This is a genomic window from Streptomyces sp. LBL (genome assembly GCF_029893585.1).
GTDB lineage: Bacteria > Actinomycetota > Actinomycetes > Streptomycetales > Streptomycetaceae > Streptomyces.
The window spans coordinates 57,672-114,892 of record NZ_JARXYX010000022.1 but is presented as its reverse complement, the minus strand read 5'-3'; the positions used below and the strand labels follow the sequence as shown (position 1 = coordinate 114,892).

The following is a 57,221-nucleotide window of genomic DNA, read 5'->3' as shown; positions in this document are numbered from 1 at the left end:
TCGACCTCGCCGAGCTGATCACCGCCTGGTACACGGACGGCACCGTCGACGGCTTCCACCTCACGCCCGCCGAGCCCCGCCGGGACCTGGAGCGGCTCGTCAACGGCACGGTGGCGCTGCTGCAACACCGGGGCCTGTTCCGCACCTTCTACCCGGGCAGCACGCTCCGGGAGCACCTGGGCCTGGCCCGGCCCGTCAACCAGTACGCCGTGACAGGGGGAGCGTCATGACCGTACGCCGTAAGGAACTTCACCTCGCCGCGCACTTCCCCGGCGTCAACAACACGACGGTGTGGGCCGATCCGCGCGCGAAGTCGCAGATCGAGTTCTCCTCCTTCGAGCAGCTCGCCCGCACCGCCGAGCGTGGCCTGTTCGACTTCTTCTTCCTCGCCGAGGGGCTGCGGCTGCGCGAACACAAGGGCCGTATCCACGACCTGGACGTGGTGGGGCGGCCCGAGTCCCTGACGGTGCTCAACGCGCTGGCCGCCGTCACCGACCGGATCGGCCTCGCCGCCACGGTCAACGCCACCTTCAACGAGCCGTACGACCTGGCCCGCAGACTCACCACCCTGGATCACCTCAGCGGCGGCCGGGCGGCCTGGAACGTGGTGACCTCCTCGGACGCCTTCACCGGCGAGAACTTCCGGCGCGGCCGATACCTGGACCGGGCCGACCGATACACACGCGCCGCCGAATTCGTCACTGTGGCACGGCAGTTGTGGGACTCCTGGACAGCGGACGGCGTCTCCCGCCCCTTCGCGCACCGCGGGCGGCACTTCGACATCACCGGCGAGTCCACCGTGCCGCGCTCTCCGCAGGGGCACCCGGTCGTGATCCAGGCGGGGGACTCGGACGAGGGGCGGGAGTTCGCCGCCGCCACCGCCGACGTGATCTTCACCCGGCATGGCACCCTGGAGGCCGGACGCGCCTTCTACGCAGACGTGAAGAAGCGGCTGGAGAAGTACGGCCGCGGCCCCGACGGCCTGAAGATAATGCCCGGGGTCACCGTCGTCCTCGGTGACACCGCCGCCGAGGCGCAGGAGAAGGCCTCCGAGATCCGCCGACTGCAGGTCTCCCCGCAGAACGCGATCCTCACGCTGGAGCAGATCTGGGGCGTCGACCTGTCCTCGTACGACCCGGACGGACCCCTCCCCGAGACCGACCCGGTGCCGGAGCCGTCGATCACCCAGGGACGCACCCGGCACGGCGACACCGTGGCGATCGCGGAGAAGTGGCGGGCGCTGTCGAAGGAGAAGGGGCTGTCGATCCGGGAGACCGTGATCGAGGCGAGCACCCGGCAGTCCTTCATCGGCACGCCGGAAGCGGTCGCCACCGAACTTGACGAGTTCGTACGGCGGGACGCCGCCGACGGCTTCATCCTCGTCCCGCACCTCACCCCGGGCGGGCTGGACGAGTTCGTGGACCGGGTCGTGCCACTGCTGCAGGAACGCGGCGCGTTCCGCACGGAATACCAGGGCGCCACCTTGCGCTCGCACCTCGGGCTCTCCGACCCGGTGGGGAGAAGCTGAATGCGGCGCGCGAGGCGTTCCGGGGCATCGAGGCCACGTCCCACGATCCGCGCTGGTCGGTGCCGGGGCGCTTCACGCCGTACGACGAGGACCGCACCGTACGCGTGGAGAACGCGGACGGACGGGCGCGTGGCCTGGGTCTCGGCGGGGAGCTGTCATTTGCCCTGGCCGGGCAGGAGGTGACGCTCCAGGTGACGGTCGAGGGCGACGGCTCGCTGTGGGCGGTTTTCGGCGATGCCACGAGCGGGGACAGCAGCTACCGGTTCCGGTTCCTGCGGCCCGCCGCGCCGGACGCCGAGGGCCGCACCACGGTCGACCTCAACCGTGCGCTGCTGCCGCCGTGCGCGTTCGCCGACCACTTCATCTGCCCTTTCCCGCCGCCCGGGAACACCCTGAGCGTCGCGGTCGAGGCGGGGGAGCGCACGCTGCGTCGACGGTCGGCCGGAGAGGACCGATTCCCCTCGCAGGTGCAAAGGGTGACGGCCGAAAGGCGCCCTTGCGTCGACCGGCCGTTCGGCCGAATATTCCCCAGAGCGCTTGTCAGGGGCACGGCGAGTCTGTAATCCGGACGGCCGGTGCTCTGGCTGCGCCTCACGGGCCCGAACCCCACGAGGGCCCCCGACTTCCCATGTGGAGGAACGAAAAGTGAGGATCAAGCGCACCACCCCTCGCAGTGGCATCTCGAGACGGACCCGGCTGACCGCCGTCACCACCGGCCTCGTGGCCGCCGCCGCGATCGCGGTCCCCAGCGCGAACGCGTCCGACGCACCCACCACCTTCAGCGCCTCCGAACTCAAGGGCGTGAGCAGCTCGGTACTCAAGGCCGACATCCCGGGCACCGCCTGGGTCGTCGACAGCAAGACCCACCGCGTCGTCGTCACCGCCGACAGCACCGTCTCCCAGGCCGAGATCGCGAAGATCAAGCAGCAGGCGGGCGCTGACGCCGACGCTCTGACGATCAAGCGCACGAACGGCAAGTTCCAGAAGTACATCGGGGGCGGCGACGCCATCTATGCGAGTAGCTGGCGCTGCTCCCTCGGCTTCAACGTCCGTGACAGCGCGGGCACCAACTACTTCCTGACCGCCGGTCACTGCACCGACGGCGCCGGCACGTGGTGGTCCAACTCCGGCCACAGCACCACGCTCGGCACCACGGCGGGCTCCAGCTTCCCGACGAACGACTACGGCCTGGTCCGGTACACCAACTCGTCGGTCACCAAGTCCGGCACCGCCGGCAACACGGACATCACCAGCGCCGGTACTCCCAGCGTGGGCACCACCGTCACCCGTAACGGTTCGACCACCGGTATCCACAGCGGCCGGGTCACCGCCCTCAACGCGACTGTCAACTACGGTGGCGGCGACATCGTCTACGGCATGATCCAGACCACGGTCTGCGCCGAGCCCGGCGACTCCGGCGGTTCGCTCTACGGCACCAACGGTGTCGCCTACGGCCTGACCTCCGGCGGCAGCGGCGACTGCTCCGCCGGCGGTACGACCTTCTTCCAGCCGGTCGTGGAGGCCCTGAACGCCTACGGCGTCAGTGTCTTCTAGTCCGGCTCGCGCCACCGTGAAGCTCCGCGACCAGAAGTGAACGAGCCCCCGCACGCGACTGCCGTGCGGGGGCTCGCCCTTGTTCGGGTACCGGAGTCACCGTCGATGTGCGGGCGGTCCCATCGGACCTTGTCGATGTACAAGCCGGGTCTGCGCGTCCCCGCAGATGATCCTGCTGCCGCTGTTCACGGTGTATTTCCAGGCCGGCCTGTCGGGCACCCTGTGGCCGCTGATACTGGCCTGCACCGGAACCGGCCTGCCGCTCACGGTGTTCATGATGGCCACGTACTACAAGACCGTGCCCCGCGAGCTGTTCGAGGCGGCCAGCATCGACGGCGCCGGCATCCTGCGCGCTTTCTGCACCATCAGCGTCCCGATGGTCCGCAACGCGATCCTCACCATCGGCCTGGTGCAGTTCTTCTTCATCTGGAACGACCTGCTCATCGCAATGACGTTCGCCAACAACCAGGACCTGCGCACCGTCCAGGTCGGCCTGCTCAACTTCACCGGCGACTTCGGTGCCACCGGGTACGGTCCGTTGTCCGCGGCCATCTGCATCAACGTCTTCGGCACGCTCGTGATCTACCTGTTCCTCAACCAGAAGGTCATGAAGGGCCTGACCGGCGGAGCCGTCAAGGGCTGACGTCCGCCCGACTCCCCGCACCGCGCCGGTCGTTCCACCGCCCACATCACGAAAGGTCCCCTCTTGACGCTCCATCATCCTGCTCCGGTGTCCTTCCCCCTTTTCCCGAGCGCGGCAGAACATCGCCGGCACCCAAGGGCGGGCTCGCCATAAGGCAGGCGGGCAGGCGGGCATCGGGAGCGCAATTGGCGATATACGGAACGGCGGAATGCATGATATGCCATACGGTCAGCCGTCATGGATTCAGTCGTAGGGTCATGGCTTACCAAGTAAGTCAAGACTTATCTTCAGGGAGCTTTGACCGTATGGTGTGGCTCGAATCGAAGGAGCCCCCTGTTGTCGAAAATGAATGATCCCGCTGTGCGTGCGGTTGAATCGGAGCGGGATTATGTGTCCTCCTTATATGAGTTGCTCACCGAGCGGCTTTCCGAGGCGCGAGTACACCGAGCGAGTGTGCTGAAGGCCCCGGCGGAAAGCGCCGGTGAGGCATACGAGAGAGAAATCGCCGCCGAGCGCCTGGCCAAGGAAATCGGCCGGCTGGAGGGCGCCGAAAAGGGGCTGGTCTTCGGGCGCATCGACTGGACGGACGGCACGGCCCTGCGCATCGGGCGGATCGGACTGCATACGGAGGAGGATGACCTGCCTCTGCTCGTGGACTGGCGCGCGAACGCGGCGCGGCCCTTCTACGAGGCGACACCGGTCCACCCGATGGACCTGCGGCGGCGCCGGCACCTGCGCCTCGAGGAGCGCACGGTCATCTCGGTGAGCGACGAACTGCTGGACGGGACCGCCCCGACCGACGAGGACGTCGTGGGGGACGGCCCGTTGACCGAGGCTCTGTCGGCACGGCGTACGGGCAGGATGCACGCGGCCGTCGCGACGCTGCAGGCCGAGCAGGACGAGATCGTCCGCTCCGCCCACCGCGGGGTGACCGTGGTGCAGGGCGGGCCCGGCACCGGCAAGACGGTGGTCGCCCTGCATCGGGCGGCCTATGTCCTGTACGCGTTCCCGCGCGCCGCGGAGGAGGGTGTCCTGGTGGTGGGCCCGAACGCCCGGTTCCTCGACTACATCGCCCAGGTCCTTCCCTCGCTCGGAGAGAACGACGTCGTTCTGGCGACCTGCCGGGAACTGGCCGGAGTGTCCACGGACACGGTGGACCCGTTCGATACGGCGCGTCTCAAGGGCAGCTCCGACCTCGCCGACGCCTTGGCCGGCCTGCTGCGCGTCCACCAAGCCCCCGCCGGTGACTTCACCGTGCGGGTCGGACAGGAACTGGTTCACCTGTCCGGCGAGGGAGTCGCCACGGCACGCGACGCCGCCGTGGCAGCCGCACCGGGGCACAACCCCGCGCGCCAGGTGTTCAGGGAGCTCTTGGTCGACGCCGTCACCGACGCGATGCAACGAGACATGGGTGACCTCCTGGAGCAGATCGACGCCGATGCCGCCAGGATGACGGGCATGGACCTCGACCGGTTCACGGGAGTCGCCCAGCGCCGTGCCGAAGGTGCGGCCGACTCGGGTCCGGTCCACGAGCTGGACCTGGACGCCATCCGAGCCGATCTCCTCGACGACGCCGGCGTCGACCGAGCGGTCGAGGTGTTGTGGCCGCGGCTGGTACCCGGTGACCTGGTGAAGGCGCTCCTGACGAACGCCGGCGCTCTCGCCGAGCGCCTGCCCCGCCTGACCGCGCAGGAACGGTCCCTTCTGCTGCGCGGTCCGGACGACCCGTGGACCGATGCCGATGTGCCGTTGCTGGACGAGGCGGCGAGCCTGGTCGACGGCCCTCCCGAGCGGACGTACGGGCACGTCGTCGTCGACGAGGCGCAGGAACTGACCGCCATGCAGTGGCGGATGATCGTCCGCCGCTGCCCGGCAAGGGCGATGACGCTGGTGGGTGACTTCGCCCAGGCAGGCCCGGTCGCGACAGCACGCGACTGGAAGGAAGCACTGAGCCCCCACGTCGGACCGCGGTTCACACTGCACAACCTGACCGTCAGCTACCGCACCACGCAGGAGATCCTGGAGAGCGTCCGGGACCTGCTCACGCGGATCGCTCCGGACCAGAAGCCCACACGGTCACTGCGAAGCGGTGAGAGCCCTCGCACCGTGATCACACCTCCGGACGGGTTGGTCACCGCCGTCGTTCAGGAACTCCGCGCCCAGAGCACCGCGCACCCGGGCGAGCTTCTGGGAGTGATCTGCGCGGACACCAGGGTGAGCGAGCTGACGGCCCAGGGCATCGCTCACCACGCACGCGTCGTGCCGGCGTCCGAAGCACGCGGCCTGGAATTCGACGGGGTCGTCGTCATGAACCCCGAGGAAATCATCACGGCCCGCCCCGGTGGGGAAAGGGACTTGTACGTAGCCCTGACCCGGGCCACCAAGCGCCTCTGCACCATCACCGTCAAGCCCGCCTGATGGGAGCTGCCGGGTCGTAGAGACTCGGTGCTGTAGCCGCCAGTGGGCGCACCCGGCGCGGTACAGACACCGGCCCGCGCACACGGGGCTGCTCGTCGCCACCTCGATCTTCGGTGCGCCCCTTGGTCGACGCCACCGTCCGCCCGTTACGGAAAGCGACGTTCGGCCTGTACGTCGTTACTCGTTCGCTCGTCTTGAGGCGCTGAATCACCGTGGCGCGAGGCGTCCCGTGGAGGTGCATTCCTCCAACTGCTCCGCCTGCCTGAGGAACTGACGGGGTGGCGCCTGTCTCCGTCATCGCCCCCTCGCCAAATAATCGCTGATGTGTTCGAATCATGTCGCTGACCGGGGCTGATGGGGTTAGAGTAATCGAACGGGAGTACGATGAACCTATCGGGCATATAGCTCAAAAGGGGTGGAGTGATGGAGGTGCGACATGGCGGGCTTCGCCCATCTGCACGTCGCGTCCGGTTACTCCGAGCGCTACGGCGCCGCCCACCCCGAGCATCTCGTCCTGCGGGCCGCCGAGCGGGGCGTGACGGCGCTCGCGCTCACCGACCGTGACACGGTCACTGGTGCCGTGCGGTTCGCGCAGGCATGCGCCGGAACCGGGGTCCGGCCGGTCTTCGGTGTCGACCTGGCAGTGGAGGCCCTTGCGCCCCCGCCGCCCGCCCAGCGGCGCCGCACCCCGGCGCGCGGTGGTGCGCACGTTGTCGAGCCGCCACTGCGGTTCACGCTGCTCGCGCAGAACCGGGAAGGATGGGCGCGGCTGTGCCGCATCACGTCGGCCGCCCACGCCGGTACCGCGTCCGGCGCGGCACCGGTGGTGGTGCCGTGGGAGGCGCTGCGCGAGTACGGCGGCCCCGGTCTGACCGTACTGCTCGGGCCGCTCTCCGAGCCGGCGCGGGCCTTGGCGGCCGGCCGTGAAGACGTAGCGATGAAGCTGCTGGCACCGTGGCAGGAGATCTTCGGTACGGGGGTCAGGCTGGAAGCCGTAGTGCACAAACGTTTCGGCACTGGACCTGGATCGCTCCGGCTGGCTGCCCGAACCCTGGCGCTGGCCGACCGCACCCACACCACCGCGGTGCTCTCCAACGCCGTCCGCTACGCCGACCCCGACCAGCACCGCCTGGCCGACGTCCTGGACGCCGCACGGCTGCTGCGGCCCATCGACCGGCGCAGCCTCGACAGCGGGCAACGCTGGCTCAAGGGAGAGTCGGCGATGACAGCCGTCGCGCAGCTGGTCGCCGAATGCGCCGGAGCGGATGCCCGGCGGGCCCGCCGCCTGGTGGCGGACACCACGGCCACCGCAGCCCTGTGCGCCGTCGACCCCGGAGCGGATCTGGGGCTGGGCAGGAGGCACTTCCCGGAACCCGCGCTCTTCGGCGCCGAGCCCGCAGGGGGAGCGGCACGACTGCTGCGCCGGCAATGCGAGGCCGGCCTGGTCCGACGGGGCCTGGACCGGGACCGAGCGGCGCTCGACCGGCTGGACGAAGAACTCGGGGTGATCTCCCAGCTGGACTACGACTCGTACTTCCTCGCCGTCGGCCAGGTCGTGGCCGACATCCGGGCCAAGGGCATCAGGGTCGCGGCCCGCGGCTCGGGCGCCGGCTCGATGGTCTGCCACGCGCTGGGCATTGCCACCGCCAACCCGCTCGACCACCGCCTGCTGTTCGAACGCTTCCTCAGCGTGCGCCGGGCCTCGCTGCCCGACATCGACATCGACGTGGAATCCGCCCGACGGCTGGAGTGCTACGACACGATCTTCGAACGGTTCGGCAAGGAACGGGTGGCGGTCACCGCGATGCCCGAGACCTACCGGGCCCGCCGGGCCCTGCGCGACACCGGCCTCGCTCTCGGCATCGCACCCGCGGACGTCGACCGGATCGCCAAGAGCTTCCCGCACCTGCGCGCCTCGGACATCACCAGCGCCCTCGCCGAACTGCCCGAACTGCGGCAGTTGGCGGCCGAGGCGGACCGGTACGGACCGCTGTGGGAGCTCGCCGAGGGCCTCGACTCCCTGGTCCACGGCATGGCCATGCACCCCTGCGGAGTGGTCATCAGCGACGCGACCCTCCTGGACCGGTTGCCGGTGCAGCCCACCCCTCAGGGCGACTACCCCATGGCGATGGCGGCGAAGGAGGAGATCGAGGCGCTGGGCAACATCAAACTCGACGTCCTGGGGGTGCGGATGCAGTCCGCGATGGCCCATGCCGTCGCCGAGATCGAACGGACCACCGGCAACCACATCGACCTCGACGACCCCCAGCAGGTCCCACTCGACGACGTCTTCGCCTTCAAGCTCATCCAGGAGAGTCAGACCCTGGGTCTCTTCCAGCTGGAGTCACCCGGCCAGCAAGATCTTCTGTCCCGGCTGCAGCCACGCGATCCGCAGGACGTCATCGCCGACATCAGCCTCTTCCGCCCCGGCCCGGTCGCCGGCGGCATGCCCGAGCGGTACATCGCCGCCCGCCACGGCGGCACACCGTCGTACGCCCATCCGGACCTGGAGCCGGTGCTCGCCGACACCTACGGCGTGACCATCTGGCACGAGCAGATCATCGAGACCCTGTCGGTCATGACCGGCTGCGACTACGCGCTGGCGGAGATCGCCCGGCGAGCGCTCGGCGACAAGGAGCGGCTGCCGAAGATCAGAGACTGGTTCCACGGACTGGCACGCGCACGTGGCTACGACGCGGCCGTGCGGGACGAGGTCTGGAAGACCGTCGAGGCCTTCGGCGCCTACGGCTTCTGCCGTGCCCACGCGGTCGCCTTCGCCGTACCGGCCCTGCAGAGCGCCTGGCTCAAGGCGCACCATCCGGCCTACCTACTGGCCGGCCTGCTCGAACACGACCCCGGCATGTGGCCCAAACGCGTCCTCGTCTCCGACGCCCGTCGGCGCGATGTCCCCGTCCTGCCCGTCGACATCAACCACTCCCAGGTGAAGCACACGGTGGAGAAGACCGACGGCGAGCGGTGGGGTGTACGCCTTGCTCTCTCCGCGGTGCACGGCATCAGCGAGGACGAGTGCGCCCGGATCGAGGAGGGGCAGCCGTACGGATCACTGTCGGACTTCTGGCAACGGGCCCACCCCAGCAGACCGATCGCCGAACGCCTCGCCGAGATCGGCGCCCTGAACTGTCTCCACGACGGCCGGCTCACTCGACGTGACCTCCTGCTCCAGATCGCCGAGTTGCATCGGCAGTCCCGCAACCGGACCGCAGGTTCAGGTCAACTCCCCATCGACACAGGTGCTGTCGGAGGGGCTGAGCCGAGCGGTCTGCCGGAGATGACCGGACGCGAGGCCCTGAGCGCCGAGTTGAGCACGCTCGGCATCGACGTCTCCAAGCACCTGATGGAGCACCACCACAGGCTGCTGCGCGAGATCGGCGCGACCGACGCGGCCCACCTGGCCGGACTGCGCGCCGGCCGGCAGGTCCTGGTCGCCGGGGTACGGGCCTCCACCCAGACCCCGCCGATCGCCAGCGGCAAGCGCATCATCTTCGTCACCCTGGAGGACGGCTCCGGCCTGGTCGACCTGGCCTTCTTCGAGGACTCCCACCCTGCCTGCGCGCACACCGTCTTCCACAGCGGCCTGCTGCTGGTGCGCGGCACGGTCCAGGTGCGCGGCACCCGTCGTACCGTCGTCGGCACCATGGCCTGGGACCTGGACGAGATCGCCGCCGCCCGCCGCGACCACGGCCCCGAGGCCGCCCTCGCGCTCCTCGGCGAGAGCCACCCGCGCCCGACCCCCGCCCAACCGCGGCGCACCCTGGCCAACGGCACCACCGGCGCCCGCCTCCACCCCTACGCCGACCTCCAGCCCGCCGGCACCCGCTCGGCCGACCTGAAGAAGTTCGGCCACCGCAGTCCGGGGAGCGCGGGGTGAGCGGGGTGAGCGGGGTGAGTGGGGTGAGCGGGACGACCACACGTCAACGGCACATTGCCCACCTCCACCTCCACCTGCCCGCCGCACTGACCGAGTCCCAGTACGGTGACATAATCGAACTGATGTCTGGTATCACTCCTCATGTCCAGGCCGTCCCGCCAGGCGCCGTCCAGCTCGACCTGACGTCGGCACTCAGATACTTCGACCTGTCTCCCTACGACGTGGTCCAGTTGGCGAAGATGAGACTGAAGGCCCTCTACGGCATCGACAGCAGCGCCGGGCTCGCGGGGAACCGCATGCTGGCGGCCATGGCGGCCGACGCGTCCGCCATGGGAGACACCACCTGGATCCCCACCGGTCACATGACCGACTGGCTGTACCCGCGGCCGGTCACCGCGCTGCCCGGAGTCGGCCGCACCATGGCGGAAACGCTTCACCGACACGGCCTGCACACCATCGGCCAGATCACCGACCTGCCCTCGGTGACCCTGCAGCGGCTCCTCGGCGTCGGCCAGGCGCGGCTGTTGGCCGAACGCGCCCGCGGCCACGACCCCCGCCCGGTCGTCCCCGCGGAACCACCGGCGCACCTGATCGCCGACCTCGTGCTGGAGCGGGACTGCCTCGACCCGGCACAGCACCACCGTGCAGTGCTGGGACTCGCCGAACGGATCGGTGGGCGCCTACGCGGCGAAAACGAGATCGCGAGCCGGCTCACCCTCACGGTGCGGTACGCCGACCGCAGCTCCACCACGCGCGCCCACACCCTGCCGGAACCCACCAACCACTCACCCGCCCTCGCCACGGCCGCGCTGAGCCTGCTGGCCGGTCTCGGATTGCAGCGAGCGAGAGTACGCGCTTTCGTGATCCGCGCGGACAATCTGCTGCCGGCCGACAGGGCCTACCGTCAGCTCTCTCTGGACCCCGGCGATGCCCGCGCCCGCGCGGCCGAAGCCGCCGCGGACCGTGCCCGTCGGCGCTTCGGACCGGAGGCCATACGTCCAGCCGCGCTGGCGAACTGACCGCTTGTGCCAAGAACGACTGGTTCCTGGCGAAGGCGGTCATGAGGCATGGTGTTCCCGTCCCCTTGATCACATTGCGTGAGAGCAGGACCCGAGGTAGCTGTGGGATGAGTTCGCTGATCCAAGAGCTGCGTCGGAGGGAGGCGGCCGCGCGGGACCAAGCGGCCGGGCTCCGGCGTGAGATCGATGCGTTGAACGAGCGTCTGGCGGAGGCGGAGGCGGAGGCGGAGGACGACGACACCGGTGCGGCGTGCGCGCCACGATGCGGGAGCCTCAGCACATCGCCGACACCGAGCGGAGACGACCGGGTGGGCGCTGGTTCCCGCCGTCAGCACACCGCGGTGATCGTGATCCCGGCCACCGTGCCGTCGCCCCGCAGAGTCAGCGCCGCCGGGCCGTCGTGACGCACGCAGTCGAGACGGCCGAGCGTGGTCTCCCGGCCGCCGGGTCCGCCGACGGCGATCCCGTCGGTGACGGCCATGACGAGTAGGGTCTCGCCTGCGGCGCAGGCCATCTCGGCCCCCCGTGCGGCGGCGACGGTAATGAGCCGCAGCTGTGCCGTCGCACGGCTCCTGCGGGTCATCACATTCATATTGCGGACCGCGCCCGCCTCCAGCCGACAGTCCGTCGCCGCGTCGCCGGAGAAGGCGAAGGGACTCAGCGGCCCGACTGGATGCGCTGTCCCGTCCACCGTCAGCACCATGCCCTCGCCCTCGACGAGGGTGATCACGCGGTCGATCCCGGGAAAGGCGGAGAAGGGGCCGCCCGCGTCCACGTCCGCGACACTGACCCGCCAGTCGTAGCCGTCCGTGATCTCCGTCGAGGCCATGGGCGCCTGCACGGCGCCCGACGCGACCTCTCGGGTCACACCGCCGCCGTTCTTCCACGGCATGCTGCGGTATTGGCTCCAGCGCAGAGCATCTCCGCCCATCCGACGCCGCCTCCTTCCTCCGTTATCCGGTCGGCTGCCCTCACCGGCGAACCCGGGCCGCCGGCCTCCCGGCTGTCGGACCGCAGGAGCGCCCAGGCACGTGATCATCGACTGCGCGGCCAGCCTACGCGCCGACCACACGCGGAGGGTGGGGTGCCTGACCGGACAGGTCGAGTCCCGAGGCTCGCGAGCCGGAGGATCACCTCACGTCTTGGCGTGCTGGGTGTCGGCGGGGTGGTGGGCGACGAGAAGTGGCCAGGTCAGTTCGGCCATCTCGGTCGGTGTGCGGGGGCAGTCGCGTTGAAGCCAGTCGGTGGCCACACCGAGCAGTGCGCCGGCGGTGAACGAGGCGGGTACGTCGTGGGGGATGTCGGTCGACGAGACGCTGTCCGGCGCAGCGCCGGCGTTCTCTGCGCTGTTCCCCGGTCAGGTCTGTGGGGCGCTGCCCATTTCCGCGGTGAAGAGCACGGGGTCGCTGTCGAACCCGCGGACCATCTCGTGAAACTCCCAGGTTCCGGAAGCGTCCCGGGTGAACTCGGCGACGGTCACCGCGGTGGATCCGGAGACTTGCGCGAAGTCGTCCTTCAGGAGCTCCTTGTACCCGTTGACAACCAGCACTCCGGCGTTCGATATGTCGCCGAACGTCTTGGGGCCGCTGTTCTGGTGGATCGCCACGCCTACGATCACCCGTGCGAAGGAGGATGCGAGGCGATCGAGCTCCAGGGTCATCGCTTCGACGTAGCCGAAGCCCTGGCCGGTCTGGCTGTGCCGGCTCATGTTGATGGTGCCGTCCGGCGAGCGGCTGTCGAAGTGGACGACGTACACGGGCCGCCCGTAGGGGGCATCCGTCGAGTAGGTCGTGGCGATGATGTCGAGATGGTGAGGCGGCTGATTCCAGGGACTCGGGTCCCACTTGAGTCGCACCTCGGCCTTCCCCAGTCCCTGGCTGTCACTGCTCACCGGATTGCTGCCTCTCCCATGTCAAGCACCACGGGATGTTCCTCCCGCAAAATCAAGTATGGCTCTTGGCCAACCTGTTGAAGCGTCTTGCGGCGGGCTCCTTCGACAGGCAGTCCGGGTGCCGAAGATCCGGTGGAGGCGCGCACCGAGTCGGAAGTGACGGCGTGATGCGGATGAGCACGCGGACACGGCGGTCGGCGCGTCAGTCGTGTTCGGCGGCACCGGTCGACGACTCCGCGTGCTCATCCGCAGACCGCTGATGCCGCGGTTTCCGTCCCGGGTCCCGCCGGGCCGTAGCGCTGCTGCATGGTTCACGACCGACCGGGGTCTGAGGCCCCGCTTCTGGGCCCTCGGCCCTCGGGGCGGGAGGCGGGCGCGCATGCCGGTGGAAAGCACCGTGTGCCGGTGCGTCGTAGCGGGACAAGGCGCGCATTCCGCGAGACGCTTCCGCCGGGACGGCGCGGAGACGCCGCCTCACCGCCCCTTTTCGCTCTCCTGCCGGAGGCCGCCATGGCAGCATCGCCCTCCCCAACTGAGGACAGTTACCGATTCGACGACCTGCGTGCGCTCTTCATCAACTGCACACTCAAGCCGTCCCCCCAGCTCAGCCACACCCAGGGGCTGATCGACAAGAGCCGGGCGATCATGGACGCGCGTGGGGTGACCACGGACGAGATCCGGGCCGTCGACCACGACATCGCTCCCGGTGTCTATCCGGACATGACCGAGCACGGCTTCGCCACGGACGCCTGGCCCGCGCTGTACGAGAAGGTGATGGCCGCGGACATCCTCGTGCTGGCGGGGCCGATCTGGCTGGGCGACAACAGCTCGGTCACCAAGCAGGTCATCGAGCGGCTCTACAGCTGCTCCAGCCTCCTCAACTCCGAAGGCCAGTACGCCTATTACGGGCGGGTCGGCGGGTGTCTGATCACCGGCAACGAGGACGGGGTGAAGCACTGCGCCATGAACGTCCTCTACAGTCTCCAGCACCTCGGCTACACCATCCCGCCGCAGGCGGACGCGGGCTGGATCGGAGCCGCAGGGCCCGGGCCGTCGTACCTGGACCCCGGCTCGGGAGGCCCGGAAAACGACTTCACCAACCGCAACACCAGCTTCATGACCTGGAACCTGATGCACCTGGCGGCCCTGCTCAAACGCGCCGGAGGCGTTCCGGCCCATGGCAACCAGCGCTCGGAGTGGGACGCCGGCTGCCGGCCGGGGGCAGACAACCCCGAGCACCGCTGAGCCAGGTCAGGAACCCGGGGCTCCTGCCGGTTCGTCTCCAGCCCGGCGCCCAAGCACCGGGCTCAGGAAACTACGGGCCACTGACCCGTCCCGGGTGACTCGCCCGGGTGATGCCGGTGGCGGGAGGTGCTGCCGGAGCAAGCGCGGCAGCTGCCCGTCCAGCCGAACGCCCGCTGCCCAAGCCGAAGGGCAGCGGGCCTGCTGATCGGGCCTGCCGATGACGGGTCGCGTCAGGATCCCGCTACCACGGATACGAACCCGGGGACGGGCACCACGGGTTGACGGTCCGCGTGCTCGGGCGGACCGTCGCACAGGTCACGAGGTGTGGACCTCCAGGGCGGCGCGGACCGCCGACTCCAGGGCGCCCTCGATCCAGGCCGGCTTGAGGGAGGTGTGGTCACCCGCGAAGTGCAACGGGCCCTCGGGTGCGGGGATGGAGGTCAGCAACTCGGTGTGCTGGCCGGGCAGCAGTACGGACGCCTCTCCGTAGGCATAGGGGTCGCGCAGCCAACTCTGGGTGCGTCCGGCGCCGGTGTAGAAGACCTCGACGCGTTGGCCGTAGACCTCCTGCAGTCCGCACAGGGCGTGCGGGTAGCGGGCCTCGTCGTCCAGGGAGTCCCAGCGCAGTGCGTCGTCCGCCCAACTGTAGGAAGCCAGCACCACACCGCCCGAACTGCCGGGCACCGGGTGGGAGGGGTTGTACATGAACCGGTTGGCGCTGTCCGACACCGAGCCGCCGCCCACGACGTGTGCGGCCTCGGGCTGGTCGCGGGAGACGGCACGGTTGGCGGCGTAGTGGGTGCGCTGGCCCGGGGTGATGTGGCCGGCCGGCACGGAGGGATGGGCGCCGAGCAGGCTGCCGTCGGCGGGTGCGCGGCCGGTGCGGTAGGCGTCGTACAGCTTCGGGTCGATCCGGCCCAGCTCGCGCTTCCAGTCGGCCTCCGTGAACTCCCACCAGCGGCGGCTGAACTCCAGCAGCACCTTCGTGGCGCTGTCATAGTGCAGTTCCGTGACCGCGCGGCGCTTGCGGTACGACATCAGGGGGCTGATCTGTACGTGCCGCAGACCGGAGAAGGGCACGGTGACCACGGCGGCGTCCGCGGTGAACTGCTCGCGCACCACCGGGCCGTCGCGCCCCTCGGAGACCGTGTCCACCCACACCTGGGGGCCCTTGGCGCCGACGTGCGGGGTGCCGGAGGAAGGGCGGTCGGGATCGTGGTACTCGACGCGGGTGACCCGGCGGTCGAACCGGACCGTGTCACGCACCTGCGCCAACAGCGCGTCCGGCAGCACCGCCGTGCCGCCCGCCAGCTCCCAGAAGGCGGTGTCGGGGCTGATGAGGGAGGAGCCGATGAAGCTGTGGATGAACGACAGGGGCAGGCGTGACGTGAGGTTCTCCAGGGTGCCGATCAGGTCGACCGTGCGCTCGTCCAGCCCCGCGTGCTCGGTCAGGAAGCGGAACATCGACCAGTCGCCGAACCGTTGGATGACCCGGGCCCAGCCCTGCACGCGTTCCGGCAGCGGTTTGTCGACCCGCTTGCCGCCGGCGTCCACGGTGCTGAACTCGTCGCGCACCGGGTCCAGCACCGACCGGAGGATGGCGGCGGCGGGAGTGTCCCAACGCGCGCGCGGCACGCCGAAGGACCGGTTGATACGGCGGGGCGCACGGGCGTACTCCTCGCGCCGCATACGGACGCCGTTGACGTAGATCCAGGTGCGGTTGGCGGGCCGGCCGTCACCGTCGACGTCGACGTAGTGGAAACGCTGCTTCTTCAGCTTCAGCTGGTCGATCAACCCCATCACCAGCGGGTGGCTGCCGGGCAGCCGCATGGCACCCGCCTCGGCGTACTGGCGGGGATCGGCGAAGGGCTGCGCCCCCCGTTCGTGGCCGCCGCGGCGGAAGGTCTTGATGCGTCCGCCCGCCCGGTTGCCGTTCGCCTCGAGGACGGTCACGTGGTGGCCCGCCCGCTTCAGCAGCAACGCCGCCACCAGACCGGCCGGGCCGGCCCCGACGACGAGGACCTTCTTGGGCGTGGCCGTCCGCTGAGCGGGCAGTCCGTCCTGGAGTACGCGCTCGTAGCGTGGGACCAGGGGCTGGTCGTGGTCGTCCACGACCAGCAGGGCCCGGGCAACAGCCAGGCATCTGTCGAAGTCCGCGCCCTGGGCGGGCGCCGGTGCGGCCGGTGCGGCCGGGGCGGCCGGGGCGGCCGGGGCGGGCAGCGCCGCGGCGGGCGCGGCGGCGGCCAGAGCCGTGGCCGCCGCAGTCGTACCCGCCGCCGTGGTGAAGCTGCGCCTGGACAGACCGGAACCTGCCGAGACGGCCTCGTGATCTTCAGTCATGAGGCACTTGTATCGTTCGGCCGATCCGACCCGCCCACCTGCGCCGCGGCGTTGACCCGAACGAGCGATGTCGAGGTCAAACTGCTGACGTCCGTCGGGCGGCGGGCGGAGCGGCTCCTTCGGCGACGTCCCCGAAGGGATGAAAGACAGACGATGATCCGCGTGTCACGGCCGTCCCGTCGGCACACTCCCAGGTGGTCGCACGGTCGTGCGGCCGTGCGCGGTCGGTGGGGGAGCGGGCGGGGCAACCGGAGCGGCAGGGCTGCCGCCGCCGGAACCCCCGCGGAACAGGGGGCAGGCGTGGAACAAAGGGCTTCACTCAAAGGCAGGGCCCGCTACTGGTTCGACACCACATTGACCCGCGGCACCTCCGCGCTCGTCGGCTGGCTGGCCCTGGGCTGCCTCGCCCTCGTCCTCCCGGCGAGCGCCGTGCTGGTGTGGACGGACCCTCACGCGCCCGCGTCCCGCTCGGGGAGGCTGGCAGCGATCTGGCGTCTCACCGGCGAGACACTGCGGCTCGGCGGGGCGACAGGCCCGCTCCTGCGCGTGCTGATGTCGGTGCTGCTCGCCCTGGTCGCCCTGGTGTACGTCTCCACTCTCGTCGGTCTGATCACCACCGGACTCACCGAGCGGCTCACCGCGCTGCGGCGGGGCCGCTCCACCGTCATCGAGCAGGGGCACTCCGTGGTGCTGGGCTGGTCCGAGCAGGTGTTCACGGTGGTGAGTGAACTCGTGGCCGCCAACGCCAACCAGCGGTACGGCGCGGTGGCCGTGCTGGCGGACCGGAACAAGACCACCATGGAGGAGGCCCTCAGCAGCAAGATGGGGCCCACCGGCCGTACCCGCCTGATCTGCCGCAGCGGTCCTCCCACCGACCCGGCCCTGCTTGCCCTGACCAACCCCGGCGCGGCCAGCGCCGTTCTGGTGCTGCCCCACGACGATCCGTCAGCAGACCCGGAAGTGGTCAAGACGCTGCTGGCGCTGCGGTCCGCACTCGGCGCGCAGGAGGGTCCACCCGTCGTCGCCGCTGTCAGGGACGACCGGTACCGGCTGGCGGCCTCTCTCGCCGCGGGAACGCGCGGCATCGTCCTGGAAAGCGACGCGATCACCGCCCGGCTGATCGTCCAGTCCGCCCGCCGTCCTGGACTCTCGCTGGTGTACCGCGACCTCCTGGACTTCGCCGGAGACGAGTTCTACCTCACCTTCGATCCGGCCCTGACCAGCCGCTCCTTCGGCGACACCCTGCTGGCCTACGCCACCTCCAGCGTGGTCGGCCTGCTGCGTGACGGCAGACCCCTGCTGAACCCGCCGCCGCAGACCCTGATCAAACCCGACGACCGGCTGATCGTCATCACGCGGGACGACGACACCGCGCGGCTCGACGACTGCTCCGGGCTGGTCGACGACTGCTCCGGGCTGGTCGACGAGTCGGTGATGACGCCCTGGAAGCCGGCGAACGCCCGGCCCGAACGGGTCCTGATCCTCGGCTGGAACCGACGGGCCTCGCTCATAGTCGACCAGATGGGCCGGTCTGCCGTGCCCGGCTCGGCCATCGCCGTGGTGGCGGACCGGAACGAGGTGACGGCCGAGCAGGTACGGGACGCCGGTACCGGCTTCGCACCCCGGCTGACCATCACCTTCCGGCCCGGAGACGTCACCCGGCCCGAGACACTCAGGTGCCTGGAGATCGACTCGTACGACAGCGTCGTCGTGCTCGGCCCGGACCCCGTCCCGGGACAGCGGCCCGACGAGGCCGACAACCGGACCCTCATCACGCTCCTCGTCCTGCACCTGCTGGAACAGGAGACCGGACGGGAGCTGCCGGTGGTCACCGAGATGATCGACGACCGCAACCGGGCGCTGGCGCCCATCAGTCCCGGAGCCGACGTGATCATCAGCGGGAAGCTCATCGGCCTGCTGTTGGCCCAGATCTCCCAGAACCGGCACCTGGCCGCCGTGTTCGAGGAACTGTTCTCCCTCACCGGCAGTCAGATCCACCTGCGACCGGCGGCCTCGTACGTCCTGCCCGGCTCTGAGTCGTCCTTCGCCACGGTCGTCGCAGCGGCGCGGCAGCGGGGCGAATGCGCCATCGGCTACCGCCGCCACGACCGGGCCACCGCCGCTCCCGACCACGGAGTGCGTATCAACCCGGACAAGAACGAACGACGCCACTGGACCGAGCGCGACGAGGTGGTCGTGATCGCGCAGGACTGACGCGGCTTCTCACGGCATGACGGCGGCCTGAGACGGAGCTGAGGGTCGACCTGAGAGGGACCCTGAGGTAGGTAGCGTGCGCGCCATGACGAGCGAGGAGATCCGGCCCGCCACGGCGGCCGACGTACCGGCGGTGAAGGCGGTGACGGATGCCGCGTATCGGCGTTACATCGAGCGCATCGGGGTGGTGCCGGTGCCCATGGAGGCGGACCACGCGGCGGACGTGGCCGCGGGGAAGGTGTTCGTGACGGGTGATCCCGTCGTCGGCCTGGTGGTGGTCGAGACGCGCGCCGACCACCTGATCCTCGACAGCATCGCCGTCCACCCCGACGCGCACGGCACCGGCGTGGGACGGCGGCTGCTGCACTTCGTCGAGGCACGCGCGCGTGCGCTCGGCCTGTCCGAGGTCAGGCTCTACACCCACGCGATGATGTGGGAAAACCAAAAGCTTTACCCGAAGTTCGGTTACGAGGTCGTGGAGCGGCGCGGCGACGGGCCGTACGACCGTGTTCATTACCGAAAGCGGCGGGACTGAGGGGTTTCGGCGCTCAGCCGTCCGGCCACCAGGTGCGCGCGATGTCCTTGCGGACCTCCTGACGTCCCGCGGGGCGGTCGTCGGCCTCCTCGCGGACCCTGGAGTCCGTCTTCCTCAGGGGCTTCTGCACGGTCACACGGCGCATGGCTGCCTCCTTCGCGGTCTACGAGTTCCGCGTTTTCACGGAGGTAGACCCGTGCAGGGAGAGTTCCTCATCGATTGCCGTTCTGTCAGTGGCCGCTGTCACGATTCGACTGTCAGTGGCGGGTGTCACTCTTGGGCCCATGACGAACGAGAGTGACGCCACGACCTCGACGAACGTCGACTGGGACGCCCAGGCCGCGTCCTTCGACGACGAGCCGGACCACGGCCTGCGCGCCCCGGAAGTGCGCCGAGCCTGGGCCGAGCGGCTGCGCGGCTGGCTGCCCGAGCACCCCGCGGACGTCCTCGACCTCGACCTCGGCTGCGGCACCGGCAGCCTCTCGCTCCTCGCCGCCGAGCAGGGACACCGTGTCACCGGCGTGGACCGGTCCCCGGACATGCTGGCTCTCGCCCGCGCCAAGCTCGCCGGGCGTGCCGCCGTGTTCCTCCTCGGTGATGCGGCGGAGCCGCCGGTGGGGGAGGAGCGGTTCGACGTGGTGCTCGTGCGGCATGTCCTGTGGACGCTGTCCGACCCCAGCCGGGTCCTGCGGCACTGGCGGGAGCTGCTGCGCCCCGGAGGGCGGCTGGTGCTGATCGAGGGCGTGTGGGGCACGGTCAGCCCCGTCGGCATACCCGCCGACCGGCTCACCGCCCTCCTCGCCCCGCTCGGCGGGCACGTACGCGTGGACCCGCTGTCGGACGACGCGCTGCTGTGGGGGAGGGACGTGGACGACGAGCGGTATGCGGTGGTGGCGACGGTGTGAGTGTGAGCCGTACGGGGGCTGTGCGGCGATCACCGCGTAGTCGTGCGGGGGCTGCACTTCGACCACCGCGTAGTCGTACGGGGCTGCGCGGCGACCGTGTGAGCCGTACGTGGCTACGCGAGCAGCGTCCTGAGACCGCGCCCTCGGGCCAGTGCCTCCAGCTCGTCGGTGTGATGTCGCAGTACCAGCCCTTCAGCGCCCCGGCTGCGTCGCGGACCTCCTTCACGGCGTACCAGCGGTCCCGCCAGTAGTACTCGGTGAAGACGTCGCCAGGCTCGAAGCGGACGAAGCCGAAGTCGCGGGTGCCGTTGCCTGCCCAGGGGGCGCGTATCGCGATCCGGGTGCCGTCGTCGCCGAGCACCTCGGCCTCGTAACGGATCTTCGTACGGCCCGCCTTGAGGAGAACGACCTCCACCTGACGTGGCCACTCAGCCGAGTTCGTGGACATGGCGCACCTCCGTCGCGCAGATCTCGTAGCCGAACCACTTGTTGATCGCGATCATCGGGCCGTTGCCGGTGTCGTTGCCCGTGAAGGCCTCGGTGAGGCCGGCCTCGCGGGCGCGGTGCAGGGAGTCGGTCTTGGCGAGCTTGGCCAGGCCGCGGCCGCGGAAGGCGCGGGCGGTGCCGGTCATCACGGTGCCGTAGCGGGTGCCGCCGTCCGTGCGGCCCGCGCTGAAGGCGGCCGGGCGGCCGTCGACCACGGCGACGGAGGTCAGCTCGGGGCTGAAGAGGGGGTGGTGCCAGGTTTCCTGCTGCCAGGCCTCGTAGTCCGTGAACTCGTACGCGATGTCGCTCGGCTCGTCCGCCATCGTCTCCGAGTCCAGTTCGAACAGCGGGCGCAGGTCGTCCGCGAAGTCGGCGCCGGTGCGCAGCTCGACCCCGGTCGGCAGGGGCGGGCGCGGCGGAAGGGTGCCGTTGGCCAGGTCCAGGCGCAGGAAGTGGGCGGAGCGGCTGCCGCGGTAGCCGTGCCGTTCGGCGAAGGCGCGGTTGCCGGGCTCGTCCAGGACCCAGGCGAAGAGCCTGGTCGCCCCCAGACCGGCCAGGTACTCCTCGGCGGCGCGGACCAGCGCGGTGCCGGCGCCCCGGCCGGTGCGCCCCGGGTGTACGTACACGTTGACGTAGCCCTGGCCTGGCTCCGGGCTGTCGTGGACGATCCCGATCTGGGCCGTGCCGACGATCTCGTCGTCCTCCTCCGCGACCAGGGGCCGGTAGTGGGAGTCGGGGTGGGCGTGGGCGAGGTCGTAGGCCAGGGAGTCCGCGGTCACGAGGTAGAACGGCAGAGCGAGGTGGCGGACGTGGGCGAAGCCCTCGAAGTCGGCCCTGACCCCGCGGCGGAGATCACGCACAGTCATAGTCATAGAGGCGGAGGCTATGCGGGAGACGGGTTTCGGTGCCTCTCCTTTTTTGCGGGAGTGCGGGTTTTCGCGTGGGTGCGGGACAATCGCCGGCGTGACCTTGACGATCCACATCGATGACAGTGCCCCGCCGTACGAGCAGGTGCGGGCCCAGATCTCCGAGCAGGCGCGGTCGGGAGTGCTGCCGGTGGGATACCGGCTGCCGACCGTGCGGGGGCTGGCCGAGTCGCTCGGTCTGGCCGCGAACACGGTCGCCAAGGCGTACCGGGCGCTGGAGGGGGACGGGGTGATCGAGACGCGGGGGCGCAACGGGACGTACATCGCCGCGGCGGGCTCGGCCGCCGAGCGGGAACTCGCGTCAGCCGCTCAGGCCTACGTGGAGCGTGCTCGTCGTCTTGGGCTGGACGAGGACGCGGCGCTGGTCGCTGTGCGGGATGCCCTGCGGGCGGCTTACGGGGGGTAAGGGCGGCGGGTAACGGGGGCGGGTGAAAGCGGCGGGAGAGAAGGCGGGTGAGAACGGGGAGAGAGCTTGATCCGGGCTGGTGACAGCAGTGGCGCGGCCGTCAGGGCGTACGGGGCGTACGGGGCGTACGCGTGGGTCCCAGTCCCGATCTGTCCGCCGCCCGCGCGAACACCGCCGCGTCCTTCACCGCCGCCCCGTTCGGGTCGTTGTTGAAGTACGCGTACACGTCCTCGCCCTCGGACCAGGTGGCCGCGATCCGTTCGGCCCAGGTCGTCAGGGACCGGTGGCCGTAGCGGGGCCAGGCTCGGGCGCGACCTTGGTGGAAGCGGACGTAACCCCAGTCGGTGGTGCGCCACAGGGGGGTCGCCGGGCGGGAGAGGACGTCGGCCCAGCACAGGGCGGCCGAGCGGGTCTCCAGGACCGTGCGAACCGCGGGTGTCCACCAGGAGTCGTGGCGGGGTTCGACGGCGATTCTGGTGGCGGGCGGGAAGCAGGCCAGGCAGGCGTCCAGGAGGCCCGCGTCGGCGCGCAGGGTGGGCGGGAGCTGGAGCAGGACCGGGCCGAGGCGGTCGCCCAGGCCCTCCGCGTGGCTCATCAGGCGGTGCACCGGCTCCTCGGGGTCCTTCAGCCGTTTGATGTGGGTCAGGTAGCGGCTGGCCTTGACCGCGACGACGAAGTCCGGTGGGGTGCGCTCCCGCCAGGCCTCGAAGGTCTCGCGGGAGGGCAGCCGGTAGAAGGCGTTGTTGATCTCGACGGTCGCGAAGCGGGTGGCGTACTCCTCCAGCCACCGCCGCAGCGGACACCCGGCCGGGTAGAAGACGCCTCGCCAGTCCTTGTACTGCCACCCCGACGTGCCGACGAACAGGGTCATACCCTCATCAAAGCACTCCCCGCGAAGTACGGGACCAGCGGTGAAGCTCTGGAGATGACCAGCGGTGAAGCCCTAGAGATACAGTCCCGCGTCCGCCTCCGGCCTGGGCTCCGGCACCGCCGTCGGTGACGTGCCCCGGCGCAGGGCGTACAGCTCCGCCAGGGTCGCGCCCTCGCGGCCGACGCCCTCTTCGGTGCCCAGCCAGGTCACCGCCTCCCGGCGGGTGAGGGGCCCCACCTCGATGCGGGCCAGACAGCGGCCGGGGCGGACCACGGCCGGGTGGAGGCGCTCCAGGTCCTCGTTGGTCGTCACGCCGACCAGGACGTTGCGGCCCTGGCCCAGCAGGCCGTCGGTGAGGTTGAGCAGCCGGGACAGCGCCTGGCCGGCGGTGTGCTTGGCCTCGCCGCGGATCAGCTCGTCACAGTCCTCCAGCAGGAGCAGCCGCCAGCGTCCCTTGCCCGTGCTGTCGTCCTCGCCGATCGCGATGTCCATCAGATAGCCGACGTCGCTGAACAGCCGCTCGGGGTCCAGGACGCAGTCCACCTGGCACCAGTCCCGCCAGGACCGGGCCAGCGTCCGCAGTGCCGAGGTCTTGCCGGTGCCCGGCGGGCCGTGCAGCAGGAGCAGCCGGCCGGCGATGTCCTCCGGGGTCGTCTTCATCAGGCGGTCCATCGCGTCCGCCACCGGCCTGGTGTAGTTGGTCCGCACATCGTCCCAGGTGCCCGCGGAGATCTGGCGGGTGGTGCGGTGCGGGCCGCGTCTCGGGGAGACGTACCAGAAGCCCATGGCCACGTTCTCCGGCTGCGGCTCGGGCTCGTCCGCCGCGCCGTCGGTGGCCTGGTCGAGGATCTTCTCCGCGAGTTCCGCGGTGGTCGCGGTGACGGTGACGTCCGCGCCCCGGTTCCAGCGGGAGATCAGCAGGGTCCAGCCGTCGCCCTCGGCCAGCGTCGCGCTGCGGTCGTCGTCGCGGGCCATGCGCAGCACCCGGGCGTCGGGCGGAAGGAGGGTCGCCCCGGAGCGCACGCGGTCGATGTTGGCCGCGTGCGAGTACGGCTGCTCGCCCGTCGCGAAGCGGCCGAGGAACAGCGCGTCGACGACGTCGGACGGTGAGTCGCTGTCGTCGACGTTGAGCCGGATCGGCAGAGCGTCGTGTGGGTTCGCAGACATGCCCGCCATGATCCGGCACGCACGCGCCTCGTGCACCCGCTTTCCGTAGGGCGCCGCGGCTCGCGCGGCCGCTTGTGTCACCGCTCGCGCCGTTGCTTGCGCCGCCGGTGCCGTGCGGGCCCGCCGGCGCTTGCGGTGTGTCCCCTGCCTCCTGTTACAGAGCTGTGCGGCTACGCCCTCTGCCGCCGCGTGTGTCCGGCCGGTTACCGTTGCCCTCGATGGGACGTCATGGGTGGAATTCGGGGGCTGGGCGGTGGCGGCTCACCGCGCTGCTCGGCGTGGGCGCGGCCGCACTGGCCCTGTTGGTGACCTTGCTCAACACCCTTCCCGGGGACGGCGCGAGCACCGCGGGCACCTCGCGTGACGGCGCCAAGGTGCACGGCACACCGGCCGCTCCCGCGGGCGCACCCGAGCCGGAGGTGGGCTGGGGCTTCACGCACACCCAGTTCAGCGCCGCCGAGGGCAGCGACGCCGCCACCGAACGGGTGGAGGGACGGCTGAAGAACGCCGGGGGTCTGCCCGAGAACCAGCACATCATGGGCTGGGGGGCCGACAACCCCGAGCCGGTGAAGGGGCGTTACGACTTCGCGGCGCTGGACCGCCGGGTCGACTTCATGCGCGCGTCGGGGGCCACCCCGGTGATCACGCTGTGCTGCTCCCCGGACTGGATGAAGGGCGGCCGGTCCGGTGTCGGCAACACGAACTGGAGCCAGGCCGCCCTGGAGACCGCGCCGACGCCCGAGCACTACCAGGACTTCGCCGACCTGGCCGCGACCGTCGCCAAGCGCTATCCGGACGTACGCCACTTCGTCGTCTGGAACGAGTTCAAGGGCTTCTGGAACGACGCGCAGGCCCGCTGGGACTACGAGGGTTACACCAAGCTCTACAACCTGGTCTACAAGGCGCTGAAGAAGGTCGACCAGGACATCATGGTCGGCGGGCCGTACCTGGTCATGGACAGCCTCGACCCGCGCTCCGAGGGCGCCTCGGCCACCGTCAAGGGCCCCTGGGGCGCCATGGACCAGCGTGTCCTCGACGCCTTCGCCTACTGGAACAGGAACAAGGCGGGCGCCGACTTCGTGGTCGTCGACGGCTCCAGCTACACCAACGACGACGAGCTGCTGCCCGACGAGTTCGCGGCCACCGACAAGTTCACGGCGGTGGGGAAGTGGGTGCGGGCGCGGACCGGTGACCTGCCCCTGTGGTGGGCCGAGTACTACGTCGAGCCCGGCGACGCCGACGACGAACGCAAGGGCTGGTCCGAGACCCGCCGCCGCGCCGTCCAGGCGGCCGGGATGATCGCCATGGTCAGGGGCGGCGCGTCCTCCGGCTTCTACTGGAACCCGGAGACGGAGAAGGGCACCGGGTGCGCGGGCTGCCTGTGGACCCCGACCGACCGGGGCAGCGGCGGCGCGGAGCTGCCCATGTACGACCTCGTCTCCCGCTTCGGCAAGGCGTTCCCGCCCGGCACCTCATACCGGACGGTGTCCGTCGCCGAGGACGACGTGCCCAACGTGCGGATCCTGGCCGGCGACAAGGTGGTCCTGGTCGTCAACACCCTCGACCGGCCGATCAGCGCACAGGTCGACGGCAGGCGGTTCGCGATGCAGGCGTACGAGGTGAAGTGGCTCGACCGGCAGACCGGCTGAGCCACTTCACCGTCACGTTCGCGGCCACGTCCCCGTCACGTTCGCGGTCACTTCCCCGCCACATTCACGCTCACTGCATCGTCAGGAACCGCTGCACCAGCGAGGCGAACAGCACCGCCAGCAGCGGCAGCGAGAACCAGAAGCTGCTCTGCAGCCGGCGCAGTTGTCGCACGCTCGGCCGCGCCGCGACCCGGACGACCTCCCGTGCCGTCAGCAGCACGATCAGCGCGAGCGCCGCGAGGGCCCCGACGACCGACCAGGGCGTCCACGTCACCTGCGGCCCGATCGGACCCGGGTCCGCCGTCGGCACCTTGCCCTCGGGCTGCCGGCGCAGCGTGTACATCGTCACATCGTCGTTGACGAGGACCTCTCTCAGCTCCGGCCGGTCGTCCAGGTGCTGGACCAGCCGCGGCTCCCAGGTCTTCGAGTAGCCGACGTCCAGCTGGAGATAGGTGACCTGACTGCGGTTGATCATCAGGTACGCGTTCGGGCCCGCGTCCTTGAGCGCCTTGACCAGGCCGGACACCAGCACCGGGTCACTGGGCGCGAGGGTGGGCACGTACTCGACCTTCTCCATGTCCTTCGCGCCCCACGGCATCGCCGGCGTCACGTTGTCGACCGTGTCGTTGCTCAGCCACAGCAGCCGCACCGTCGGATCGTCGTGGGCGTACACGTAGTCCATGGCCGCGACCTCGCCCGGCCGGATCCGCTCGAACGGCTCGTTGCCCCAACGGGCCACCAGGAAGCCGCCCATGAGGATCAGGCCCGCCATCAGCGCGGCCAGCGGGGCGAGGCTGATCCGGTCCTTGTCACGTTCCTCGACGGTGACGCCGGTGCGCGGGAACAGGGCGAGGGCGGCGAGCAGGGCCGAGCCCGGCAGGGCGAACATGAAGACCCTGAGCGCCATTTCGCCGCCGTAGGACTGCATGCCGAAGCCGAGGAACGGCACGAAGGTGAGGACCAGCAGCGAGCGTTCGCGGTAGCGGTGCCAGCGGCGGCGCCACCAGCCCCAGCAGGCGAAGGCCATCACCCCGCCGGCCAGCAGCACCCGCACGTACAGCACCAGCTTGTGGGTGGAACTGCCGCCCTGGATCCGGCCGGAGACGGACGACGACACGTTGCCGCCGACCCCGCCGACCCCGCCGAACAGCTCGTCGAAGTGCCCGGACCAGTACGGCTCGGCCATGAAGCCGACCCAGGCGGCCACCAGCACCCCGAACAGGATGGGCAGGCCCCGCAGTTCGCTGCGGCCGGTCAGGACGAGCACCGCGAGCACGCCCAGCATCACGAACGGGGTGAGCTGGTGGGCCGGGACACTCGCCGCGAACAGGCCGATCACGATCATCAGCAGTACCGCCCGCTGCCGCCGGTCCGTCGGTTCGACCTCGATCTCGCCGGGCCGCCGCTTCGCCCAGATCACGCCCGGCGCCCGGAACCAGACCAGCAGGATCGCCACGAACAGCAGGTAGAGCAGGTAGGTGAAGCCCTGCGGGGAGAAGTAGTCCTGGCCCACCCAGCCGCTGAGTACGAAGATCCAGATGCCGGTCCACTTGGCCCGCCAGCTCGCCCGCATCGAGCGCACCAGCAGGAACATCGGCGCCAGATAGAGGAGTTGGATGGCCGTCGGCCACCAGCGGATGACGTCGGTGAAGTCGCTGACCCCGCAGGCATTGGCGACGAACGCGGCCGCCGCGAAGAAGCCCGGCCAGCTCCAGCGCGCGTCCAGGTCGGGCACGGCCGACCCGGTCCGGTCGATGTAGTCGATGAACCCGAGGTGCTGCCAGGCCGTCGCGAACCGCGGTTCCGTCTCGATCACGGCGGGCAGCGCGTGCAGCGAGACCACGGTCGCCAGCAGGGTCACCATCAGCAGCGTGCGGTGCTCGCGGCCGAGCCACAGCAGCGAGGCGAACACCACGATCAGCAGCGCGGCCCCGACGAGGGTGGGCAACGGCAGCACGGAGATCAGCCCGAGCCCGCCCATCTCGTCCAGGTCCGCCTCGCCGAGCCGTAGCGCGGGCACCCAGTACAGGAGCAGTGCGGCGGTCAGCAGACAGCCGAGGACCACCCCGACCCGGGTGGGCAGCAGACGCACGGCCGCCGGTCCCGCTCCGGGTTCCGGAGCATCCGCGCGCCCGGGCGTCTTTTCCGCTCCGACTGCCTCGGCCTCCGGTACGACCTCCTCCTGCGGTTCGAACCGTACGACCTCCTCCTGCGGCGCGAACGGGGCGTCCACCTCCGGCTCTGCCGCGTCCAGGGACGTCTCGGCCGGCCCCGACGACGCCTCCGAACCCGGCTCCCTGCCCCACTCTCGAACGCGGTCGAGCGGGCGGACCCCCCTCTCGACGGGCAGCCCCGGCCCGGGACTCGGCGACCTGGCCGGACGGCGGTCCTCCGGGGCGATGGGTGTGCCCGTGGGTGGGGTGCCGGGGCCCGGGCGGACGTCCGGCCGGCGTTCCAGGTGGTCGAAGTCGACGTGGATGCCGAGGGCGAGGGTGTCCTTGTCGAGCGCCCAGGCGGGCCCGCGCCTGGCCGGTGCGGCCGGTGCGGGGACCTCACGTACCCCCAGGTCGGCGAGGTCCCCGTCGGGCGCCGCGCTCTCGGCCAGGTCGCCCGGCCTGCCCCGGACGGTCTTGAACAGCTTGGGTGCGGCGATCGCGACGAGCACCGCGAGTGAGGAGATCTCGGCGACGCCCGCGCCGGTCAGGCCCATCCGGGGGAGCAGCAGCAGCGTCAGACCGAGCACCAGGACGCACAACAGGCCCTGCATCCAGGCGAGTGGGGAGGTACGGCTCTGGGCGCGCAGCACCGCGAAGTACGTCTCCATGACGACCCTGAGGACCGCTCCGACCGCGAACCAGCGCAGCAGCGGGGTGGCCGCGTCCGCGTAGCCCGCGCCGAACACGCCGAGGATCCAGGGCGCACCGACGAACAGGATCCCGGCCAGCGGCAGCATGATCCGGGCCATCCGCTTCAGCGCGGCCCGGGTGTTGGCGGCCAGCCGCCGCGGGTCGTGCGCACCCTCGACGGTCAGCGAGGCGCCCATGTTGATGGCGAGCAGGTTGATCGTGCCGCCGATGGTGGTGGTGATGTAGAAGTAGGCGTTGTCCTGGGAGCTGACCTGCGAGGCGATGATCACGGGGACCAGGTAGACCACGGCGAGGGAGAACAGTGAGCCGGTGTAGTCGCCCGCCAGGAACCGCCCGACCTCCTTCAGCGTCGGCGGCTGCGCCCGTTCCTCGGTCGCCCTCTCGTGCCGGGGCACCAGCCGCCGGAACACCAGCCAGCCCAGCGGCAGTACGGAGAAGGCGATCGCCGCGACCCACGACACGAACACGCCGCTCGTGGGGACGGCCACCGCGAACGCGACCAGCAGTGCGAGCTTCACCGCCGAGAAGACGGTGTTGCCGACCGGCACCCACAGGGCGCTGCGCAGCCCGGTCAGCACCCCGTCCTGCAGAGTCAGCAGCGACCAGGCGATCACGGCCGCGACGAAGCCGAGCCCGTTGAGGGGCCCGTGCAGGAAGCGGTACGACGGTCCCCACAGGTCGAGCGTGAGCAGGAAGACGAGCGCGGCCAGCGCCACGATCACCGAACTGCCCGCGTACGTACGGAGGATGAGCCGCCCGGTGGCCCGGCCCGCGACCGGGATGAACCGGGCCAGCGCGCCGGTCAGGGTCACCGCGGTCAGACCCGCGAGGAGTTTCATCGCGGCGATCGCGGCCGAGCCCTGGCCGACCGCCGAGTCGGAGTAGTAGCGGGCGGCGGCCAGCCAGAAGCCGAGGCCGAGCACCGCGGAGATGCCGGTGTTGAGCATCAGGGCGTAGGCGTTGCGGAACAGCTGGTTGCCCCCGGGGGACCGGCCGAGGCCGGGCAGCCGGAGCCGGCGCCCCGACCGCTCGGGCGCCCCGGTCGCGGGCGAGGTGTCCTCGGGCGTGGTCGTGGTCGTGTCAGACACGGGAACGGATGGCCTTCCGGCGGACCTGGCGTGCTCTGCGGACCAGGGCGTACCCCTTGGTGAGGGCACGGTCCCCGGCGAAGTTCCGGGCGATCGCACGGCCCTCGACGAGCCGCTCGAACTCCTCGACGCCCGTGCTGCGGCGCACGGTGACGCGGTGCAGGGCGTACGGCCCCTGCCGGCGGCGGGCGAGCCCGTTGCCGACGGCGAGTGCCTGGCCGTACCCCGTCTCGCGCACCGTCTGTCGCACCCGGCGGCTGGAGTAGCCGTACGGGTAGGCGAACGAGGCCGGGACCGTGCCGAGTTCGTCGCTCACGATCTCCTTGCAGTGGATCAGCTCGTGGCGCAGCGTGCCGTCGTCGAGCTGGTCGAGCTGCGGGTGGGTGTGGCTGTGGCCGCCGATCTCCACACCCGCCGCGGCGAGTTCGCGGACCTGGTCCCAGTCGAGCATGGTGTCCGGTCCGCCGCCGGTGTCGTACGCGCCCCTGATCCAGCCGGTGGAGACGAACAGGGTGGCCGGGAAGCCGTGCTTGGCGAGCACGGGCAGGGCGTGCCGGTGGACGCCCTCGTAGCCGTCGTCGAAGGTGATCAGGACGGGCCGCTCGGGCAGCGGGCGGCCCAAGCGCCAACGGGCCGCCAGATCAGCCGTGCTGAGCGGCGTCAGGCCGCGGTCGGCGACCACGGCCAGTTGCTCCGCGAACGCCTCCGGGGACACCGACAAGGTGCGGGTGGCCTTGTTCGGGGCGGTCGCGACCGCGTGGTACATGAGGATCGGCACCGGCTGTCCGCTCATGAGCTGTCCCCCGCTTCCCCCTCGATCCCGGCCACCGCGAAGGTGGTGGTGCCGCGGCGCGCCCGGAGGCTGCCCACCACGTATCCGCCCGCCGCCGTCAGCACCCCGGCGACGATCGCGCCCGCGCGGCCCGCGCCGCCCGGCCGGGCCAGTACGGCGTCCCGCAGACCGCGCGCCACTCCGGCGGGCAGCACCCGGGCCGCGTACCGCCGTTCGGACTCGAGTCCCTTGTCCGCTCCCACACTTCGGGCCACCAACGCCTTCGACAGGCCCTCGGCGTACGCGCGCGTGCGGAAGTACCCGAAGTGCTCGCGCGCTTCGGGCACCCGGTGGTGGATCACCGCACGGTCGTCGATCAGCAGGACCGCCTCGGGTCTGGCCCGGGTGAGCCGGATGCACAGCTCCGTCTCCTCGCAGCCCAGTGGCCGCTTGTCGCCGTCGCGTCCGATGCCGGTGGCGAAGCCGCCCGCCACGTCGAAGGCGCTGCGGCGGAAGGAGGCGTTGCCGCCCAGGACATTGCGCACCCGGACCCGCCCCGGCGGCAGGCCCTTGTAGGTGCAGCCGACCACCCAGTCGAACTCCGCAGGGAACCAGGCCGGCCGGCGGCCCGACGCCCAGATCGGCACCGTACGGCCGCCGACGGCCATCACCCGCGGATCGGCGTAGCCCTCGGCGAAGTGCCGCAGCCAGTCCCGCTCGGCGACGGCGTCGTCGTCCAGGAACGCCACGACGTCGCCGCGGGCCGCGGTGATCCCGGTGTTGCGTCCGGCGGACAGACCGCGGGGGCCCGCGTTGGCGAGCACCCGCACCTGTCCGGACGCCTTGTACTCCTTGGCCAGCCGGTCCAGGAGCGCCGCGTTGTGGTCGACGACCAGCAGTGTCTCCAGGGCCGGCCGGGACTGCGCCCGCACCGAGGAGACCGCCGCGAGGATGTCCTCCCAGCGGTCCTCGGTGTAGACGCAGACCACGACGGAGATGTCAGGACCGCTCAAGACGCCTCTCCCCGGACCGAGTCGAGCAGCGGGGAGTGCTGCGGCCGGCGGCGCAGGGCCCGCCGGTTGGAACGCTCCCTCAGGATCACCTTGAGCACCCTGATCCCGTCCCGCACGGCCCGCAGATTGCTGGTGCCGTGGATACGGAGGTACTCGTGGCTCGGTATCTCCTGTACCTTCAGCCCGGCCTTCACCACCCGGATGTTCATCAGGGTCTCGACCTCGAAACCGGTGCAGTCCAGCTCGATCTTGTCGAGGCAGTGCCGCCAGAACGCGTTGTAGCCGTAGCACAGATCCGTGTAGCGGGCGCCGAACTTGCGGTTCACTGCCGTGCACAGCGCCCAGTTGCCGAGCTTGCGGATGAAGGTCATGTCGTCGGTGCCGCCGCCGTTGGCGAAGCGGGACCCCTTGGCGAAGTCCGCGCCCGAGACGAGGGCGGAGACGTAACTGACGATCTCGTTGCCGTCGGCCGAGCCGTCCGCGTCGACCATCACGATGATGTCGCCGCTGGCGGCCTGGAAGCCGGTGGTCAGCGCGTCACCCTTGCCCTTGCCGCGCTGCTTGACGACCTTGACGCCCGGCCACAGCGAGCGGGCCACCTCGACGGTGTCGTCGCTGGAGTTGCCGTCCACGAGAACCACTTCGTGGATCCAGGCCGGAAGCGTCTTGAAGACGTAGGGGAGATTCTCCGCCTCATTCATGGCGGGAATCACCACGCTCACCGGCGGTGTGATCGCCAGGTGAGAGGAGATCGGCCGGTAGATGCCTGCTATTAAAGGATCTTTTCCCGTACTGGCCGGGCGCAGAACTGAGCTCATGAGTCTGGTCCCTCTCGTCCGGTGGACCGCCCGCCCCTGGGCAGCCCGGATCTTGGTCCGGTTCGAAAGGGGGGTACTCACAGGGCATGCCGGAACGGTTCTCCGTGCGTGCCGGGTGAGCTGGCAAAGCTGGCCGGCTCCGGAAAACGGCAGCCGGTCGCGCGGCACGACTCGGTCACAAAAGCGGTCACCGAGCACGGCACCCCCCTACCGCGCCCCCGCGCCGGAATCCATCGCGGTCCTGAGCCCTCCCCTGAAGCCGCTTGATGACGGACCGATGCGGGTGAGATGTACGACGGTATTGATGATTGATGCAGTATGGCAAGACCTGGAACGAGCCTCACGTTTTTGTTGGTTTGACCGTTACCGATCCCTTGCCGTCAGCGACTTGCGACGCGTGCCGCCGCCCGGTGCCGCGCAACCGCCGCACCACGACCGGGAGGAGCACGAGAGCGCTGAGAGCGGTCACGGCCACCAGCCCGCCCCGCACCGACCAGCGGTGCACGGCCAGCATGCCCTGCGCCACCAGCATGTTGACGACGACCGAGCCCGCCAGCGCGGTGAGCAGCCGGCCGAACGGTTCCAGCCCGCGCAGCGCCGCGCCGATGGCGGCCGCGGGTGTGACGAGCAGGAAGAACAGGGCGAACGGTCCCCGAAGCGGTGAGTCGGAGTCGGTGAACGCGAAGAGCGCGCCGCATGCGGCGACGGCCGTCGCGGCGCCCGCGAGCAGCGGTACCAGGTCCCTCCCCGGTCCTGGCCGCACCCGTTCGGCCTCGTCCGCCCGCACGGTCGAAGGTGTCTTGTTACGGATGGTCTGCATGGCCGACCTTGCCCCCCAGGCGCCGGATGCCTGGCTTCAATGTCGCTCAGCCCCGCGGAGGCCGTCAAGATGCCGACGTTCCCCGGAGGCGGGCGAGGCCTCCGGGGAACGGTGGGTCGGATCTCAGATCGGGAGAACGATGGGTCGGATCTCAGATCAGGGGAATGGTGGGTCGGATCAGGTGAGCAGGTGTCACGGCACGATCTTCATCAGGTGGTTCGGGGCGCGCCGGACTGGGTGGTGTCGGTGGCGAGCACGGTCTGGTTCTGCTCGACCGTGCACGCCACCGACGGGTCGGCGGCGAGTCTGCGGGCCTCGGCCGCGGAGAGGGGCGCCGTGTAGCCGTTCAGTGCCGCGCCGGTCTGTGGGGGATGCGCGCGTTGTCGCCCGCACGGCCACGGAGTACTGCGTTCCTCCCCATGGCTGAGTAAAGAATCAGTGGTCCACGGGTGTGGCTCAAGGGATGTGAGTCCCTGTCGCATGTTTGTCATGAACGCGCAATTGTGCGCCGGTGAATGCGCCGGTTCACTCCCGTCGCGCCCCTCGATTCTTGGCATGGACACTTCCCGTCAACGCGCGTAGTTGGTACCACAGTTACGGCAGAGATCCTGCTAAAGGGAGGTTCCATGAGACGTTCCCGACTGGCCGTATACGTCAGCGCACTCCTCCTCGCCCTCGGCACCGCCCTCACCGGGGCGGCCACGGCCCAGGCGTCCCAAGTCGCCGCAACCGGTGGCTATGTGGCCCTCGGCGACTCCTACGCCTCCGGAGTCGGCGCGGGCAGCTACCTCTCCGCGAGCGGCGACTGCAAGCGCAGCACCAAGGCGCACCCCTACCTCTGGGCCGCCGACCACTCACCCTCGACCTTCGCCTTCACCGCCTGCTCGGGCGCCCGAACGGGTGATGTTCTGGCGAGTCAACTCACCCCGCTCAGCTCCGCCACCGCCCTCGTCTCGATCAGCGTCGGCGGCAACGACGCCGGGTTCTCGGACGTCATGACGACCTGTGTGCTCCAGTCCGACAGCTCCTGCCTCTCCCGGATCGACACCGCGAGGGCGTACATCGACTCGACGCTGCCCGGCAAGCTCGACAGCGTCTACTCCGCGATCCGCTCCAAGGCACCCAACGCCCGTGTCGTCGTACTCGGCTACCCCCGCTTCTACCAGCTCGGCACCACGTGCGTCGGCCTCTCCGAGACCAAGCGGAAGGCCATCAACGACGCGGCCGACCGCATGGACACCGCGATCGCCAAGCGGGCCGCGGACTTCGGCTTCGCCTTCGGTGACGTCCGCACCACCTTCACCGGCCATGAGCTCTGCTCCGGCAGCGCCTGGCTGCACAGCCTGAACGTGCTCGACATCGGCGAGTCGTACCACCCGACGGCGGCCGGCCAGTCCGGCGGCTACCTGCCGGTGTTCAACGGCCTGGCCTGACCGTCACGGACTCTCCGACGTGGAGGGGGAGGCCTCGTCACCCGACGGGGTCTCCGTCTCGCAGGTCACCGAGAACGGCACCGAGTCGGACGTCGTACGCACCGGACGGCGGACCTCGACGCTGATCTCGTTCTCGAAGCTCCCGTCGTCGTCCTTGGTCGTCACGAACGCGGTGTCCTGTTTGGTCCTGCCCCCGCCCGCGGGGAACGAGAGGGTCTTCCAGCCCGCGTCCATGACCTTGCCGTCCCGCGACAGCCAGCGATAGCGCACCTCCGCCGGCAGGTTGACCACCGTGAACGTCGCGGTGAAAGCGGGCGCCTCGCCCTGCGCCGGGGGACAGGGACCGGAGTACTCCGTGTGCGCCCCCGTGAGCGAGACCTCCACCGACTGCTCCGGCGCCGCCGACGTGGACTCACTGCTCTGGCTCGGCGTGGGCTCGGATTCTTCGGTGCTCTTGGACGGGGTGTCGCTCACCGCGGGCGAACTCACTCCGGGCGTGCTGTTCTTGGGCCCGCCGTTTCCGGCCTCGTTCCCCTTGTCGCCGTTCAGCAGCGCGTACGTCAGTCCCGCGATCGCCAGCGCCAGGACGACGAGGCCCGCGACCAGCACGACGGTGGCCCGGCGGTTGCGCCCCCGCCCGCCCGGCTCGGTCGTCGTCGGCCCCGCCGCCGGGGCGGGCTGCGTCCACTGGGCCGGACCGGGTGCGGTCGGCGGTGGCTGCTGACGGGTCGCGGCGGTCGGCGGATACGCGTACGGGGCCGCCTGGACGCCGTCCGCGCGGGGCGTGCCGCCCGCGGCGACGACCCGCAGATCCTGCTCGGCCCGCTCACCCGACAGCCGCTCGGCCGGATCCTTGCGCAGCAGCCCCTCGATCACCGGGGCCAGCGGACCGGCCCGGTAGGGCGGCGGCAGCTCCTCGTCGACGATCGCCCGCAGAGTGCTGAGCGGGGTGTTCTGCCGGAACGGGGAGTGGCCCTCGACCGCCGCGTACAGCAGGACGCCCAGCGACCACAGGTCGGACTCGGGCCCGGGCGTGCGGCCCAGCGCCCGCTCCGGCGCCAGGAACTCGGGCGAGCCGATGACCTCGCCGGTCATGGTCAGCGCGGAGCTGCCCTCGACCATGGCGATGCCGAAGTCGGTGAGCACGACCCGTCCGTCGTTCGACATCAGCACATTGGCCGGTTTCACGTCCCGGTGCAGCACCCCCGCCTCGTGCGCGGCCCGCAACGCGGACAGCACCTCGGCACCGATGTGCGCGGCGTTCTGCGGGGACAGCGGGCCCTCGGCGTCCAGCAGCTCGGCGAGCGAGATGCCGTGGACGATCTCCATCACGATCCACGGACGACCGTCCTGGGCGGCCACGTCGTACACCGTCACCACGTTGCGGTTGGCGACCCGGGCCGCCGCCCACGCCTCCCGCTCCAGCCGGGCGTACATCCGCTCGACCTCGGATCCCTGCAGTCCCGCGGGCGCCCGCACCTCCTTGACGGCCACCTCACGGTGCAACACCTCGTCACGGGCACGCCACACGGTTCCCATGCCGCCCTCGCCGAGCGGGGACAGGAGACGGTAGCGGCCCGCGATCAGACGTTCACTGCCCGGTTCTTCGGACACGCGCGTCTCCCCTTCGCATCCGTGTGCATCGTCCACGCGGCGTGGTGTTCGGCGTGGTCTTCCGCGTGGTGTTCGGCGTGCTGTTCCGCGTGATCTCTCCACAAAAGTAGCTCAGCCGAGTGCGGATGCCGCCCCCTTGAGCACCAATCCGGCCCCAAGGGCCACGACGACGAGCGCGGACCCCAGGGGGGCGGTCCGACGTACCAGGGCGGTCAGGGGACTGGCCGCCCAGCGCGGGCGCTTGTCGAGTACCCGGGTGACACCGGTACCCAGCTTGACGACGGCGAAGCCCGCCGCGGTCAGCGTGAGGGCGAGCCCGACGCCGTACGCCACGACGAGCAGCAGCCCGAACCAGGCCTGTCCGAGCGCCGCGGCACCGACGAGCACGACCACGGCGGACGGACTGGGCACGAGGCCACCGGCGAAGCCGAGGAGGATCGTGCCGCGGAGGGTGGGGGCGGTGGCGTGGGTGTGGGTGAAGCCGCCGTGGGAGTGGGTGAGGGGAGTGTGGTCGTGGTCGTGGTCGTGCGGGTGCGGGTGCGGGTGCGGGTGATCGTGCGTGTGTGTGGGGGCTGCGGGAGTGGGGGGTGAGACGGAGGTGGAAGGGGAAGGGGAGGTGGAAGGGGAGATCGCGGTGGCGTGGCTGTGTGCGGATGCCAGGACCAGCGGACGGTCCGGGGCTTCGGCCGTCTCGTGCGTGCGCCCGGGCCCATGATCGTGCCCGTGTCCGTGTCCGTGCTCGTGTCCGTGGCCATGGTCGTGCCCATGACCGCCGTCCTGCCCGTGCCCGTGCCCGTGGTCGTGTCCGCGCGCGTGGGTCCGGTTGGGCCAGGCCCGGCGTAGGAGGGTCACTCCCGCTCCGGTCACCAGGACGCCGCTCGCCATGCCCAGCCAGGCGATCACCGAGGGCGTCGCCGCCGAACCGGCCGTCACCAGGAGGCCGAGGGCGACCACGCCCAGCGTGTGGGTGACGGTGACCGAGGCGGCCAGCGGCAGGACGTCCTTCATCCGGGCCTTGCCGCCCCGGGCCGCGGCCACCGCGGCCATCAGAGTCTTGCCGTGACCTGGCGCGAGCGCGTGCATCGCGCCGAGCGCGACGGCGATCAGGATCGCCAGCGCGGCGAAGCCGACGGTGAGGTCGTGCCGGGCGACCAGGGAGTCCAGGGCCCGCGTCCAGCGGTCGGCGCCGCGCGGGAGGACGGAGGCGGCCGGGGCGTCCCGGTCCGCGTCGGCCAGGGCCGGTCCGCCGGGACGCACCCGCAGCGACGCGGTCGTGGTGTCGGCGGGGGAGGAGAGCAGTTCCTTGGGATACACGGTCAGCTCACGCGACGTCGAGTCCGTCGGTACGTCCGACCCGGTGAGCGTCATCCGGTCGCCACGAGCGGTGATCTCCCGCCAGCCGGGGCCGGCGGAGGTGCCCGCGCTGTGGAAGCCGAGGGAGACGGTGTCGTCCTCGGGGAGCGGCGCGGTCAGCGCGCATACCACGCGGAGGGTGTCGAGCCCGGCCTGGCCGGGACGTACACGCGCGTGGCTGCTGGCCACGGTGAGGCCGACGCTACGGCCGTCGACGGTGACCTCGCTGTCCCGCGCGGCCGTCGCGCAGCGCTGCCGGGCCCACCCCGTCATACCGAGCTTCCTCAGGTCCGGCCTGGCCTGGGTCGCCGGGATCTCCGCGAGGTCCTCGACGTGCCGGACGCGCAGTTCGCCAGGGGCGGCGACGAGACCGTCGTAGTGGTTGACGGTGAAGTTGCCGAGCGGGTGGGCGCTCGCGGCCCCCGAGGGGACCAGCACGAGCGCACAGGCCGCCGTGAGGACGGCCGCGCCGGAGGCCGACAGGCGCCGGATTCGCCTCACTTGACCGCCTCCAGTGCCTTACGGGCCGCACGGGCGCCCAGAGGTGAGAAGCCGGGGTTCAGTTTCATCGCCGCCGTCAGCTGCGTGCGGGCCTCCTTCTGGTGGCCCGTGGCCTGCTCGATGATCCCCCGGTGGTAGAGGAAGGAGGCGTTGCGGAAGCCGGTGGCCGTGGCCCGGCGGGCGTACGGCAGGGCCTCCTCGTCGCGGCCGTTGACGTGCAGGGCCCAGGCGAGGGCGTCCGCGGTGTGCACGGTGTGCCGGCGGGCCCACTCGGCGCGGGCCGCGCGCAGCGCCTCCGCCTTGTCGCCGTGGTCGGCGGCGGCGAGCGCGGTGTCCAGGTCGGCGTTGACCTTGTTGGCGCGGGCGAGGGCCGTCCAGGCGTCGACGAGGGCGTACTGGTCGCGGGCCTTCGCCCGGTCGCCCTCGGCGTTCCGCTCCTCGTACAGCTCGCCGAGTACGACGAGCGGGCCGGGCAGCGGGTAGCGGGCGACCACGGCCTCCATGCCCCGGAGCGCGGCGGCGCGATCGCCGCTCGCAGCCTGGGCGCGGGCGCGGCCCTCCAGCGCCGGGAGGTAGTTCTCGTCGGCAGTGAGGGCCCGTGCGTAGTGGTGCAGGGCCGTCTCGTAGTCGCCCTGGTTCCAGGCGAGTTGGCCGAGCGTGGTGGACACGTACGCCACGTCTCCGGGCGCGGTGGCGGTGGCGAGCGCCTGCTCCAGCACCCGTCGCGCGGTGGTCACGTCGCCGCGCAGCTCGCGCACGTACGCGTACCGCGTGAAGACGGGGATACCCGGCCGCCGGGCGTCCGCGGTGTCGGCCGCCTTCGACGCCTCGTCATAGCGGCCGAGCTCGACGAGGGCGTCGATACGGGAGGACAGCGCGCGTTCGCTGTAGGGGTTCTGCTTCAGGGCCTGGTCGGCGTAGGTGAGCGCGTTCGCGAAGTCGTGCCGGGCGGCGGCGAGGGCGGCCCGTCCTGCGAGGGCCTGGTCGTTGTCCGGCTCCAGATCCAGTGAGCGCTTCAGGGCGCTGTCGGCCTGCGGATAGCGCGAGGGGTCGCCCTTGGTCCGCGCCTGCTCGACGTAGGCGAGGGCCAGGGTGGCCCAGCCTCGGAAGTCCCTCGGCTGGGCGCGCAGATGTGTCTGGAGGGCGGTGATACTCGTGTCGAGGTCACCGCCGCTGAGCAACTCCGGTGACAGCGCGGCGGACGAGGACGCCACCGCCGTACCCTGACCGTCCCGCGCGGCCCCCACCGCGATGGCCCCGGCGGTCAGCGCGACGGCCAACAGAGCGGCACACCCCACCAGCCGGGCAGCCCGCCAACGTCGCCCAGCAGCCCCCACCCGCCGAACGGCAGCGACCCGCGGGTCACCTCCGGCCTCCTCGGAGCCCTTGGGACGGCGCTCCCCCGGTGAGGCCGCCGCGCCCGGGGCGCCGCGGGTGTCGTCGGGCGAGTGGGTTTCCGTCCTGCGGCTGCCCCCCGGCAGTCGCAGGACGCCCGGCGAGCCTGCGTTCGCCCCGCGAGTGCCGTCCGGCGCCGGAGCCGGCGCCAGGCTCGGCGAGCCGGCCCCGGCCCCGGCGCCGACACCGTCGACGTCCGACACCACCGGCCCGTGGGCCTGCCGCCCGGCACCCTCCGGCACGGCCTCCGCCTTCGCACCGTCGGTCTCCGGCCTGGTATGCGCTTCCGCGCCAGTGCCTTCCGACCCGGACGGAGTCTGCGGCCCTGCAACCTCGGGCCCGGACGGAGCCTGCGGCCCTGCAACCTCGGGCCCGGACGGAGTCTGCGGCCCTGCAGCCTTCGGCTCGGACGGAGTCTGCGGCCCTGCAGCCTTCGGCCCGGACGGAGCCTCCGCGGCCGTCGCCTCCGGGCCCGCACCATTCGGTGTGCTCCCCGTCTTCGCCCCGGCGGGGTGCGGTCCCTGGTGGTGGTCGCCTTCCGGGGTGGCGGTCGGTGGTGTCGCGTCGCCGCTGGCCGGTGCGTTGTCGTCGGTACGCCGGGGCATGCCCTCTCCTTGGCCGATGGAGTGATCAACCTGGTTGTCGTGCGGCGGCGCGGCCCGCGCCGTGGGGGATGGATACGAGCGGGCCGCGCCAGTCGATGGGCTGGGAGGGGCGTCCTAGTACGCCCGGTCCCGCATCCGGCGCCACCACAGCAGGGCCCCGCCGATCAGCAGGATGCCGAGCGCGCCCGCGCCCGCGGAGCCGGCGATCAGGGTCATGTTGTCCGAGCTGCCCGAGCCGGCCGGCTGAAGGGCGTCGCCGAGCTGGCTGCGGACGTCGGTCCCGTCGGTCGTGCCCTTGGCGAGCGGACCCCGCGAGCCCTCGGTCGGCAGTGCGACATACGGGAAGGAGTGCTCGAAGTCCTTGTCGTTCTTGTCGACCGCGTCGCCCAAGTCGTTCTTCGCACCGAGCAGTTCACCCTCGACGACCTGCAGCGAGGCGTCGATCACGTCGTCACCCAGCCGGCGCCCGTTCGGGAAGCCCGCGTTGTCGCCGTCGAGTACCCCGAGCCGCTTGGGGCTCTTCGCGGGCTTGATCGAGGTGTTGAGCCGCAGCTCCTCCGACGGAGTCACGTACGGCGGCTGGTTGAGGCCCTTGACGCCCTTGAGGAATACGTCGACGAGGTCGTTGCGCGGCTCGGCCGGCGCCTTGATCTTGTAGATCGCCTCGATGAGCTTCGGCAGTTCGGGGTTGGTGACGTTCTTCAGGAACTGGCCGTCGTCCTTCGGCTCGGACGCGTTGAACTTGTCCTTGTCCTTCAGCGGGTTGACGACCTCGTTGACCAGCGGACTGCCCAGGCGCGAGACCTGAGAGTAGTACCCCTGCGCGTTCTTGCGCTGCGTGGTCGACCAGAGGCCCACGATCGGCTGCTTGTGCGACTCGGTGATCATGTCGTTCGGGACCTGAAGGGCGATCGAGTTGACGTTGTAGCCCTTGAGGGTGTCGTTTCCGACCTCGGTGAGGTTCCCCCCGTACAGCAGGTCGAAGACCCGCAGGTCCAGGAAGAACGGGTCGTCGGCCTGCCCGGCGAAGGTCTGCGCGCCGTTGGAGAGCTTGTGCACCGCCTGCTTGCGCAGGGTGTTGTAGTCCGGCATCGACGCCTTGCCGACGTTCGACGGCGCCACCGGCACATCGTCGGCGATCTTCGTCTTGTACGTCACCTTCTGCTTGTGCAGCTTGACCAGCTCGATGTCGTACGTCTGCGTGATGTTGAGGTCCGGGTCGTCCAGGCTGGTGACCGGGCCCGTGTTGTAGAGGAACGTCTTGTCGTTCTTCGTGTGCGTCTTGAACGTGTACCGGAACAGCAGCTCGCCCTGCGCGTCACCGTCGTTGTCGATGTGCAGGTCGTACTGGGCGTCCTCGGCGAACGGGAAGAAGTTCGGTCCGCCCGCGGGCTCCTCGAACGGGATCCAGTTGGCCACGATCGTCGTCGTGTCCGGCTTGTCCGGACTGACGAACGCGTACACATCCGTGTTGTCGTACTGCGGCTGCCCCGAGATCAGCGGAGCCTCCCGGTGGCTGGAGGCGGAGGCCGCCCCCGGTACCAGCGTGGCCACACCGGCGGCTGTGAGCCCCCCGGCGGCCAACGCACCACATATGAGGGTCACGAGGCTCCGGTGCCCTGCGCCGCGCCTGGAGTTAGGTGTCATGCCGTCCGTCCTCAGTGCCAACTTGCCTGACGAACGCGATTCGGAGCGATCGGCAGAGTGGATTGGTCGAATCTCAAACCTTCTTACGGCGGGCATCGAAACTTGTTTCATCGTCAGGCGACCCGCGTTTTTCCCGCTCTGATCCGTAACCCCCTCCGGAGGTGGGTTCGTTGCGCATGCCTGGTGGGACAGGACCGCGGCCCCGATGCGGTCTGGCCGGAGGGGGACACGAGTTGGAGGCGGACGAACTGCTGGTGATGGTGGCCGGCGGTGACCAGAGGGCGTTCGAGGAGCTGTACGGCCTGGTGTCCGGACCGGTGTTCGGATTGGTGAAGCGGGTTCTACGGGATCCGGCTCAGTCGGAGGAGGTGGCGCAGGAGGTGCTGCTCGAACTGTGGCGGTCCGCTGCCCGCTTCGACCCGAGCCGCGGCAGCGCCCTGTCGTGGGTCCTCACCCTGGCCCACCGCCGGGCCGTCGACCGGGTGCGCAGCGCCCGCGCGGCCGGCGAACGCGAACGGCGCGAGGCGCAGCGCGCCCACCACCCCGCCTTCGACCAGGTCACCGAAGAGGTCGAGGCCGGTCTGGAACGCGAGTGGGTGCGCCGCTGCCTGGAAAGCCTCACGGCCCTGCAGCGCCAGTCGGTGACGCTCGCCTACTACGACGGCTATACGTACCGTGAAGTGGCCGAGCGGCTCTCTCTGCCGCTGGGCACGGTCAAGACGAGAATGCGCGACGGACTCACCCGGCTGCGCGAGTGCATGGGAGGTGTCGCATGAGCCTTTTTCGCCGCGAGGACCTCCACTCCCTCGCCGCTCCCTACGCCCTCGACGCCCTGGAGCCCGCCGAGCGGGTCCGCTTCGAGAAGCACCTCAGGGACTGTGCGGTGTGCCCCGCCGAGGTGCGGGCCCTGGCCGAGGACGCCGTCCGGCTCGCCTGGACGACGGTCGCTCCGGCGCCGGCCGTGCTGCGCGACCGGGTCCTGACCGCCGTACGCACGACTGCGCAGGAACCCGCCCAGCAGGAGGCGGGCCGGGTGCGGGCGCCCCAGCTGCCGCCGCATGTGTGGGGCGTGCAGCCGCCGCCGTCACGTTCCCGTGCGCCCCGCCGACGCCCGTTTTTCGTGCCGTTCGCCACCGTGACCGCCGCAGCGGCCCTTGTGGTCGCGTCCCTGTTCGCCGTCCAGGCCAACGAGACGCGGGACCAGCTGAACGCGGAGCGGACGCAGTCACGTGAGATCGCCCACGTCCTCAGAGCTCCCGACGCCCGGGCGACGACCGGGGCGGACACCCGGGGGGGAAGTATCGGAGTGATCGCTTCCGCATCCGAGGGGCGCGCGGTCGTCACCCTCAGCGGATACGACGACCTGCCGGGCGACCGTGTGCATCAACTGTGGCTCATGCGCCCCCACGCACAACCGCGCTCCCTCGGGCTCTTCGACGACGGCACGCCCTTGGTCACGTCCGGGCTGACCACATCGGCGTCGTCACTCGCGGTGACCGTCGAGCCGGACGGGGGGTCAGCGCAGCCCACCACCCAGCCGATTGTCCAACTCGCCCTGAAATCGGTTGGATTCGGAGGGTGATCGAGAGGAGTCGTCAACCTCCTTACGGGGAAGGTGAATCCTGTGACCTCGATACACGAGTGCCCCGAGGGAGCGATAGGGTTACTCTGCCCGGGCCGGGTGGACTCGTACGGGTGGGGAGTGACATGGAGCAGATAACAGTGCGCAGCAGGGCGAGAGTACCTGCGATCACATGCGGGAGCAGCGCGACAAGTTCGCGTCTCGACCGTCACCTTTCGGTGCTGGGGGGCCCTGCCGTCCCACAGGTCGAGACGGCCGAGGCGACCTCGTTGATGCGTGAGCTGACCGCACGTGAGCCCGCGCACAACCGCAGCGCAAGGGGAGCGCGGGTACGCCGCGTCTCGCTCTTCGCGCCCCTGCGTCGACTGCGTCGTTCGCTGTTCGGCGGACGCTGAGCGATACCGGCGTTCCTCGGGTCGTCCCGAGGAGCTCTCGCTCGGGTTGCCACGCCGTCCCGGCGCGACGCTGTGCTCTCGCCGTCCGTCATCCCCACGGCACACAGCGGCGCACCGGTTGTGGCTCCCGAGCGCGGGGCAAGACCCCCGTCCATGCCCCGCGCCCGACCTTGCCTCGTGTCCCGTGCCCGAACCAGTGATGCCCGTACGCCCCCACCCCCGCGTGCCCAACAGCTCCGCCCCTCACGTGCGCCGTCCGGCTTACCGGCGCCGACTCACCGCTCGCCGTTCGCGTACCGGCGCACCGCCGCCGGTACGAACACCGCCAGCAGCACCGCGCACCACACCAGTGACCCGGCGACCGGATGCGCCACCGGCCAGGCCGCCCCTTCCGGCACCGGCGCGTTCCCGAACAGGTCCCGCAGGGCCGTCGTCACCGCGCTGATCGGATTCCACTCGGCGATCGTGCGCAGCCAGCCCGGCAGCCCCTCGGTCGGGATGTACGCGTTCGACAGCAGCGGCAGCAGGAAGGTCGCGCCGCCCAGCTGACCCGCCGCCTCCTCGTTCCGGGTGAGCAGCCCCAGGAAGATCCCGATCCACGTCGTCGCGAACCGGAAGAGCAGCAACAACCCGAAGGCGCCCACCGCCGCCGGCCCGCTGCCCTCGATCCGCCAGCCCACGGCGAGCCCGACCAGCAGGAACGGCACCGTCCCGGCCGCAGTGACCACCAGATCCGCGCCCGCCTGCCCGAGCGGCACCGCCGCCCGGCTCATCGGCAGCGTCCGGAAGCGGTCCATCACGCCCCGGTGGGTGTCCTGGGCCGCCTGGAACATCCCGGTCATGATCCCGTTCGCGGCGGTCGCCACCAGCAGGCCCGGCACCAGGAACGCGCGGTAGGCGTCGCCCGGCACCGCCAGCGCGCTGCCGAAGACGTAGCCGAAGAACAGCAGCATGCTGACCGGCATGGTCTGGGTCAGGATGATCAGCCCCGGGTTGTTCCGCAGCCGCCGCAGCTGGCGGCCGAGCATCGCGGTCCCGTCGTACACCGGCACGCTCATGCCGCCGCCTCCTTGAGGTCCTGGTCGTCGGTGAGCCGGAGGAACACGTCGTCGAGGGTCGGCGGGCGCAGACTCGCGTCCAGCAACGGCACCCCCGCCGCGTCCAGTTCGCGCACCAGCCGGGGGAGCGTGAGCGTGGAGTCCCGGGTGACCGCGCCGACGGCGTTGCGCTCGTGGTCGAACGTCGGCCGGGCGCCGGTGAGGTGGTCCAGGACGCCCGCCGCCTTCGCCATGACCTCCGCGCCCACGACGACGACCTCGACATGCGTGCCGATGAGCGCCTTCAGCGCGGCAGGCGAACCCCTGTGCGCCACCCGGCCCCGGTCCACCAGGGCGATGTCGTCCGCGAGTTGGTCGGCCTCCTCCAGGTACTGCGTGGTCAGCAGTACGGTCGTGCCGTCCGCGGTGAGATCGCGTACGGCGGAATGGATCAGGTTCCGGCTGGCCGGGTCGAGCCCTGTCGTCGGTTCGTCCAGGAACAGCACCTCGGGGCGGCGGATGAGGCTCGCCGCCAGGTCCAGCCGGCGGCGCATCCCGCCCGAGTAGGTGGCGGCGGGCCGGTCGGCGGCCTCCGTCAGTCCGAAGCGGTCGAGGAGCTCCCCGGCCCGTCCGGCGGGCCCCCGTACCCGGTGCAGCCGGGCGAACAGTCTGAGGTTCTGGCGCCCCGTGAGGTCCCCGTCGACGGACGCGTACTGCCCGGTGACGCCGATTTTCGTCCGTACGGCCGCCGCCTCCCGGACCAGGTCGTGCCCGGCGACCCGGGCCGAGCCGGCGTCCGGCCGCAGCAGCGTGGTCAGGAGTCGTACGGCCGTGGTCTTGCCCGCGCCGTTCGGCCCGAGAACTCCGCAGACCGTGCCGCTCGCCACCGCGAGATCCAGCCCGCGCAGGGCCTGGACAGCACCGAACCGCTTCTCCAGACCTTCACTAAGTACAGCGTACGTAGTAGTCATGTGCCGACCATAGCGCACTACGTACGCCGTACGTAACTACGATGGAGGTCGAGGTGATGATCGATGGCGGGCCGAGCGGCCGTACCCGAAGTGATCTGGGCCCGTCCCGAGCGGACGGGCCGGGGGCCGAAGCCCGCGTTCACGCGCGCGGACATCGCGGCGGCGGCGGTGCGGATCGCCGACGCGCAGGGTCTGGACGGCGTCTCCATGCGGCAGGTCGCGGCCGAGCTGGGCTGCGGCACCATGTCGCTCTACAACTACGTCCCCCGTAAGGAGGACCTGTACGAGCTCATGGTGGACGCGGCCAGCGGGGAGCACGAGCCGTGGGAGCCGAGCGGCGACTGGCGGGGCGACATGCGCCGGGTGGCGTACCAGACGCGGGCTCTCATGCACCGGCACCCCTGGGTACCGCGGTTGATGTCACCGGTCTACGGCTTCAGCCCCAACGCCCTGCGCTATCTCGAGCACTGCATGGCCTGCATGGACCCCTTCGACGCGCCCTACGGCACGAAGATGGAACTGCTCGGGATGCTCAACGGGTGCGTGACGGTGTACGTGGCGACCGAGCTGTCCACGGCCGAGCGGGTGCGGTCGCTGCCCTGGTCGGAGGAGCAGGAGAACGCGGTGCGGATCGCCTACCTGGGCAGTCAGGTGGCGGCCGGGGCGTATCCGCGGCTGGCGGCGGCGTTCATGGAGGACACGGGGCCGATCGACATGGACGCCGTGTTCGACCGGATGCTGGAGCGCGTACTGGACGGCTTCGAACCCAGGAGGTAGTACCGCGACAGCACTGGTTGTGGAGCCGCGACGGGGCGAACAGCGCCTGTCGTGGCACCAGCGCTCACGTGGCACCAGCGCTCACGTGGCACCAGCGCTCACGTGGCACCAGCGCTCACGTGGCACCAGCGCTCACGTGGCACCAGCGCTCACGTCGCGCCAGCGCTCACGTCGCGCCAGCGCTCACGTGGCACCAGCACCTCACGCGGCACTAGATCAACGCGAACTGGCCTTCCGGGCCCTCCTCGTGGTGGTCGAGGACCGACGCCGGTCTGCGGGCCGTGTCCGGCACGGGCAGGACGCCCGCTTCGCGCAGCTCCTGCGCCGTGATCGGGGCCGTCACGGTGAACTCCTCCTGGCGCGGGCGGAGTTCCGCGAGCAGCGCCAGCACGGTGATCAGCTCCAGGACCTCCGACGTCCACGCCTGCGGCCAGGCGGTCGGGCGGATCGCCGACAGCGTGCCCGGTTCGGCCTCCGCCGTGCGGGCCGCGAACCACTGCTCCAGGACCCGTACGCCGGCCACCTCGAAGTCCCAGGCCTCCGGGGGGACCGGAGAGATGCGGCCCTCGTCGAGGTGGAGGGTCTCCTCGTCGCGGTCGTAGCGCACGGTGAGGGCGGGGGTCCCCCCGTTCGGGCGGAGCCGAGAGCGGGGGAGAGAGGGCAGGGGGGCGCGGACGTACGGGCGGCGGCCGCCGGGAAGCTTGGGGCGGTCGCCGTCGCGGCGCATCAGCCAGAGCGTGCGGTGGCCCAGTTCGACGCCGAGGGCCCAGAGTTCCGGGTCCTCGGTGAGGGGGACGGTGAGGCCTGGACTCACCGCCGTCACGGTCCAGGCCAGCAGGTCCACCGGAGTGGGGGTGAGGCCGAGACGGTCGGCCAGGTGGTCCAGCAGGCCCGGCGCCAGGTTGGGCTCCACACCGCCGGGGCGGCGGTAGAGGGGGCGGACACGGCCGGGGCGCAGCAGCGGGAGCAGGGAGGTGGCGAGGAGGTGGGGGACGGCGGCGTCGGGGGTCTCCGTGACGAAGATCTGGCGCTCGTCCGCCACCCGCCACAGCTCGGGCCGGGCCGCGTCGATCAGCCGGTGGTCGGGGATCAGCCACTGTTCGTCGAAGGGGGCGCGCAGCACGCGCACCGGCTCCAGGCACGGGCCCGCGGCGCGGACCAGCTTCACCGTGCCCCCGGACCGCCCCGGCAGCTGTCCGACGGCCGAGTGGAGTGTGCGGGAACGCGTCGCCTCGAACAGGGCCTCCCGGTCGGGGCCCTCGGCCTTCATCAGGGCGTCCCAACGGGCCTTCAGGGATGCCGGGTCGGGGCCCGTCGGCCACCCCCGGCCGAGCCGCGGCGGTGCGACGGACCACGGCATGAGGTCCGCCAGCAGCGGAGCGTCGTCGTGCGTCACGCTGGGCATCGTACGACTTGCCGACGACAGCGGGGCGGGGGCCTGTCCGGCGGGGCGTCCCCGTCGATCCGCCGGACCCGGACCGGCCGCTACGTGGCGTCCAGTGTCACCGTGAACGAGAAGCGGTCGCCCCGGTAGTGGATGACGGCCACGTCCAAGGGGCGCCCGGCGGTGTCGTAGGTGACGCCCGTGCAGTGCAGGATCGGGCTGAGCAGCGGGACGTGGAGGAGGCGGGCCGTTTCCGGGTCCGCGAGGCGGGCCTCCACCGTGTCCGTGATGCGGCTGATGTCCGCCCCGACGGCATCCCGCAGTATCTTGGTCATCGGCCGGCGGACCAGGTCGTCGAGGTCGATACGGGCGGCGAGTTCGGGGCGGACGTAGTTGCGGGCGTGGTTGGTCGGCTCGCCGGTCTTCTCGTCGCAGCGCAGGCGATGGTACGTCGACACCTCGGCCAGGTCCGGGAAGTACTCGGCGACTTCGGCCGGCACGGGCGCCCGGCCGTGGTCCAGCAGCCGCGTCGCCATGCCGGACTGCTGGGCCACGATCGCGTCCACCGAGCCCAGCAGCCGGACGGGAGTGCCTCTGCGGGTGTCCGGCTCGATGAAGGTGCCGCGTCGGCGGTGACGGGTGATCAGGCCCTCGTCCTCCAGCTCCTTCAGCGCCTGCCGCATGGTCAGCACGCTCACCCCGTAGTGCCCCGCGAGCTGCTCCTCGGTCGGCAGCCGCAGCGGGTCCTGGGGCGAGCGGCCGAGTATCGAGGCGCGCAGCGACTGCGACACCTGATACCAGAGCGGCAGCTTGCGGTTCAGGACGATCGAGTCAGGCGCGAAGGAGGTCACGGCGCTATCCGTACCGGTCGTCCGCGATCAGCGCAACGGGCGGAAGTGGCGCTCAAGGCCCTGCCACACGTCGTCGTAGCGCTGCTGGAGGTGTTCCGCCCGGGCGGCGTGGGCGGTGAGCGTCACCGGCCACCGTGTTTCGAACATGAACGCCAGTCCGTCGTCGACCTTCCGCGGCGTCAGTTCGGCGGCGCTTGCCCGGTCGAACGTCTCCCGGTCCGGCCCGTGCGCCGACATCATGGTGTGCAGCGAGCCGCCCCCGGGCACGAAGCCGCCTTTTCCGGCCGTCTTGGCGTCGTACGCGCCCTCGATCAGCCCCATGTACTCGCTCATCACGTTCCGGTGGAAGTACGGCGGCCGGAAGGTGTCCTCGCCCACCAGCCAGCGTGGCGCGAAGACGACGAAGTCGACGCCGGCCAGCCCGGGGGTGTCGCTCGGCGACGTGAGCACCGTGAAGATCGACGGGTCCGGGTGGTCGTACGAGATGGTGCCGAGCACATTGAACCGGCGCAGGTCATAGGTGTACGGCACATGGTTGCCGTGCCACGCGACCACGTCGAGCGGTGAGTGCTCGTAGCGGGCCGTCCAGAGGTTGCCGCAGAACTTGTTGACCACCTCCACCGGACCCTCCACGTCCTCGTACGCGGCGACCGGAGCCCGGAAGTCGCGGGCGTTGGCCAGTCCGTTGGCGCCGATGGGGCCGAGGTCGGGAAGGCGGAAGGGGGCGCCGTAGTTCTCGCACACATAACCGCGGGCCGAGGCATCCAGCAGCTCCACACGGAAGCGCACACCACGCGGGATCAGCGCGATATGTGCCGGCTCCAGATGCAGCAGCCCGAACTCGGTGCGCAGCAGCAGTCCGCCGCGCTCCGGCACGATCAGCAGCTCCCCGTCGGCGTCGCTGAAGACCCGGTCCATCGACGCGTTGGCGTGGTAGAGATGCACGGCCATGCCGGTGCGCTGGGTCACGTCCCCGTTGCCGCCGACAGTCCACAGCCCCGCGAGGAAGTCGGTCCCCGGCGCGGGCTCCGGCAGCGGGTCCCAGCGCAGCCGGTTCGGGTCGGGCACCGCCTCGGTGAAGGGGGCCGTACAGATCGAGCCGTTCTCGGTGCGGGTGAACGCCGGGTGCGCGGCCGAAGGACGGATCCGATACAGCCACGAGCGCCGGTTGTACGCCCGGGGCTCGGTGAAGCTCGTACCGCTGAGCTGCTCCGCGTACAGCCCGAGGGGGGCGCGCTGGGGCGAGTTCCGGCCTTCGGGCAGAGCGCCCGGAACGGCCTGAGAACTGTGCTCGTTCCCGAATCCGGACAGATGACCCAGCCCCTCCGCGGTCTTCCGCGCGTCCCCGCTCATGATCGCTCCCTCGGCGTTTGATTCCTATGCATCACCGTAGGATTGCGGTTTCCCGGGCGCAAGAGATCCGTCGTCCTCCTCCTCACGAAGGACGACCGCGATCGGCCGGAACCAGCCTTCAGGGGGATACGAGGTGTCGGACTCGTGTTCTACGCTCCCCCGCATGTCGTGGACGCGGAGACAGCTCGCCGCGCTCGCGGTCTGTGTCCTGCTGCTGACCGGATCCGCGGGCTGTGGCTCGGGCAGTACACAGGAGAACGGAAAGAACGAGGACTCGCCCTTACCGGTGGGCAAGCTCCTCGACGACACGGACAGGCAGGGACGCCACTACCGCGAGGTGGACCGGAAGGAAGCGCCCGACGTCGGCATCGAGGTGCAGCCCGCCGAGGACGACGACGGCTGGAACGTGCGGCTGACCCTCCGCCGCTTCCGCCTCTCGCCCGCCGCGGCCAAGGGGGAGGCGGTGGCCGGCCGCGGTGTCGCCCGGCTCTTCGTGGACGGGATCCCCGTCGCGAAGCTGCGCACCCCCGGGTACCGCCTCTCGGCCCGTTACGTCCGGCACGGCACCCACCACCTCACCGCGCGCCTGTACGCCGACGACGGCACGGTCTGGGCCGCCGACGGCGAACCCGTCGAGAGCACCGCGGACATCACGGCCTCGGACCCGGCGTCCACCGGGACCTCGGACGGCGCGCTGAGTACGTCCATCGACACCTCGTTGGCCTCGGACCCGGCGTCCACCGGGACCTCGGACCACGCGCTGAGCACGCCCACCGGGACCTCGGACCACGCGCCGAGCACGTCCGGCACTCCCGTCCGTACTGCGGGACGAGGTTCCCCGGACCGCGGCGGAAAGGCATCATGAAGTCCGTGCCCCACGCCACATCGCTCCGCCGTGCGCCCGTGCAACGGCGCAGCGCCGAACGGCTGACCAGGATCCTCGACGCCTGCGCCGATCTGCTCGACGAGGTCGGCTACGACGCGCTGAGCACCCGGGCCGTCGCCCTGCGCGCCGGAGTCCCCATCGGCTCGGTCTACCGCTTCTTCGGCAACAAGCGCGCGATGGCCGACGCGCTCGCCCAGCGCAACCTGGAGCGCTACGCCGAGCGGGTCACCGAACGCCTCGAAGAGACCGGAGAGGGCGGCTGGCGGACGGCGGTGGACGCCGTCCTCGACGAGTACCTCGCCATGAAGCGCACCGCGCCCGGCTTCTCGCTCGTCGACTTCGGCAACCAGATCCCGGTCGGAGCCCGCTACGCCGAGCCCAACCACCGCGTCGCCGACCGCCTCACCGAACTGCTCTCCGGCTACCTCGACCGTGCACCGGACGAGGACCTGCGCCGCGTCTTCCTCGTCGCCGTGGAGACCGCCGACACCCTGGTCCACCTGGCCTTCCGGGTCGCACCGGAGGGTGACGCAAGGATCATCGAGGAGACCCGGGAGATGCTGCGGGCGTATCTGGCGAGGGTGCTGGACTGAGGTCGCCCGCGGAGCGGCCTCCCCAGCGTGCCTACCGGTCGGTATGCTCGGCCCGAGTCCGTGCGTCACCGCTGCCGCCGCCCACCGGGAGGACCCGTGTCCCGCACCGCCCTGCGTATCTGCCCCCTGTGCGAGGCCACCTGCGGTCTCACCCTCACGGTCGAGGGGACCCGGGTGACCGGCGCCCGCGGTGACCGGGACGACGTGTTCAGCCGGGGGTTCATCTGCCCCAAGGGGGCCGCCTTCGGGGCCGTCGACGGCGATCCCGACCGGCTGCGCGCCCCGCTGGTCCGCAAGGACGGTGAGCTTCGGGAGGCCACCTGGGAGGAGGCCTTCGACGCGGTCGCCACCGGGATGCGTCCGGTGATCGAGCGGTACGGCCCGAACTCCGTCGGTGTCGTCCTCGGCAACCCCAACGTGCACACCATGGCCGGCGCCCTCTACCCGCCCGTGCTCATCGCCGGGCTCGGCACCCGCAGCCTCTTCACCGCCTCCACGGTCGACCAGATGCCCAAGCACGTCTCCAGCGGCCTGCTCTACGGTGACGCCAACGCGATCCCCGTACCCGACCTCGACCACACCGACCATCTCCTCCTCATCGGCGCCAACCCCCTGGAATCCAACGGGAGTCTGTGCACCGCCCCCGACTTCCCCGGCAAGCTCAAGGCGCTCAAGGCCCGCGGCGGCACCCTCTCGGTCATCGACCCGCGCCACACCCGTACCGCGCGCCTCGCCGACCGGCACATCGCGATCCGGCCCGGCACCGACGCCCTGCTGCTCGCCGCGATGGCGTACGTCCTCTTCGAGGAAGAGCTCGTGGAACTCGGCGCGTTGACACCGCATGTGCAGGGCACCGAAGAACTCCGGGACGCCGTACGGGACTTCACGCCAGAGGCCGTGACCGGCGCCTGTGACGTCGACGCGGCGACCATCCGCGCCCTCGCCCGTGAACTCGCCGCCGCCCCCACCGCCGCCGTCTACGGCCGCATCGGCAGCTGCACGGTCCAGCACGGCACCCTGGCCAGCTGGCTCGTGGACGTCCTCAACATCCTCACCGGCAATCTCGACCGGCCCGGCGGCGCCCTCTTCCCGCAGGCGGCCACCGACCGGACACCCCGGCCCGCCGGGCCCGGCCGCGGCTTCGCGCTCGGGCGCTGGCGCTCACGGGTCGGTCAGCACCCCGAGGCGAAAGGGGAGTTGCCGCTGTCCGTGCTCGCCGAGGAGATCGACACCGCCACCGGGGCGGGCGAGCCGGTCCGGGCGCTGATCGCCGTCGCCGCCAACCCGGTCCTGTCCGCACCCGACGGCGACCGGCTCGACAAGGCGCTGGACTCGCTGGACTTCATGGTCAGCGTCGACCCGTACCTCAACGAGACCTCGCGCCACGCCCACGTCGTGCTGCCGCCGCCCCCGCCCTCGCAGAGCCCGCACCACGACTTCGCCTTCAACACCCTCGCCGTCCGTAACCAGGTCCGCTACACCCGCCCCGCCGTCCCGCTGGAGCCGGGCAGGATGGCCGAGACCGAGATCCTGGCCCGGCTGACACTGGCGGTGACCGGCATGCACGGCGCCGAGACGGCCGCCGTGGACGACCTGGTCATCGGCCAGACCCTCGGCAAGGCGGTCAAGGAACCGCACACCCCGGTCCATGGCCGCGACCCGAAGGAACTCACCGCACAACTCACCGGCGAGAGCGGCCCCGAGCGCTGGCTCGACCTGATGCTTCGCCTGGGCCCCTACGGCGACGGCTTCGGCGTACGACCGGACGGACTGAGCCTCGCCAAGCTGCTGGAGCATCCGCACGGCATCGACCTCGGGCCGCTGCGCCCGCGGCTGCCGCAGCCCCTGAAGACCCGCAGCGGCACGGTGGAGCTGCTGCCCCAGCCGATCGCCGACGACCTGCCCCGACTCCGGCGGGCTCTGACGGAGCGCCCCGACGGGCTCGTCCTCGTCGGCCGTCGCCATCTGCGCTCCAACAACAGTTGGATGCACAACATCCCCGTCCTCACCGGCGGCTCCAACCGCTGCACCCTGCAGATCCACCCCGAGGACGCCGAACGGCTCGGCGTACGGGACGGGGCGGCCGTACGCGTCAAGGGCGCCGGGGGAGAGGTGACCGCCGCCGCGGAGGTCACCGACGGGGTGCGCCCGGGTGTGGTGAGCCTGCCGCACGGCTGGGGTCACGATCGGCCCGGCACCCGGCTCAGCCACGCCGCCACCGACCCCGGCGTGAACGTCAACCAGCTCCTCGACGGCAGCCTGCTCGACCCCCTGTCGGGCAACGCGGTCCTCAACGGCATACCCGTGGAAGTGACCGCGACAGGTTGAAATGAGGCCGAAAGCGCACCCCCGTGAGCAGCGCAAAGCCGTGACCAGCAGTTTTGCGCTTATTGCTCGCATGTCAACGTCTTGTTAACGCTGCTTGACGGGACCTAACGTCATCGCACCGCCGTCCCTGGTGGGAGTTCAAGGGCGAACGTTAGGTATCCACTCATGCTCACCATCCTCGGCTTCGCCATGATCGCGACCTTCCTGGTCCTGATCATGCTGAAGAAGATGTCGCCGATCGCGGCGCTCGTACTGATCCCGGCACTGTTCTGCGTCTTCGTCGGTAAGGGCGCCAAGCTCGGTGACTACGTCATCGACGGCGTCACCAGCCTCGCCCCCACCGCGGCGATGCTCATGTTCGCGATCGTCTACTTCGGGGTGATGATCGACGTCGGACTCTTCGACCCGATCGTCCGGGGGATCCTGAAGTTCTGCAAGGCCGACCCGATGCGGATCGTCGTCGGCACCGCCGTCCTCGCCGCGATCGTGTCGCTCGACGGCGACGGCTCGACCACCTTCATGATCACGGTCTCGGCGATGTACCCGCTGTACAAGCGCCTGAAGATGAGCCTGGTCGTGATGACCGGTGTGGCCGCCATGGCCAACGGCGTCATGAACACCCTGCCGTGGGGCGGCCCCACCGCCCGCGCCGCCACCGCGCTGAAGCTGGACGCCAGCGACATCTTCGTCCCGATGATCCCGGCCCTCGCCGTCGGCCTGCTGGGCGTCTTCGCCCTCTCGTACGTCCTCGGTGTGCGTGAGCGCAGGCGCCTGGGCGTGCTGACGCTGGACGAGGCGCTGGTGGAGGAGCAGGAGTCCGAGACGGTCCTCGTGGGTGCCGGCAAGGGCAAGGGCACCGGCACCGGCACCGGCACCGGCACCGGCAAGGGCACCGTCCCCACCGGCGGTTCCGGCACCGATGTGCCCGCCCAGAACGCCGACGGCGCCGAGGACGACGAGCTCGATGAGGGCTTGCAGGTCCTGGACCCGAACCGGCTCACCCTGCGCCCCAAGCTGTACTGGTTCAACGCCCTGCTCACGGTGGTCCTGCTCACCGCCATGATCATGGAGTACCTGCCGATCCCGGTGCTGTTCCTGCTCGGCGCCGCACTCGCGCTCACCGTGAACTTCCCGCACATGCCCGACCAGAAGGCCCGCCTCGGCGCCCACGCGGAGAACGTCCTCAACGTCGCCGGCATGGTCTTCGCCGCCGCCGTCTTCACCGGAGTCCTGCAGGGCACCGGCATGGTGGACCACATGGCCAAGTGGGTCGTCGGCAACATCCCGGAGGGGATGGGCCCGCACATGGCCCTGGTGACCGGCGTTCTGAGCATCCCGTTCACGTACTTCATGTCCAACGACGGCTTCTACTTCGGCATCCTCCCGGTCCTCGCCGAGGCGGGCCAGGCGCATGGTGTCTCGTCCCTGGAGATCGCCCGCGCCTCGCTGGTCGGTCAGCCGCTGCACATGTCGAGCCCGCTCGTCCCCGCCGTGTACGTCCTGGTCGGCATGGCCAAGGTGGAATTCGGCGACCACACCAGGTTCGTGGTCAAGTGGGCTGCCCTCACCTCGCTCGTGGTACTCGGCGCGGGCATCCTGTTCGGCATCATCTGATCACTCGTTCGATCACTCGTTCGGTCGCTGGTCCGATCACTCGTCTGACCACTCGTCTGACCACTCGTCCGATCACCCGTCCGATCACTCGTTCGATCACTCGCCTGATGACTCGTCGGAGGTCGTCCTGATGGAGCCCGGTGGGAACCGCGGCTGGCTGCTTCGCCTCGTCATCGCCTTCAGCTTCGCGCAGGGAGCGGTGTCCATGGCCCGGCCCGCCGTCTCCTACCGGGCTCTCGCGCTGGGCGCCGACGAGCGGGCGATCGGCGTCATCGCCGGGGTGTACGCACTGCTTCCGCTCTTCGCCGCGGTACCGCTGGGCCGCCGCACCGACCACGGCCGCTGCGCGCCCCTGCTGCCGGTGGGCGTGGTCCTGATATCCGGCGGCTGCGCGTTGAGCGGCGTCGCCGACTCCCTGGGCGCGATGGCGGCCTGGAGCGGGGTGATGGGCCTCGGCCACCTCTGCTTCGTGATCGGCGCCCAGTCGCTCGTCGCCCGCCAGTCCGCGCCGCACGAACAGGACCGCAACTTCGGCCACTTCACCATCGGCGCCTCGCTCGGCCAACTGGTCGGCCCGATCGCGGCGGGCGCGCTGATCGGCGGCCCCGACATGGCGCGGACCAGCGCACTCGCGCTGCTCGTCGCGGGTGCGGGGGCCGCGGTCGCGTTCACGTCGTTGTGGCGCATCGAGGACCGTACGGCCCTCACGTCCCGTACCGCACGGGGCGACCGGATCCCGGTCCAGCGCATCCTGCGCGCCCGGGGTGTGCCCGCGGGCATCCTCATCAGTCTGTCCGTGCTGTCCGCCACCGACATCCTCACCGCCTACCTTCCGGTGGTCGGCGAGCACCGGGGCATCGCCCCGTCCGTGATCGGCGTACTGCTCAGTCTCCGTGCCGCGGCCACGATCGCCTGCCGCCTGGTGCTGACCCCGCTGCTGCGGCTGCTGGGCCGCACCCTGCTGCTCACCGTGACCTGCCTGTCGGCGGCCGTGCTGTGCGCCGGCGTCGCGCTGCCGGTGCCCGTGTGGGCGCTTGCGCTCATACTGGTCGCCCTCGGCTTCTGCCTGGGCGTCGGACAGCCGCTGTCCATGACGACGGTCGTCCAGGCGGCCCCCGCCGACGCCCGCTCCACCGCCCTCGCCCTCCGCCTCACCGGCAACCGCCTCGGCCAGGTCGCCGCACCGGCCGCGGCGGGCCTCGTGGCCGGCGTCGCGGGCGTGGCGGCACCGTTCGTGATGCTCGGCGGCCTGCTGCTGCTGTCCTCGGGAGTCGCGCTGCGCTCGCCGGGCAGGACGTCCGGAGGACCGGCGCCGGACTCCGCGCCCCGCGCGACGGAGTTGGCGCTGGACCGGAAGAGGGATGCCTGACGGGCGTAGGCGGGGCCCACGGCGTGGGATCTCATGCCGGGTCCGCGGCCTTCCCCGGTCGCGCTTCGGGCGCTTCGGGCAGTGACTCCGGTGCCGTGGTTCGCCCCGCCCGCCGCCGGGAGCGCGACACCGCGACCCCGGCCAGGCACAGCGCCCCGCCCGCCAGCGTGAGCAGCCCGGGCACCTCGCCCAGCGCCAGCCACGACATCACGACGACCAGTGCGGGCACCGCGTACGTGGTCGCGCCCATCCGGCCGGCGGTCGTACGGGCCAGGGCGTACGCCCAGGTCGTGAAGGCCAGCGCGGTCGGGAAGACGCCCAGGTAGACCATGTTGAGGGTGGCGGAGACCGGCGCGTCGGCGGCCTCCTGGACCAGCTGCCCGGCGAACGGCAGACACACCACCGCCCCCACCAGACAGCCGAACGTCGTCACCTGCAGGACGCTCGCCCGGCCCAGCGCCGGCTTCTG

47 protein-coding genes and 2 pseudogenes (2 of these 49 cut by a window edge) are annotated in these 57,221 nt (G+C 71.0%); 24 read left to right on the top strand and 25 right to left on the bottom strand.

Annotated features, from left to right (window positions below; all coding sequences use genetic code 11):
* From M2271_RS25870 to M2271_RS25835, 8 genes and pseudogenes are all read left to right on the top strand, one after another.
* Nucleotides 1-230 carry the final stretch of an LLM class flavin-dependent oxidoreductase gene (locus M2271_RS25870; protein ID WP_280889724.1) on the top strand. It extends 850 nt beyond the left edge of the window, so 230 of the gene's 1,080 nt are visible here — the last part of the coding sequence; the start codon falls outside the window, past its left edge; it ends in the stop codon at nucleotides 228-230.
* Complete coding sequence (locus tag M2271_RS25865) at nucleotides 227-1,528, top strand: NtaA/DmoA family FMN-dependent monooxygenase (protein WP_280889723.1); 1,302 nt, start codon at nucleotides 227-229, stop codon at nucleotides 1,526-1,528. Before M2271_RS25870 ends, M2271_RS25865 begins: the two co-directional genes overlap by 4 nt.
* Nucleotides 1,528-2,091 (top strand): annotated as a pseudogene (locus M2271_RS25860) (DUF1684 domain-containing protein); the annotation flags it as partial. The gene M2271_RS25865 and the pseudogene M2271_RS25860, both read left to right, overlap by 1 nt.
* A gap of 82 nt (nucleotides 2,092-2,173) precedes the next feature.
* Nucleotides 2,174-3,082, top strand: a complete 909-nt coding sequence (locus M2271_RS25855) for a S1 family peptidase (RefSeq protein WP_280889722.1) — start codon at nucleotides 2,174-2,176, stop codon at nucleotides 3,080-3,082.
* A 166-nt stretch (nucleotides 3,083-3,248) separates the two neighbouring features.
* Nucleotides 3,249-3,725 (top strand): carbohydrate ABC transporter permease, encoded by a 477-nt coding sequence (locus tag M2271_RS25850; RefSeq protein WP_280889721.1) that lies wholly within the window; start codon nucleotides 3,249-3,251, stop codon nucleotides 3,723-3,725.
* 390 nt (nucleotides 3,726-4,115) lie between these two features.
* Complete coding sequence (locus M2271_RS25845) at nucleotides 4,116-6,143, top strand: AAA family ATPase (RefSeq protein WP_280889720.1); 2,028 nt, start codon at nucleotides 4,116-4,118, stop codon at nucleotides 6,141-6,143.
* Between the two features lie 436 nt (nucleotides 6,144-6,579).
* Nucleotides 6,580-10,032, top strand: coding sequence for a DNA polymerase III subunit alpha (dnaE, locus tag M2271_RS25840; RefSeq protein WP_280889719.1), 3,453 nt, complete (start codon nucleotides 6,580-6,582; stop codon nucleotides 10,030-10,032).
* A gap of 122 nt (nucleotides 10,033-10,154) precedes the next feature.
* The gene (locus tag M2271_RS25835) at nucleotides 10,155-11,051 is read left to right on the top strand and encodes an ImpB/MucB/SamB family protein (protein WP_280889718.1); all 897 of its coding nucleotides are present in this window, start codon (nucleotides 10,155-10,157) and stop codon (nucleotides 11,049-11,051) included.
* A gap of 328 nt (nucleotides 11,052-11,379) precedes the next feature.
* Here the strand turns inward: M2271_RS25835 and M2271_RS25830 are convergent, their stop codons facing one another.
* From M2271_RS25830 to M2271_RS25820, 3 genes are all read right to left on the bottom strand, one after another.
* Nucleotides 11,380-11,982, bottom strand: coding sequence for a HutD family protein (locus tag M2271_RS25830; RefSeq protein ID WP_280889717.1), 603 nt, complete (start codon nucleotides 11,980-11,982; stop codon nucleotides 11,380-11,382).
* Between the two features lie 204 nt (nucleotides 11,983-12,186).
* Nucleotides 12,187-12,351: a TetR-like C-terminal domain-containing protein gene (locus M2271_RS25825; RefSeq protein ID WP_280889766.1), complete on the bottom strand. Its 165-nt coding sequence runs from the start codon at nucleotides 12,349-12,351 to the stop codon at nucleotides 12,187-12,189.
* Nucleotides 12,352-12,408: 57 nt separating this feature from the next.
* Nucleotides 12,409-12,942 carry a TerD family protein gene (locus M2271_RS25820; RefSeq protein WP_280889716.1) on the bottom strand — a complete coding sequence of 178 codons (534 nt, stop codon included), beginning with the start codon at nucleotides 12,940-12,942 and terminating at the stop codon, nucleotides 12,409-12,411.
* A 510-nt stretch (nucleotides 12,943-13,452) separates the two neighbouring features.
* Here M2271_RS25820 and M2271_RS25815 point away from each other — a divergent pair.
* Entirely contained in the window at nucleotides 13,453-14,187 is a 735-nt protein-coding gene (locus M2271_RS25815; protein WP_280889715.1) for a flavodoxin family protein, read from the top strand.
* Between the two features lie 315 nt (nucleotides 14,188-14,502).
* Here M2271_RS25815 and M2271_RS25810 read toward each other — a convergent pair whose 3' ends face one another.
* A complete protein-coding gene (locus M2271_RS25810; RefSeq protein ID WP_280889714.1) occupies nucleotides 14,503-16,527 on the bottom strand; it encodes an FAD-dependent oxidoreductase in 2,025 nt (674 codons plus the stop codon).
* Nucleotides 16,528-16,827: 300 nt separating this feature from the next.
* On the opposite strand from M2271_RS25810, the gene M2271_RS25805 reads away from it, so the two are divergent.
* On the top strand, nucleotides 16,828-18,741 hold the full coding sequence (locus M2271_RS25805) for an NAD-binding protein (RefSeq protein ID WP_280889713.1): 1,914 nt from the start codon (nucleotides 16,828-16,830) through the stop codon (nucleotides 18,739-18,741).
* Between the two features lie 85 nt (nucleotides 18,742-18,826).
* Complete coding sequence (locus M2271_RS25800; RefSeq protein ID WP_280889712.1) at nucleotides 18,827-19,276, top strand: N-acetyltransferase; 450 nt, start codon at nucleotides 18,827-18,829, stop codon at nucleotides 19,274-19,276.
* A 13-nt stretch (nucleotides 19,277-19,289) separates the two neighbouring features.
* Here M2271_RS25800 and M2271_RS25795 read toward each other — a convergent pair whose 3' ends face one another.
* Entirely contained in the window at nucleotides 19,290-19,421 is a 132-nt protein-coding gene (locus M2271_RS25795) for a hypothetical protein (protein ID WP_280889711.1), read from the bottom strand.
* A gap of 139 nt (nucleotides 19,422-19,560) precedes the next feature.
* Between M2271_RS25795 and M2271_RS25790 the strand changes: the two genes are divergently transcribed.
* Nucleotides 19,561-20,181 carry a class I SAM-dependent methyltransferase gene (locus M2271_RS25790; protein ID WP_280889710.1) on the top strand — a complete coding sequence of 207 codons (621 nt, stop codon included), beginning with the start codon at nucleotides 19,561-19,563 and terminating at the stop codon, nucleotides 20,179-20,181.
* On the opposite strand, the gene M2271_RS42580 is transcribed toward M2271_RS25790, so the two are convergent.
* Together M2271_RS42580 and M2271_RS25780 are read right to left on the bottom strand one after the other, a co-directional pair.
* Complete coding sequence (locus tag M2271_RS42580) at nucleotides 20,063-20,629, bottom strand: DUF402 domain-containing protein (RefSeq protein ID WP_348539191.1); 567 nt, start codon at nucleotides 20,627-20,629, stop codon at nucleotides 20,063-20,065. The genes M2271_RS25790 and M2271_RS42580 overlap by 119 nt on opposite strands.
* Nucleotides 20,610-21,539: a GNAT family N-acetyltransferase gene (locus tag M2271_RS25780; protein WP_280889709.1), complete on the bottom strand. Its 930-nt coding sequence runs from the start codon at nucleotides 21,537-21,539 to the stop codon at nucleotides 20,610-20,612. The genes M2271_RS42580 and M2271_RS25780 overlap by 20 nt, the downstream gene beginning before the upstream one ends.
* 91 nt (nucleotides 21,540-21,630) lie before the next feature.
* Here M2271_RS25780 and M2271_RS25775 point away from each other — a divergent pair, with 91 nt between their 5' ends.
* On the top strand, nucleotides 21,631-21,999 hold the full coding sequence (locus M2271_RS25775) for a GntR family transcriptional regulator (RefSeq protein ID WP_280889708.1): 369 nt from the start codon (nucleotides 21,631-21,633) through the stop codon (nucleotides 21,997-21,999).
* A gap of 100 nt (nucleotides 22,000-22,099) precedes the next feature.
* On the opposite strand, the gene M2271_RS25770 is transcribed toward M2271_RS25775, so the two are convergent.
* Both M2271_RS25770 and M2271_RS25765 read right to left on the bottom strand, forming a co-directional pair.
* Nucleotides 22,100-22,870: a DUF72 domain-containing protein gene (locus M2271_RS25770; protein WP_280889707.1), complete on the bottom strand. Its 771-nt coding sequence runs from the start codon at nucleotides 22,868-22,870 to the stop codon at nucleotides 22,100-22,102.
* Between the two features lie 72 nt (nucleotides 22,871-22,942).
* Nucleotides 22,943-24,037, bottom strand: coding sequence for a DUF5925 domain-containing protein (locus M2271_RS25765; protein ID WP_280889706.1), 1,095 nt, complete (start codon nucleotides 24,035-24,037; stop codon nucleotides 22,943-22,945).
* 218 nt (nucleotides 24,038-24,255) lie between these two features.
* Between M2271_RS25765 and M2271_RS25760 the strand changes: the two genes are divergently transcribed.
* Nucleotides 24,256-25,686: a xylan 1,4-beta-xylosidase gene (locus M2271_RS25760; protein ID WP_280889705.1), complete on the top strand. Its 1,431-nt coding sequence runs from the start codon at nucleotides 24,256-24,258 to the stop codon at nucleotides 25,684-25,686.
* A gap of 70 nt (nucleotides 25,687-25,756) precedes the next feature.
* Here M2271_RS25760 and M2271_RS25755 read toward each other — a convergent pair whose 3' ends face one another.
* The 6 genes and pseudogenes from M2271_RS25755 to M2271_RS25730 all read right to left on the bottom strand — a co-directional run.
* Nucleotides 25,757-29,641, bottom strand: coding sequence for a lipopolysaccharide biosynthesis protein (locus M2271_RS25755; RefSeq protein WP_280889704.1), 3,885 nt, complete (start codon nucleotides 29,639-29,641; stop codon nucleotides 25,757-25,759).
* The gene (locus tag M2271_RS25750; protein WP_280889703.1) at nucleotides 29,634-30,434 is read right to left on the bottom strand and encodes a polysaccharide deacetylase family protein; all 801 of its coding nucleotides are present in this window, start codon (nucleotides 30,432-30,434) and stop codon (nucleotides 29,634-29,636) included. Before M2271_RS25750 ends, M2271_RS25755 begins: the two co-directional genes overlap by 8 nt.
* Nucleotides 30,431-31,426: a glycosyltransferase family 2 protein gene (locus M2271_RS25745; protein WP_280889702.1), complete on the bottom strand. Its 996-nt coding sequence runs from the start codon at nucleotides 31,424-31,426 to the stop codon at nucleotides 30,431-30,433. Before M2271_RS25745 ends, M2271_RS25750 begins: the two co-directional genes overlap by 4 nt.
* Complete coding sequence (locus M2271_RS25740) at nucleotides 31,423-32,244, bottom strand: glycosyltransferase family 2 protein (protein WP_280889701.1); 822 nt, start codon at nucleotides 32,242-32,244, stop codon at nucleotides 31,423-31,425. Before M2271_RS25740 ends, M2271_RS25745 begins: the two co-directional genes overlap by 4 nt.
* Nucleotides 32,245-32,584: 340 nt before the next feature.
* A complete protein-coding gene (locus M2271_RS25735; protein WP_280889700.1) occupies nucleotides 32,585-33,064 on the bottom strand; it encodes a hypothetical protein in 480 nt (159 codons plus the stop codon).
* A 221-nt stretch (nucleotides 33,065-33,285) separates the two neighbouring features.
* Nucleotides 33,286-33,420: pseudogene (locus M2271_RS25730) on the bottom strand (S8 family peptidase); the annotation flags it as partial.
* 270 nt (nucleotides 33,421-33,690) lie between these two features.
* Here M2271_RS25730 and M2271_RS25725 point away from each other — a divergent pair.
* Entirely contained in the window at nucleotides 33,691-34,497 is an 807-nt protein-coding gene (locus tag M2271_RS25725; protein ID WP_280889699.1) for an SGNH/GDSL hydrolase family protein, read from the top strand.
* Between the two features lie 3 nt (nucleotides 34,498-34,500).
* Here the strand turns inward: M2271_RS25725 and M2271_RS25720 are convergent, their stop codons facing one another.
* The 4 genes from M2271_RS25720 to M2271_RS25705 all read right to left on the bottom strand — a co-directional run bounded on the left by M2271_RS25720 (nucleotide 34,501) and on the right by M2271_RS25705 (nucleotide 41,612).
* The gene (locus tag M2271_RS25720) at nucleotides 34,501-36,111 is read right to left on the bottom strand and encodes a serine/threonine-protein kinase (protein WP_280889698.1); all 1,611 of its coding nucleotides are present in this window, start codon (nucleotides 36,109-36,111) and stop codon (nucleotides 34,501-34,503) included.
* A 111-nt stretch (nucleotides 36,112-36,222) separates the two neighbouring features.
* A complete protein-coding gene (locus M2271_RS25715) occupies nucleotides 36,223-37,965 on the bottom strand; it encodes a nickel transporter (protein WP_280889697.1) in 1,743 nt (580 codons plus the stop codon).
* The gene (locus M2271_RS25710) at nucleotides 37,962-39,602 is read right to left on the bottom strand and encodes a tetratricopeptide repeat protein (protein ID WP_348539190.1); all 1,641 of its coding nucleotides are present in this window, start codon (nucleotides 39,600-39,602) and stop codon (nucleotides 37,962-37,964) included. The genes M2271_RS25715 and M2271_RS25710 overlap by 4 nt, the downstream gene beginning before the upstream one ends.
* A gap of 477 nt (nucleotides 39,603-40,079) precedes the next feature.
* Nucleotides 40,080-41,612 (bottom strand): DUF4331 domain-containing protein, encoded by a 1,533-nt coding sequence (locus M2271_RS25705; RefSeq protein ID WP_280889695.1) that lies wholly within the window; start codon nucleotides 41,610-41,612, stop codon nucleotides 40,080-40,082.
* Nucleotides 41,613-41,845: 233 nt separating this feature from the next.
* On the opposite strand from M2271_RS25705, the gene M2271_RS25700 reads away from it, so the two are divergent.
* The 3 genes from M2271_RS25700 (at nucleotide 41,846) to M2271_RS25690 (ending at nucleotide 43,589) form a co-directional block, all read left to right on the top strand.
* A complete protein-coding gene (locus M2271_RS25700; RefSeq protein ID WP_280889694.1) occupies nucleotides 41,846-42,388 on the top strand; it encodes a sigma-70 family RNA polymerase sigma factor in 543 nt (180 codons plus the stop codon).
* Nucleotides 42,385-43,194, top strand: coding sequence for an anti-sigma factor (locus tag M2271_RS25695; protein ID WP_280889693.1), 810 nt, complete (start codon nucleotides 42,385-42,387; stop codon nucleotides 43,192-43,194). The genes M2271_RS25700 and M2271_RS25695 overlap by 4 nt, the downstream gene beginning before the upstream one ends.
* 125 nt (nucleotides 43,195-43,319) lie before the next feature.
* Entirely contained in the window at nucleotides 43,320-43,589 is a 270-nt protein-coding gene (locus tag M2271_RS25690) for a hypothetical protein (RefSeq protein ID WP_280889692.1), read from the top strand.
* 275 nt (nucleotides 43,590-43,864) lie between these two features.
* Here the strand turns inward: M2271_RS25690 and M2271_RS25685 are convergent, their stop codons facing one another.
* Both M2271_RS25685 and M2271_RS25680 read right to left on the bottom strand, forming a co-directional pair.
* Nucleotides 43,865-44,647: an ABC transporter permease gene (locus M2271_RS25685; RefSeq protein WP_280889691.1), complete on the bottom strand. Its 783-nt coding sequence runs from the start codon at nucleotides 44,645-44,647 to the stop codon at nucleotides 43,865-43,867.
* Nucleotides 44,644-45,597: an ATP-binding cassette domain-containing protein gene (locus M2271_RS25680; protein WP_280889690.1), complete on the bottom strand. Its 954-nt coding sequence runs from the start codon at nucleotides 45,595-45,597 to the stop codon at nucleotides 44,644-44,646. Before M2271_RS25680 ends, M2271_RS25685 begins: the two co-directional genes overlap by 4 nt.
* Before the next feature lie 63 nt (nucleotides 45,598-45,660).
* Between M2271_RS25680 and M2271_RS25675 the strand changes: the two genes are divergently transcribed.
* Complete coding sequence (locus M2271_RS25675) at nucleotides 45,661-46,374, top strand: TetR/AcrR family transcriptional regulator (protein WP_280889689.1); 714 nt, start codon at nucleotides 45,661-45,663, stop codon at nucleotides 46,372-46,374.
* Between the two features lie 211 nt (nucleotides 46,375-46,585).
* Here the strand turns inward: M2271_RS25675 and M2271_RS25670 are convergent, their stop codons facing one another.
* From M2271_RS25670 to hmgA, 3 genes are all read right to left on the bottom strand, one after another.
* Nucleotides 46,586-47,779, bottom strand: coding sequence for a type ISP restriction/modification enzyme (locus M2271_RS25670; RefSeq protein ID WP_280889688.1), 1,194 nt, complete (start codon nucleotides 47,777-47,779; stop codon nucleotides 46,586-46,588).
* Between the two features lie 80 nt (nucleotides 47,780-47,859).
* On the bottom strand, nucleotides 47,860-48,609 hold the full coding sequence (locus tag M2271_RS25665) for a GntR family transcriptional regulator (protein ID WP_280889687.1): 750 nt from the start codon (nucleotides 48,607-48,609) through the stop codon (nucleotides 47,860-47,862).
* Between the two features lie 27 nt (nucleotides 48,610-48,636).
* The gene (gene hmgA / locus M2271_RS25660; RefSeq protein WP_280889686.1) at nucleotides 48,637-49,962 is read right to left on the bottom strand and encodes a homogentisate 1,2-dioxygenase; all 1,326 of its coding nucleotides are present in this window, start codon (nucleotides 49,960-49,962) and stop codon (nucleotides 48,637-48,639) included.
* Nucleotides 49,963-50,125: 163 nt separating this feature from the next.
* On the opposite strand from hmgA, the gene M2271_RS25655 reads away from it, so the two are divergent.
* From M2271_RS25655 to M2271_RS25635, 5 genes are all read left to right on the top strand, one after another.
* The gene (locus M2271_RS25655) at nucleotides 50,126-50,827 is read left to right on the top strand and encodes a hypothetical protein (protein ID WP_280889685.1); all 702 of its coding nucleotides are present in this window, start codon (nucleotides 50,126-50,128) and stop codon (nucleotides 50,825-50,827) included.
* Nucleotides 50,824-51,441, top strand: a complete 618-nt coding sequence (locus M2271_RS25650; RefSeq protein WP_280889684.1) for a TetR/AcrR family transcriptional regulator — start codon at nucleotides 50,824-50,826, stop codon at nucleotides 51,439-51,441. Before M2271_RS25655 ends, M2271_RS25650 begins: the two co-directional genes overlap by 4 nt.
* Nucleotides 51,442-51,537: 96 nt before the next feature.
* Nucleotides 51,538-53,769: a molybdopterin oxidoreductase family protein gene (locus M2271_RS25645; RefSeq protein ID WP_280889683.1), complete on the top strand. Its 2,232-nt coding sequence runs from the start codon at nucleotides 51,538-51,540 to the stop codon at nucleotides 53,767-53,769.
* A gap of 165 nt (nucleotides 53,770-53,934) precedes the next feature.
* Complete coding sequence (locus M2271_RS25640; protein WP_280889682.1) at nucleotides 53,935-55,383, top strand: citrate:proton symporter; 1,449 nt, start codon at nucleotides 53,935-53,937, stop codon at nucleotides 55,381-55,383.
* Between the two features lie 130 nt (nucleotides 55,384-55,513).
* Nucleotides 55,514-56,752, top strand: a complete 1,239-nt coding sequence (locus tag M2271_RS25635) for an MFS transporter (RefSeq protein ID WP_280889681.1) — start codon at nucleotides 55,514-55,516, stop codon at nucleotides 56,750-56,752.
* Nucleotides 56,753-56,783: 31 nt separating this feature from the next.
* Here M2271_RS25635 and M2271_RS25630 read toward each other — a convergent pair whose 3' ends face one another.
* Nucleotides 56,784-57,221 carry the end of a DMT family transporter gene (locus M2271_RS25630; protein ID WP_280889765.1) on the bottom strand. The gene runs 516 nt beyond the window's last position, so only the last 438 of its 954 coding nucleotides appear in the window; its start codon lies beyond the right edge, outside the window — the gene reads right to left on this strand; its stop codon occupies nucleotides 56,784-56,786.

What these genes read in the sequence shown, in the direction of transcription:
- M2271_RS25680 (WP_280889690.1), bottom strand. Translation starts at nt 45,597, where the DNA reads ATGACTACTACGTACGCTGTACTTAGTGAAGGTCTGGAGAAGCGGTTC.
- M2271_RS25790 (WP_280889710.1), top strand. Translation starts at nt 19,561, where the DNA reads ATGACGAACGAGAGTGACGCCACGACCTCGACGAACGTCGACTGGGAC.
- M2271_RS25760 (WP_280889705.1), top strand. Translation starts at nt 24,256, where the DNA reads ATGGGACGTCATGGGTGGAATTCGGGGGCTGGGCGGTGGCGGCTCACC.
- M2271_RS25675 (WP_280889689.1), top strand. Translation starts at nt 45,661, where the DNA reads ATGGCGGGCCGAGCGGCCGTACCCGAAGTGATCTGGGCCCGTCCCGAG.
- M2271_RS25740 (WP_280889701.1), bottom strand. Translation starts at nt 32,244, where the DNA reads ATGAGCTCAGTTCTGCGCCCGGCCAGTACGGGAAAAGATCCTTTAATA.
- M2271_RS25735 (WP_280889700.1), bottom strand. Translation starts at nt 33,064, where the DNA reads ATGCAGACCATCCGTAACAAGACACCTTCGACCGTGCGGGCGGACGAG.
- M2271_RS25690 (WP_280889692.1), top strand. Translation starts at nt 43,320, where the DNA reads ATGGAGCAGATAACAGTGCGCAGCAGGGCGAGAGTACCTGCGATCACA.
- M2271_RS25765 (WP_280889706.1), bottom strand. Translation starts at nt 24,037, where the DNA reads ATGTCTGCGAACCCACACGACGCTCTGCCGATCCGGCTCAACGTCGAC.
- M2271_RS25750 (WP_280889703.1), bottom strand. Translation starts at nt 30,434, where the DNA reads ATGAGCGGACAGCCGGTGCCGATCCTCATGTACCACGCGGTCGCGACC.
- M2271_RS25780 (WP_280889709.1), bottom strand. Translation starts at nt 21,539, where the DNA reads ATGACTATGACTGTGCGTGATCTCCGCCGCGGGGTCAGGGCCGACTTC.
- M2271_RS25865 (WP_280889723.1), top strand. Translation starts at nt 227, where the DNA reads ATGACCGTACGCCGTAAGGAACTTCACCTCGCCGCGCACTTCCCCGGC.
- M2271_RS25830 (WP_280889717.1), bottom strand. Translation starts at nt 11,982, where the DNA reads ATGGGCGGAGATGCTCTGCGCTGGAGCCAATACCGCAGCATGCCGTGG.
- M2271_RS25695 (WP_280889693.1), top strand. Translation starts at nt 42,385, where the DNA reads ATGAGCCTTTTTCGCCGCGAGGACCTCCACTCCCTCGCCGCTCCCTAC.
- M2271_RS25670 (WP_280889688.1), bottom strand. Translation starts at nt 47,779, where the DNA reads ATGCCCAGCGTGACGCACGACGACGCTCCGCTGCTGGCGGACCTCATG.
- dnaE (WP_280889719.1), top strand. Translation starts at nt 6,580, where the DNA reads ATGGCGGGCTTCGCCCATCTGCACGTCGCGTCCGGTTACTCCGAGCGC.
- M2271_RS25705 (WP_280889695.1), bottom strand. Translation starts at nt 41,612, where the DNA reads ATGACACCTAACTCCAGGCGCGGCGCAGGGCACCGGAGCCTCGTGACC.
- M2271_RS42580 (WP_348539191.1), bottom strand. Translation starts at nt 20,629, where the DNA reads ATGTCCACGAACTCGGCTGAGTGGCCACGTCAGGTGGAGGTCGTTCTC.
- hmgA (WP_280889686.1), bottom strand. Translation starts at nt 49,962, where the DNA reads ATGAGCGGGGACGCGCGGAAGACCGCGGAGGGGCTGGGTCATCTGTCC.
- M2271_RS25810 (WP_280889714.1), bottom strand. Translation starts at nt 16,527, where the DNA reads ATGACTGAAGATCACGAGGCCGTCTCGGCAGGTTCCGGTCTGTCCAGG.
- M2271_RS25770 (WP_280889707.1), bottom strand. Translation starts at nt 22,870, where the DNA reads ATGACCCTGTTCGTCGGCACGTCGGGGTGGCAGTACAAGGACTGGCGA.
- M2271_RS25685 (WP_280889691.1), bottom strand. Translation starts at nt 44,647, where the DNA reads ATGAGCGTGCCGGTGTACGACGGGACCGCGATGCTCGGCCGCCAGCTG.
- M2271_RS25640 (WP_280889682.1), top strand. Translation starts at nt 53,935, where the DNA reads ATGCTCACCATCCTCGGCTTCGCCATGATCGCGACCTTCCTGGTCCTG.
- M2271_RS25800 (WP_280889712.1), top strand. Translation starts at nt 18,827, where the DNA reads ATGACGAGCGAGGAGATCCGGCCCGCCACGGCGGCCGACGTACCGGCG.
- M2271_RS25635 (WP_280889681.1), top strand. Translation starts at nt 55,514, where the DNA reads ATGGAGCCCGGTGGGAACCGCGGCTGGCTGCTTCGCCTCGTCATCGCC.
- M2271_RS25795 (WP_280889711.1), bottom strand. Translation starts at nt 19,421, where the DNA reads ATGCGCCGTGTGACCGTGCAGAAGCCCCTGAGGAAGACGGACTCCAGG.
- M2271_RS25815 (WP_280889715.1), top strand. Translation starts at nt 13,453, where the DNA reads ATGGCAGCATCGCCCTCCCCAACTGAGGACAGTTACCGATTCGACGAC.
- M2271_RS25650 (WP_280889684.1), top strand. Translation starts at nt 50,824, where the DNA reads ATGAAGTCCGTGCCCCACGCCACATCGCTCCGCCGTGCGCCCGTGCAA.
- M2271_RS25835 (WP_280889718.1), top strand. Translation starts at nt 10,155, where the DNA reads ATGTCTGGTATCACTCCTCATGTCCAGGCCGTCCCGCCAGGCGCCGTC.
- M2271_RS25850 (WP_280889721.1), top strand. Translation starts at nt 3,249, where the DNA reads ATGATCCTGCTGCCGCTGTTCACGGTGTATTTCCAGGCCGGCCTGTCG.
- M2271_RS25725 (WP_280889699.1), top strand. Translation starts at nt 33,691, where the DNA reads ATGAGACGTTCCCGACTGGCCGTATACGTCAGCGCACTCCTCCTCGCC.
- M2271_RS25655 (WP_280889685.1), top strand. Translation starts at nt 50,126, where the DNA reads ATGTCGTGGACGCGGAGACAGCTCGCCGCGCTCGCGGTCTGTGTCCTG.